Here is a 55,907-nt window from a genome sequence, read left to right as displayed (position 1 = left end):
GGTGGTCGCTGCGCTTCTCGAACACCACGAACGCGGCGAGCACGACGAGACCGGCGCCGATGGTCGACAGCACCTTCGGGTCCGTGAAGTCGGCGAGCTGGCCGCCCTTGATGATGCCGTAGACGAGCAGGACCAGGCCGACGACCGACAGGACGACGCCCACGGGGTCGATGCGGCCGGGGTTCGGGTCGCGGGAGTCCGGCACCAGCCACAGCATCAGCGCGAGGGCCAGCACCACGATCGGCACGTTGATGAGGAAGACCGAGCCCCACCAGAAGTGGTCGAGGAGCACACCGCCGGTGATCGGCCCGATGGCGATCGCGAGACCGACGCCGCCGGCCCAGATGCCGATGGCCTTGGGCTGCTCGTCGCGCTCGAAGACGTTCATGAGGACGGCGAGGGTGGCGGGCATCACGAACGCGGCGCCGAGCCCCATCAGCGCGCGGAACGCGATGAGCTGCTCCGGCGACCCGGAGGAGGCGGCGAGGGCGGAGCCGATGCCGAACACGGCGAGCCCGCCGAGCAGCACCCGCTTGCGGCCCAGCCGGTCACCGAGGAGCCCGGCGCTGAACAGCAGGCCCGCGAAGACGAGGGTGTAGGCGTTGATCGCCCATTCCAGCTCGCTCTGGGTGGCGCCCAGGCCGGTCGGGGCGGGGGTCGAGATCGTCTTGATCGCGACGTTCAGGATCGAGTTGTCGAGCACCACGATCAGCAGGCTCAGCATCAGCACGCCGAGGATCGCCCAGCGGCGCCGGTGCACGGCCTCGGGTATGCGGGGGCCGGCGACGGCGGGGTCGGCAGGAGAAGTCATACGGCCGAGCCTAGACCTATTTCGATACGGCACCGTCTCGTATCGGAATTCTTTACGGAGACCTTAAGAACGAACCTAGGGAGACGGACGTACCCCGCTCGACGCGTGACCCATGTCCCGTCACCCGGTCTGGCCGCGCGTGACACGAGGTGCCACCATGGAGGTGATCCGGGGACGCCGTCAGGGCGCCTCGAGATGACTGAAGGAGCCGTTGCCATGACGCAGCTTTCGGCTGCCCAGACCAGGCCCACCGACGGCAGCAAAGCGCTGTACGGGGGGAAGGGCACCCGCCGCATCACCGTCCGCGACATCGCCCTCGCCAAGGAACGCGGCGAGAAGTGGCCCATGCTCACCGCCTACGACTCGGGGACCGCGGCGGTCTTCGACGAGGCCGGCATCCCGGTCCTGCTCGTCGGGGACTCCGCGGGCAACGTCGCGCTCGGGTACGAGTCGACCGTGCCGGTCACCCTCGACGAGATGACCATGCTCTCGGCCGCCGTCGTCCGCGGTACGTCCCGCGCGCTCATCGTCGGCGACCTGCCCTTCGGCTCCTACCAGGAGGGTCCGGTGCAGGCGCTGCGCTCGGCGACCCGGCTGGTCAAGGAGGCCGGGGTCGGGGCGGTCAAGCTGGAGGGCGGTGAGCGGTCGTACGACCAGATCCGGCTCCTCGTCGAGTCCGGCATCCCGGTGATGGCCCACATCGGCCTCACCCCGCAGTCCGTCAACGCCATGGGCTACCGCGTCCAGGGCCGCGGCGAGGAGGCGGCGGCGCAGCTGCTGCGCGACGCGAAGGCCGTGCAGGACGCCGGCGCCTTCGCGGTCGTCCTGGAGCTGGTCCCGGCGGAGCTCGCGGCCGAGGTCACGCGCACGCTGCACATCCCGACGGTCGGCATCGGCGCGGGCGCGGAGACGGACGCGCAGGTGCTGGTGTGGACCGACATGCTCGGTCTGACCGGCGGGCGGGTCCCGAAGTTCGTCAAGCAGTACGCCGACCTGCGCACGGTCATGGGCGACGCGGTGAAGGCGTTCGCGGAGGACGTGGTCGGCGGGACGTTCCCGCAGGAAGAGCACTCCGTGCACTAGAAGCCACAGTGGTACAGAAGCAGCCCGCCGACTTCCCCCATCGGCGGGCTGCTGGCTTTGTAGGCAGCCTGTAGGTGGCTGTCGGTGGCCTGTAGGTCGTTTGTCGGTGGGCCCTGGCACCGTTCTCGGCATGACGCGAATCGACAACAACCGCAGCGGCGCCGACATCGCCGTGTCCGTGCGGGGACTGGTCAAGCACTACGGCGAGACCAAGGCGCTGGACGGCGTCGACCTGGATGTGCGCGAGGGCACCGTGATGGGTGTGCTCGGGCCGAACGGCGCCGGCAAGACCACCCTCGTACGCATCCTCTCCACCCTTCTCGCCCCCGACTCCGGCCTCGCGACGGTCGCCGGGTACGACGTCGTCCGGCAGCCTCGGCAGCTGCGCCGGGTGATCGGCCTCACCGGGCAGTACGCCTCCGTCGACGAGAAGCTCCCCGGCTGGGAGAACCTCTACATGATCGGCCGGCTGCTGGATCTGCCCCGCAAAGAGGCCCGCCGCCGCGCCGACGAGCTGCTGGAGCGGTTCTCGCTCACCGAGGCCGCCAAGCGCCCGGCGAGCACCTACTCCGGCGGTATGCGCCGCCGCCTCGACCTGGCCGCCTCCATGATCGGGCACCCGGCGGTGCTCTTCCTGGACGAGCCGACCACCGGCCTCGACCCGCGCACCCGCAACGAGGTGTGGGACGAGGTCAAGCGGATGGTCGGCGACGGGGTCACCGTCCTGCTCACCACCCAGTACATGGAGGAGGCCGAGCAGCTCGCCTCCGAGCTGACCGTCGTGGACCGGGGCAAGGTCATCGCGGGAGGCGGCATCGAGGAGCTGAAGGCGAAGGTCGGCGGCCGGACCCTGCGGGTGCGCCCCGCCGATCCGCTGCACCTGCGCCCGCTCGCCGGTCACCTCGACGGCCTCGGCATCACCGGCCTGGCCACCACCGTCGTCGACCCGGAGTCCGGCTCCCTGCTGGTGCCGATCCTCAGCGACGAGCAGCTCACCGCCGTGGTCGGCGCGGTCACCGCGCGCGGCATCACGGTCTCCAGCATCACCACCGAACTGCCCAGCCTGGACGAGGTGTTCCTGTCCCTCACCGGCCATCGCGCCAGTGCCCCGCAGGACACCGTGCCCACCGAGACCCGCGAGGAGGTCGCCGTATGAGCGCCGCCACCCTTACCGCCGACAGCGCCGCCAAGTCCGTCGACGACGTCCGTATCCCGCTGCGCGGGCATCTGCGGCACACCGGTGCCCTGATCCGCCGCAACCTGCTGTGGATCCGTCAGGACCCCGAGTCGATGGCCGACGCGCTGCTGATGCCGGTCATCTTCACCCTGCTGTTCGTGTTCGTCTTCGGCGGCTCGATCGGGCAGGCGCTGGGCGGCGGTCAGGACCAGTACGTGCAGTACGTCATCCCGGGCATGATCGCGATGATGAGCATGACGCTCTCCCAGGGCGTCGGCACCGGGTTCAGCCAGGACTTCAACTCCGGTGTCATGGACCGGTTCCGGTCCCTGCCGATCGGGCGCGGCTCGGTGCTGTTCGCGAAGATCTCCGTCGAGCTGATGCGGATGCTGTTCGCGACGACCGTGCTGATGCTCGTCTCCGTCGCCGTCGGCTTCGACATCACCAACTGGCCGGGGCTGTTCGCGACCGTCGCGCTGGCCACCGCGTTCGCCTCGTCGATCATGTGGGTGTTCCTCACGCTCGGCGTGGTCATGAAGAGCGCGCAGTCCGTGCAGGCGATGGGCTTCCTGGTGCTGTTCCCGCTCCAGTTCGGCTCGTCGATCTTCGCGCCGACGACCTCGATGCCGGGCTGGCTCCAGACCTTCACCGACTACAACCCGCTGTCCACGCTGGCGGACGCCGCGCGCGGACTGATGGTGGGCGGTCCCGTCGCCCACGACCTGTGGGTGACGATCGGCTGGTCGGTGGCGATCACCGCGGTGATGGCGCCGGTGGCGATCCACAAGTTCCGTACGAAGAGCTGACATCGATCGGCATCAGGGTTCAGACGAGGGCGGCGGCCTCCCCGGGGGAGAGACCGGCGCCCTCGTCGTACGCCGTGGCGTAGGCCGCTTCGCCGAGCAGGGCACGCAGCTCCCGCTCGGCCTGGCCGCGGGTCTCGCGTTCGTACGTCGTCGCCGCGTGGCTGTCCGGCAGCAGCGCGTCGCCGGCCGCGAGGCAGCGGGCCCCGTCCGCGGCGCGGCCGTCGACACCGGCCAGGCCCAGCGCGGCGATGTGCAGGTACTGGGCGCGCATGTGCGGGGCGATGGCCTGGGACAGCGGGTCCTCGGCCTTGCGCAGCGCCTGGCGGGACTTGTCGAGGCAGGCTTCGAAGCAGCCGTCCGCCGCCTCCACGCGGGCCTCCACGCCGAGGATGTAGGCGTCGAAGATGATGAAGTGGGCGATGCCGAAGTCCTCGCGCAGCAGCCGCACTTGCTCGCGCGCCTCGGTGACCCGGCCGGTCTGGGCGAGGCGGACGGCGAGGAAGAGCCGGGCGGCGGGCATGGCGTCGTTGTGGCCGCCGCCGTCGGTGGCGATCACCTCGCGCAGCAGCCGCTCGCCCCGCTCGGGGTCCGACTCCAGCAGCGTGCTGCCCAGCCGGGCCTTGAGCACGGCCTGCTGGGCGCGGGCGCCGAGGCGGGCGGCGATGTCGATGCCGGCCTCGTAGTCGGCCGCCGCCCTGTCCCAACGGCCCTTGCGTTCATGGGACTCGGCCCGTGCGGAGAGCGCCTCGGCGGTGCCCCACAGGTCACCGAGGCGCTCGTAGATCGCCAGCGACTCGTCGGCGTCCCGGATGGCGTCGCCCTCCCAGTCGACGCGGTTGGCGAACACGTTGGCCCGCCACTGCAGGCTGGCGGCGAGCTCCCAGTCGTATCCGGGTGTCTCGCGGGAGGTGCGGACGGTCTCGTCGATGACCAGCCGCAGCCGCTCCATGTCCCCGGTGAGCATGACGGCGAAGAACCACAGGGAGCCGGGGATGCGGCAGGTCTGCGGCATGCCCGGCTCGTAGGTCAGGGCGATGGACCGCAGTTTGGTCTGTGCCGCCGGGGTCTGCCAGGCGTCCAACTCGGTGTCCATGCAGGCGAGATGGACCAGATGCAGACCGCGCCGGGCCTCTTCGAGGACCTCTCCGGTCCAGGGCGGCGGGGTGTCCGTGCAGCGCTGCCACACCGGTTGCGCGGGGCGGGCGGTTTCCGGGAACGGGTCCGGGCCCAGGTCCATGACCTCCCGGGACCAGTTGCGGGCCTCGATCTTCAGATCGCGCATCTGCCAGTACCAGGCCAGCGACAGGATCAGACAGAGGCCCTCCTGCTCGTCGCGTTCGGCGACGGCGAGCCGCAGGGCGGTGCGCAGGTTCTCGTACTCCCGCTCCAGCATTCCGATGGCGGCGAGTTGGCCCGGACCGCGCAGCAACGGGTCGACGGTGCGGGCGAGTTCGCGGTAGTACGTGAGGTGCGCGCGCCCGGCCTCGGCCCGCCGGCCGCTCTCGTCGAGCCGCTCGCCCGCGTACTCGGCGACGGTCTCCAGGAGCCGGTAGCGCATCTCCCCGCAGTCCGAAGGGGCGGCCACGACAAGGGACTTGTCCACGAGCGAGCCGAGCGCGTCCAGCGCGGCCGGACCGCACACGGCCTCGGCGGCGGCGAGGTCGCAGCCGCCGGCGAACACCGACAGCCGCCGCAGGACTTCCCGTTCGCCCTCGTCCAGCAGATCCCAGGACCAGTCGACGACGGCCCGCAACGTCTGCTGGCGGGGCAGCAGGGTGCGACTGCCGGAGGTGAGCAGCCGGAACCGGTCGTCGAGCCGGTCCGCGATCTGACGTGGCGTCAGCATCCGTAGCCGGGCAGCCGCGAGCTCGATGCCGAGCGGGAGTCCGTCGAGGCGCCGGCAGATCTCGGCGCAGGCCGCGGCGGTCTCCTCGTCGGCCTCGACCCGGAAGCCCGGCCGGGCGGCGGCCCCGCGGTCGGCGAGCAGCCGCAGCGCGACGGGCTCGGGCAGCGGGTCGACCGGCCGCAGCAACTCCCCCGGTACACCGAGGGATTCACGACTGGTGGCCAGCACCGTCAGCTGCGGGCACCGCTCCAGGAGCGCCTCCGTCAGCCGGGCGGCGGCCTCGACGACGTGCTCGCAGTTGTCGAGGATCAGCAGCATCCGCCGCCTGCCGCAGTGCTCGACGAGCCGCTCGACCGGGTCGTCGTGCCGCTCGTTCCCGGCCCGCATCGCCTCGGCGCCGGCCCCGTACAGCACGGTCTCGCGGGCGCCGACGGCGGTGAGCACGGCCTCCGGCACGTCGTCGGGGTCGTCGACGGGAGCGAGCTCGACCAGCCACACCCCGTCCCGCGCGGCGTCCCCCACGGTCTCGGCCGCCTCCTGCGACAACCGCGTCTTCCCGGCCCCACCGGGCCCGAGCAACGTGACAAGCCGAGCCACCGCGAGATCCCCCCGAATGGCCTCGATATCACCTTCCCGCCCGACGAAGGAGGTGAGCCGGGCGCGGAGGTTGCCGGGAGTGGGCAGGCCTCCGGCGGTGCGCGCGGGCCCGCCGGCCGAGCTGCCGGACGCCGGCGAGACGCCCGGGTCCTGAGGCGCACCGGGCCACTGGCCTGCTGACGCACCCTGCACCGCCGCCGGACCCTGCGCTGCCGCGGGCCACTCGCCCGCCGCCGGAACCTGGTCAGCCGTCGAGTCCCGGTCTGCGACCGGCCCCCAGCCCGCCGTCGGTCCGGCACCCGCCGCCATGCCGCGCCCCGCCGACGGCCCCCGCCCCGCGGCCGAGCCGCGCCCCAGGGCCGGCCCGGTCCTCGCCGACCCGTTGGCCAGCAACTCCCCGTGCAACGCCCGCAGTTCCGGGCCCGGGTCCGCTCCCAGGCGGTCCGCCAAAAGGTGGCGTACCTCCTCGTAGGCGGCCAGCGCCTCTGCTGTGCGGCCCGCGTCGCGTAGGGCGCGTAGGCGGAGGGACTGGAGGGGCTCGTCGAGGGGGTGGGTGTCGCAGAGGGCCGTCAGTTCGGGGAGGGAATGTTCGGCTTGGCCGAGGGCCAGGGCGGCGGTGTGGCGGGCGCGCAGGGCGTCCAGGCGCCGGGCCTCCCAGCGGGCCGACTCGGCGGTGCGGTCGGGCAGGTCGGCGAGGGCGGAGCCGCGCCACAGGGCGAGGGCGTCGTCGAGGACGCCGGTCGCCTTGGTCGCGTCGCCGTCGGCCAGCGCGCGGGTGCCCTCGCCGGTGAGCCGGTCGAAGCGGTGCAGGTCGATGTCGTCGGGCGCGGCGACGAGTCGGTAGCCGCCGTCCACGGAGGCGACGGCGTCCGCGCCGAGGGCCCTGCGCAACCGCCCCACCAGCGCCTGGAGCGCGGCGGGCGCGTCGGCGGGCGGGTCGCCGCCCCACACCTCGGCGACCAGCAGCCCGACGGTCACGGTCCGGCCGGGCCGCAGCGCGAGCACGGTCAGCAGGGCACGCAGCCGCGCCCCGCCGACCGGAAGGGGGATGCCGTCGGAACGGAGTGCCTGGGTGGTGCCGAGGATGCGATAGCGCACGGGGTCCATTGTCTCTGGTCGTTCGGGGGCCGGTCACGGGGATACGAGGGCGGGCGGGGGCCGTGTCGGGGGCGGCCGGCGTCTCGTCACGCACATGCCACCACTCCATGTCCCCCACCTTCTACGGAACCGATGACCGACCGCGAGACGTTTTCGTCGTACGCCCGGTACGGTCGGGCAGTCCCAGAGCGTGTACGAGAGTCGGGGGAGCCCCATGACAGCCACTGCCGCCCGCCGCAGCGACCGGCGGATCAGCCCCGTCTTCGTCGGGATCCTCGCCGTGACGGCGGTGACCGGGTGGGCGACCTGGACCGGGTTCGCGGAGCAGCCCGGGGTGGCGGTGTTCCTGTTCGTGACGGCCGCGTGGATCGTCTCCCTGTGTCTGCACGAGTACGCACACGCGCGTACCGCCCTGCACAGCGGTGACATCTCGGTCGGCTCGAAGGGCTATCTGACCCTCAACCCGCTCAAGTACACCCACGCCCTGCTCAGCATCGTCCTGCCCGTCCTCTTCGTGATCATGGGCGGGATCGGTCTGCCGGGTGGCGCGGTCTTCATCGAGCGCGGGCGCATCCGGGGGCGTTGGAAGCACAGTCTGATCTCGGCGGCCGGCCCGCTGACCAACGTGCTGTTCGCGGCCGTGTGCACCGCCCCGTTCTGGCTGGAGGCCCTGGACGGCGTGCCGACCGACTTCCGGTTCGCGCTCGCCTTCCTCGCCCTGCTCCAGGTGACGGCGGCGATCCTGAACTTCCTGCCGGTCCCGGGCCTGGACGGCTACGGCGTCATCGAGCCCTGGCTGTCGTACAAGATCAAGCGCCAGGTGGAGCCGTTCGCGCCGTTCGGCCTGCTGTTCGTCTTCGCGCTGCTGTGGGTGCCGTCGGTCAACCACGCCTTCTTCGACCTGATCGACTCGATCCTGGCGGGCCTCGGGATCAGCGACTTCGAGACCTACTGCGGTCAGGACCTCTATCGCTTCTGGCAGACGAGCAGCGACTGCAGTGTCAGTTAGTGACCTTGCCCCGCTTCACGTAGTACCAGCACATGTTGCTGGACAGGCCCGCGATCAGCACCCACACGATCCCCAGCCAGCTGCCCTGCGCGAAGGACACCACCGCCGCGGCGATGGCGAGCAGGCAGACGATGAGGGCGTAGAGGGCGAGGCGGGGCATGAGGGCGGTTCTCCTGTCGGGGGGACACTGCTGCGCTACGGCATCCAGTGTCCCCCATCCCCTCATACGTCCGTGACGCGCAGTCCCGCGTGCGCCTTGTAGCGGCGGTTCACGGAGATCAGGTTGGCGACCAGCGACTCGACCTGGTGGGCGTTGCGCAGCCGGCCCGCGAAGACACCGCGCATACCGGGGATGCGGCCGGCGAGGGCCTGGACGATCTCGACGTCGGCGCGCTCCTCGCCCAGCACCATCACGTCGGTGTCGATCTCGTCGATCTCCGGGTCCTGGAGCAGGACGGCCGACAGGTGGTGGAAGGCGGCGGCGACCCGGGAGTCGGGCAGCAGGGCGGCGGCCTGCTCGGCGGCGCTGCCCTCCTCCGGCTTCAGCGCGTAGGCGCCCTTCTTGTCGAAGCCGAGCGGGTTGACGCAGTCGACGACCAGCTTCCCGGCGAGTTCCTCGCGCAGCGACTCCAGCGTCTTGCCGTGCCCGTCCCACGGCACGGCGACGATCACGATGTCGCTGCGCCGCGCGGTCTCGGCGTTGTCGGCGCCCTCGACCCCGTGCCCGAGCTCGTCGGCGGCGGCCTGGGCGCGGTCGGCGGCCCGCGAGCCGATGATCACCTTCTGGCCGGCCTTGGCGAGCCGGTAGGCGAGGCCCTTGCCCTGGGGGCCGGTCCCGCCGAGCACGCCGACGACGAGTCCGGAGACGTCGGGGAGGTCCCAGGGGTCCTTGGCGGGCGCCTTCGCGGGGGTCTGTGCAGCACTGTCGGTAGAGGTCATGGGCTGACTTTACGTGCGCCGGGCCCGCCCCCAGGGGTCGGGTGAGCCGCATCACTGCGCCCTCTGACGGGCGGGCTCCGCCTGACCGGTTCGGGCGAATCGGGGCCGAACTCCGGGTCGGGGCCGAGTGGTTGCGGCAGGATGCGGTCGCATGGACGCCGTACGTGTCGCGTTGCTGCGCGAAGTGCTCGCCGGGACCGAGTGGCTGGGGACGACCCGGCGGTTCGCGGGGGTGCTGCGCGGGTCGGTGGTGTCGAACGGGGGCGGGCTGCTGCTGGTCGGCACCCCGGAGTACGAGCCCTGGCATCTCGCGGCCCATCTGGTGGACGAGGCGGCCTGGTCCGGCACGCCGGAGCTGGCCCCCACCCTCGTACGACATGACGCGCGGCCTTCCGATCCGGTCCATCTGGCCGTCGGTCCGGGCCGGTTGGCGGCGGCGCGGCGCGGTGAGACGCTGCTGGTGGTGTCGCCGGAGGAGCCGGACGCCCCGCTCCTGGAACGGGTGCACGACGCCCGGCGGGCCGGTGCGACCGTCCTCGCCCTCGGCCCCGGCGAGGGCGGCCTGGCGGCGATGGCGCACGAGTCGCTGGCGGTGCCGGAGGGCACGGACCTCGATCTGGACACCGTGCAGCATCTGGTGAGCGCGGCGGCCGGGGAGAACGCCCTGCCCGCGCCGCGCGGCCCGCGCCGCTTCCGGGACCGGCTGGCCCGGCTGACGGAACAGCTCACGGCACCGCCGCCGGCGCGCTGGTAGCGGGAAATTCGGTTGCCGGGTGGGCCGCTCCACCCGAGCATGACCGCTCGTGACCGACACAGACACCGACGCCGATCCGGCGCCCTCCCGCCTCCGCTCCGTCCTCCCCGACCTCGCCCCCTGGCGGGCCTCCGCCGACTTCCGGCGGCTGTGGGTGTCGGGGCTGGTCTCGTACTTCGGCAGCTTCCTGACGTTCGTCGCGCTGCCGGTGCAGATCAAGGAGCTGACGGGGTCGGCGGCGGCCGTCGGGGCCATCGGCGCGGTGGAACTCGTCCCGCTGATCGTCTTCGGGCTGTACGGCGGCGCCCTCGCCGACGCGCTCGACAAGCGCGGCCTGATCATCTGGACGGAGGCCGGGCAGGGTGTGCTGAGCGGGGTGCTGCTGCTCAACGCGCTGCTGCCGGAGCCGGCCGTGTGGCCGCTGTATGTCGTGGCGGCCGTCTCCTCGGCGCTGACGTCGGTGCAGCGGCCGGCGCTCGACTCGCTGTGGCCGCGGATCGTGGCGCATGAGCATCTGCCGGCCGCGGCCTCCCTCAACACCTTCCGCTGGACGGTCGGCGGGGTCGCGGGCCCGGCGCTGGCGGGCGTGGTCGTCGCGTACGCGGGCCTCGGCTGGGCCTACGCCGCCGACCTGGCGACCTTCGTGGTCTCCGTGGCCCTGATGATCCCGATCGCCGCCTCCCCGGCCGCGCACGAGGCGGCGAAGCCGTCGCTGAAGGCGGTCGCCGAGGGGGCCAGGTACGCGTGGGGCCGCAAGGAGCTGCTCGGCACCTATGCCGTCGACGTGGTCGCGATGCTGCTGGCGATGCCGCTGGCCGTGCTGCCGTTCCTCGCGGACGAGCTGGACGCCGAGTGGTCGCTGGGCCTGATGTACGCGACGGTGCCGCTGGGGGCGATGCTGGTGAGCGTGACGAGCGGCTGGACGGCCCGTGTCCACCGCCACGGCCGGATGGTCGTGCTGTCGGCGGCGCTGTGGGGCGTGGCGATCGCGGCGGCGGGTGTCGTCGGCAACGTATGGCTGGTGCTGCTGTTCCTGACCGTGGCCGGGGGCTGCGACATGGTCAGCGGGATCTTCCGCGGGGTGATGTGGAACCAGACGATCCCGGACGAGCTGCGGGGCCGGCTCGCCGGGATCGAACTGCTGTCGTACTCGGTCGGCCCGACCCTCGGCCAGGTCAGGTCGGGCGGTTTCGCCGCCTGGTGGGGGGTGCGGGCGTCGGTGTGGTCGGGCGGGCTGCTGTGCGCGGGCGCGGTGGGACTGCTGGCCCTCTGCCTGCCGAAGCTGATGACGTACGACGCCCGCACCGACGAACACGCGGCACGGGTACGGGCCCAACGCGAGGCGGCGGCACGGGTGAGCCCGGCCGAGGCCTGATCAGTCCTCCTCGGCGCCCTTCGTGGCGTCGTGCCACTTGGGGTCGTTCTCCCACTGGAGGTTGCGCTCGCGGGCGGTCTCCATCGCGTGTTCGGCCTCCTGCCGGGAAGCGTACGGGCCGAACCGGTCCTTGGCGGGGCATTCGGGCCCCTCCTCGACCTTCTTGTGCTCCAGGCAGTAGTACCACTCGCCCGGCTTGCCGACCGTGCGCTTCTTGAACAAGGCCATGACCTGCTCCTCTCGCCAGGGACATGTTCCCCCACCGGGGCTCGTTAGACTCGCTGGCATGTCTGGCCAGTCGCTGCTCGTCCCAGGGGAGCTGTCCCCCACCCGTTCCGTGCCCGGAAACATCCGTCGCCCCGAGTACGTCGGCAAGCCCGCGCCGACGCCGTACACCGGTCCGGAGGTGCAGACGCCCGAGACGATCGAGGCGATGCGCATCGCCGGCCGTATCGCGGCCCGGGCGATGGCCGAGGCGGCCAAGAAGATCGCGCCCGGCGTCACGACCGACGAACTGGACAAGGTGGCGCACGAGTACATGTGCGACCACGGCGCCTACCCCTCCACGCTCGGCTATCGCGGCTTCCCCAAGTCGCTGTGCACGAGCGTCAACGAGGTGATCTGCCATGGCATTCCGGACTCGACGGTCCTCAACGACGGCGACATCGTCAACCTCGACGTGACGGCGTACATCGGCGGGGTGCACGGCGACAACAACGCCACGTACCTGGTCGGGGAGGTCGACGAGGAGAGCCGCCTGCTGGTGGAGCGCACCCGCGAATCCCTCGACCGCGCGATCAAGGCGGTCAAGCCGGGCCGCCAGATCAACATCATCGGCCGGGTCATCGAGTCGTACGCCAAGCGCTTCGGCTACGGCGTCGTCCGTGACTTCACCGGGCACGGCATCAACTCGTCCTTCCACAGCGGCCTGATCATCCCGCACTACGACAGCCCGCACGCGACGACGGTCATCCAGCCCGGCATGACGTTCACGATCGAGCCGATGCTGACGCTGGGCACCCACGACTACGACATGTGGGACGACGGCTGGACGGTCGTCACGAAGGACCGCAAGCGGACGGCGCAGTTCGAGCACACGCTGGTGGTGACGGAGACCGGCGCCGAGATCCTGACGCTGCCGTAGCCCGCCGGGACCCGTCCCCCCTGCTGGGGGCGGGTTTTTTCTTGTACGGTTTTACCGACAGGCTGTCGGCAAGCCTATTGACTTAGGTAAGCCTTACCTTAGAGGATATGGCGCATGGACTCCTTCTCGACAGTCATCCGCACCGCGTCCCACGAACAGCACGTCGAGGCGGAGACCTCGTCGTTCATGAGCGACCTGCTCGGCGGCCGGCTGGGCGTCGACGCGTACGCGCGCTACACCGAGCAGCTGTGGTTCGTGTACGAGGCGCTCGAGGCCGGCGCGGACCGGCTGGCGTCGGACCCGGTGGCCGGGCCCTTCATCCAGCCCGAGCTGTACCGGCTGGGCGCGCTGGAGCGGGACCTGGAGCATCTGCGGGGACCCGGATGGCGTACGGGACTGTCGGCGCTGCCCGCCACCCGGGCGTACGCGGACCGGGTGCGCGAGTGCGCCGAGCGCTGGCCCGCCGGATACATCGCCCACCACTACACGCGCTACCTCGGCGACCTGTCCGGCGGCCAGATCATCCGCGACAAGGCGGAGCGGACCTGGGGCTTCGCGCGCAAGGGCGACGGGGTGCGCTTCTACGTGTTCGAGGGGATCGCCAACCCGGCGGCGTTCAAGCGGGGTTACCGGGAACTGCTGGACGCGGTCCGGGCGGACGACCTGGAGAAGCAGCGGATCGTGGCGGAGTGCAAGCGGGCGTTCGCCCTGAACACCGCCGTCTTCCACGCCCTGGGCGAGGAGTTCCCGCTCAGCGCGTGAAGTGCGGCTGCCGCTCCGGCTCGCGTTCCAGCACCACCCGGCCGCCGATCTCCACCCAGCCGTAGGGCTGCGGGGCGGTGAGGATCTGGGAGCCCGCGCCCTGGGTGATGTTCAGGGCGCGGCCGAGCAGGTCGGTGAGCAGGATCGCCGCGGCGCCCGTCGCCTCGTCCTCGTCGATGCCGTCGTCCCGGCCGGGGAAGGCGCGGGCCCTGACCCGCCCTGCGGGCTCGTCCTCCCAGGCCCACGCGTAGATCCACTCCCCCTTGGGCGGTACGGGGAGATCGTCGACCTCGGCGGCGGAGGCGTACTGACGCAGTGTCCTCGGCGGGGCCCACTCCGCCCGCGCCTCGATCCAGCTGAACTCCCCGTCCAGCCGGGCCCCCACGGGCCCCGCGGGCGTCACGAGCTCGGGCACGTCCAGCAGCCAGGCCGTCCCGACGCAGGGGTGACCGGCGAAGGGCAGCCGCAGGGTGGGGGTGTAGATGTCGATGACGCCGCGCTCGGGGTCGTCGACGAACACGGTCTCGCTGAAGCCGAGTTTGCCCGCGAACGCCTGGCGTTCGTCCCTGTCGGGCAGCACGGAGCCCTCACGGACGACGCCGAGTTCGTTGCCGTATCCGCCGTTGGGCGCGCAGAAGACGCGGAGGACGTCGTAGTCAGTCACGGGGGCATTGAAACATTGCGCGGGCGGCGAGGGCGTCCCAGGTGGCGGCTCCGCCGGGGAGGGGCTGTACGGTCGTGGGCTCCGCGGCGTACGGGAGCGAGGCGATCATCTCCGCGTATCCGCGTTCCATCGCGGCCCGTTGCGGTGCCGGGCGGGTCGCGAGGTGACGCATGCGGTGCTCGTGGTCGTGCGTGAACCGCTCGGCCGCCTCGCGCCAGACCTGGTCGTCGGGGACCTGGCTCAGCACGACGGACTCCGGGGTCCGGCCCTCCGCGAGCGCCGCCACGGCCCGGTCGTGCCCGTCGAGGATGACGAAGCCGTCGAGGAAGGTCACCCACCACAGCAGGACGGGCGCGAGGGTGCCCTCGCGGGCGTGCTTGCGATACGCCTTCACCCGTCCCGCGTCCGGCGCCGAGAGCCGCCGCAGCGGCAGGACTCCGTGCCAGCCTCCGCCGCAGTACAGGCCCAGCTGCCCGGCCGGCCACTCCTGTACGAAGTCCTCGGTCCAGATCCCGGGCGGGAACCCGGTGCGCAGCGCCAGCTCCCAGCGGCCGTCCCGCAACGGCGTTCCGTCCGCCTCCTCCAGCCAACGCGTGTACTGGTGAGTCCAGTTGAGGGATGAACGCTGATCCGCCGAGCGCAGAGGCGGCAGCGGGGAGCGGTAGCCGTCGAGCCGGTGGAGGTGGAAGTCCGGACAGCAGCCCGCGCCCACCGACCTTCCCAGCAGCAGCGGTTGTTCGCCCTGCCGCAGCAACAACCGGCGCCCGTCGGCCCGTTCGAAACGCAACGCGGCCGGGCCGGGGCGGCTGTGCACGTTCAGTACCAGCTGCCCCGGCCCCAGCAGTTCTCTGTGCCCCCTGTTCATGGGGACCAGTTCTACGCCTGCGTACGCCGTCTCCGCACCGCAAATACCACGCCCGCGCCCGCCGCGACCGTCACCGCGGCCGCCGCGCCCAGCACGCCCGTCGGGGTGCTGGAACCGGTGGTGGCCAGGGCGCCGCCCGTGACGCCGCCGGTCGTGGAACCGGTCGTGCCGGACGCCGTGCCGCCCGTCGTGCCGGACGTGTCGCCCGAGGGGCTCGCGGACGCCGAGTCGTCGTCGTCCGTCGGCAGGGTCGCGTCGTCCGTCACGGCGAGCGCGAGGTCCACCGGGTCAAGCGCGGTACCGGCCGTGTAGAAGCCGCCGAAGGCCTTCGCGCCGGCCTCGGTGAGGGTGGCCTCGACGTCGTTGACGGTGATGACGTCGTCCGTCGCCGTCAGGTCCGCCTTCGCGGCCTTCAGGTCGGCCAGGACCACGTCCTCGGTCTTCTCACCGAGGCTGGTGACGTCGGCGGTGAGTTCACCCTTGCCCGCGTCGAGCGTCGCGTGGACGTCGCTCAGGGTCAGGTCGAGGCCGTACTCGCCGTTCTCCTCATGGCCCTTGAAGTTCACCGCGCCCTCGAACGCGGCGGCGAGGGTGTCCGCGTCGGTGTCGTACTCCCCCGTCGCGTCGACGAAGGTGAAGACCCCGTTGCCGGCCGCCTGGCTCGCCCCGCCCGAGGTCGTGATCTCGCCCTTGGCCACGCCGTCCACGACGTAGGTACGGAAGGACTGCTTCACACCCCAGCCGAGCGTGCCGTCGGCTATGTCGCCCGCGGTCGCCGCCGGTTCGGTGGTGGTGGCGGGGGTGGTGGACGGGGTCGGTGTGGGTGTCGCGCTCTCGGTCGCCGTGGGGGCGGGGGTCGGGGTGGGGGTCGCCGTGGCCGTCGGGGTCGGCGTGGGCGTCGGCGTCGGTGTCGGGGACTGCGTCTTCTGTACGACCGTCAGCGGGTCGCCCGCCGCCCCCTCGTAGCTCGCGCTGCCGAAGACGTCCGCGGCCTCCTTCGTCAGCTTGGTCGTCATGTCCGTCATGGCACGGGTGACCGTGACGTCGGCGAGCGGTACGTCCTGTGTGGTCGTACCGGACTTGGTCACGTCCGCGGTGATCTCCGCCGCCGCGCTGTCGAACCGCACGTCGGACAGGGCGATCTCGAAGCCGTGCAGCTTGGACTCGATCTTCAGGCTGCCCTGGAAGCCGAGCGCGAGGGTGTGCGCGGTGGAGTCGTAGGTGCCGGTGCCTTCGGTGAAGGTGAAGGCGCCGTTGTCGGCGGCCTGCTTCGCCCCGTCCGTCGCGGTGAAGGTGCCGGCCGCGAAGCCGGTGACGTACGTGCGGTACGACTGCTTGATGCCCCAGGTCAACTCGTAGCCACTGAGCGGGACTTCGGCCGCCGAGGCGCTGGTCGCGCCGGCCATGGTGAGCGCGGTGGCACCGACGGCCGCGGCGGTGGCGACGGCCGCGGCGAGGGCGAGGGGACGGCGGCGAGGTCGTCTGACGGGCATGGTGCGGTTCTCCTTGCGATACGAGGTAAGGGGGTTCAGTCCTCTTGCGAGGCGGATGCCGTGGCGTGCGTACGGCGCGTGCGGATCACCGCGAAGGCCGCGGCCGCCAGCAGCAGCGAACCGGCGGCGAGGCCGATCGGCAGGGCCGGGCCCGTGCCGCCGTCGGACGACGTGCTCGCGACGGGCTCGGCGGAGGTGTCGGGCTCGGGCTCGGATGACTTCTCGGCGGGGGTTCCGCTCGCCGTGGGCGTACTGCCCAGGTCGGGGAGGGCGGGGAGTTCGGCGTCGTCGGTGAGGGCGACGGCCAGGGACACCGGGTCCATGTCGGTGCCCGCCTGATACATGCCGGCGAAGGCCTTGGCTCCCCGTTCCGTGAGCTTCGCGGGGGCCTCGGTGACCGCGACCAGGCCGTTCCTCGCCTTGAGGTTCTTCGCGGCGAAGGTGACCAACGGGACCTTCTTGCCGGTGAAGTCGGCGGTCGTGACGTCGGCGTAGAGCGTGCCCTTGTCGTTCTCGACGGTGACTTTCACGGCGCTCAGTTTCAGGTCGAGCCCGTGCGCCCCCGTGAAGCGCACCGCACCCTTGAATGCGGCCTGGAGGTCACCGCTCTCGAACGTGCCCTCCCCCGCCGGGAAGCGGAAGAGCGCTCCGCCGTCCTGGGCGCCCGCCGACAGGGTCCACTTGCCCTGGGCGATGTCGCCGGTGACGTACTCGCGGAAGGTGCGGCGGACGCCCCAGTCGACGGCACCGTCCTCGATGCCGTCGCCCGAAGTCCTTTTCGGAGACGGGGACTTGGACTGGGTGGCGGCCGGTGTCGGGGAGGCCTTCGCCGCCGCCCGGACGTCCGCCGAGAGGCTCACCGGGTCCAGGGCGGTGCCGGCCGTGTAGTAGCCGGCGAAGGACTTGGCGCCCTGCGAAGTGAGGGTGGCCGGGAGGTTGTTGAGGACGACGGCGTTGCCGCCGCCCTTCATGTCGATGCCGCCCAGGGAGAGGGCGGCGAAGGGCACCTGGCGGGACGTCGTGACCGTCCCGGTGCCCTTCGCCTTGCTGGTGACGTCCACGTAGAGGGTCCCGGAGGAGCCCGCGACGCGGACGGTGGGGCGGCTGAGGGTGAGGTCGAGCTGGTAGGTGCCGGCGTCGGTCCGGTGGCCGACGAAGTGGACGCCGCCGGAGAAGGCGGCGGTGAAGGCGCCGGTGTCGCCGTCGTAGGAGCCGGTCGCGGAGTGGAAGCGGAAGGCCCCGCTGCCGACCGTGGCCGCGCCGCCGGTCAGTGAGTAACTCCCCTTGGCGACGGGGCCGGTGACATAACTCTGGAAGGAGGACTTGACGCCCCAGTCGAGGCGCCCGCCCTGCACCGTACGGCCCGTCGCGTGCGCGGTGGCCGCCGGGAGCGCGACGGCCATGACGGCCACGCAGACCGCGGTGACCAGGGCACGGAGACGTGCGGGCATGGGAGGTCCTCCGGAGACGACTGCCGGTAGCGAACAAAGGTAAGGCTAACCTAAGCTCCGATGGGCGGGAATGACAGGTTCCCGCCGACCGGACCCACGGCACCGACGGAATGGACGGACCAGTGCGACGCTTGCGCACACGACTGGCGGGTGCACTGCTGACGGTGCTCGCCCTCACGACCGCGACGGGCTGCGGAGGCGGGGGCGGGGCCTCGGCGGCGGCCGGCGCCACCCCCTCGGCGAGCGGCAACGCGGTGGAGCCCCTCGCCGACACCCCCACCCCTCGACTGCCCGTCACCGTCGACTCCGGCGGCGGCGAGAAGGTGACCGTCGAGAAGGCCGGGCGGATCGTGCCGCTCTCCGGCAGCCTCAGCGAGATCGTCTTCACCCTCGGGCTGGGGGGCCGGGTCGTCGCCCGGGACATCACCGCGACCTTCACTCAGGCGGCGAAGCTCCCGGTTGTCACCCGCGGCCACGACGTCTCCGCCGAGAGCGTGCTGTCGCTGAAGCCCGACCTGGTGCTCGCCGAGACGACGACCGGCCCCGAGGAGGCGATGGACCAGATCCGCGCGGCCGGCGTCCCGGTGCTCGTGATCGACCCGGCGGACGGGCTCGCCGACGTCGGCACCCGCATCCAGGCTGTCGCCGACGCGCTCGGCGTACCGTCGGCCGGCGAGGCACTCACGCGACGCTCCGAGGAGCGGATCGCCGCCGTACGCAAGGAAGTTCCCCGGCACACCGACCCACCCCGCGTCGCCTTCCTCTACCTCCGCGGTTCCGCCTCCGTGTATCTCATCGGCGGCAAGGGCTCGGGCGCGACGTCGCTCATCGAGGCGGCCGGGGCGGTCGACGCGGGGGCCGAGTCGGGGCTGGAGAAGGACTTCACCGCCCTCACGAGCGAGGCGTTGGTGAAGGCGGCGCCGGACGCGATTCTCGTCATGACCAAGGGACTTGAGTCGGTAGGCGGGGTCGACGGACTGGTGAAGATCCCCGGGGTCGCCCAGACGCCGGCCGGGCTGGACCGCAGGGTCGTCGCGGTCGAGGACGGGGTCCTCCTCAACTACGGGCCGCGTACCGACCAGGTGCTGGAGTCGGTCGTGACGCAGCTGTACGCGAAGGAGGGTGGGGCGTCGTGACCGTACTGGAGAAGGCCGCGTCCCGGGCCGCGCCGGAGGAAGCGGCTCGAAGACGGCACTCGGTCTCCTGGCTGCTTACGGTCGGTCTGGTGGTCGGGCTGCTCGTGCTGGTGCCGGTCGCGGCGGGGGTTGGCGCGTATCCGATTCCGGTGGGGGACGTCCTGTCGTCGGTGCTGCATCAAGTCGGGCTCGGTGGCCGGGAGTTGGGCCGGGTGGCGGAGTCGGTGCTGTGGAACGTCCGCTTCCCTCGGATCGTGCTCGCGCTGCTCGTCGGGGCCTCGCTGGGGTGTGCGGGGGCGCTGATGCAGGGCGTGTTCGGCAATCCGCTCGCCGAGCCGGGGGTCATCGGCGTCTCCTCGGGGGCGGCGGTGGGGGCGGTCGCGGCGATCGCGTTCGGGGTCAACTTCCTTGGAACGTGGACGGTTTCGGCGTTCGCGTTCGTCGCGGGGCTCGGCACGGTGCTGCTGGTGTACGCGATGTCGCGGTCCGGGGGCCGGACCGAGGTCGTGACGCTGATCCTCACGGGGATCGCGGTGAACGCGTTCGCGGGGGCGTTGATAGGGCTGTTCCTGTTCTTCGCGGATACGGCGGCCGTCAACCAGATCACCTTCTGGCAGCTGGGGTCGCTGGCACAGGCGACGTGGCCGAAAGTGCTCGCGGTGTTGCCGTGTGCGGTGCTGGGGTTGGCGGTGGCTCCCTTGTACGCCCGGCGACTGGATCTGCTGTCGCTCGGGGAACGTCCGGCTCGGCATCTGGGGGTGGATGTGGAGCGGTTGCGGGTGGTGCTGGTGCTGGTGATCGCGTTGCTGACGGCGGCGGCGGTGAGTGTGGCCGGGATCATCAGCTTCGTGGGGCTTGTGGTGCCGCATCTGCTGCGCATGGCTGCCGGGCCGGGGCATCGGTTTCTGGTGCCGGGGAGTGCGTTGTTGGGGGCGGGGGTGTTGCTGGGGGCGGATCTGGCGGCCCGCACGGTTGCCGTTCCGGCGGAGTTGCCGTTGGGGGTGCTGACGGCGTTGCTGGGGAGCCCGTTCTTCTTCTGGCTACTGCGGAGGACTCGGCGCAGGCAGGGGGGATGGGCGTAGGGGGTGGTCGTGTGTCGTGTGTCGCGTGCGGGTGAGCGGGGGCTGGTCGCGCAGTTCCCCGCGCCCCTTAGGGCGTCAGGGCTGGCCCGCACCTTCCAGTTCGCCCGACCATGAAGCCTCACCGCCACCACCCCCAACACCCCGTTCTACTCCCCCAGCGCCCCCAACTCCCCGCTCCATCCCTCCGCCCCCAACCCCCGGGCCCCATTTCTCCCCCCAACCCCGACCCCTTTCCTACGCCTCCCAACCCCCGGCCCCTTTTCTCCGCCCGCCAACCCCGAGCCCATTCCTCCACCCCCCAACCCCCGGCCCCACTTCTCCGTCCCCCCAACCTCCAGCTCCATTCCTCCAGCCCCAACCCCCCGCCCCCCCTTCTCCGCCCCCCAACCCCGGCCCGTTTTCTCCACCCCCCAACCCCGAGCCCCATTCCTCCACCCCCCACCCCCAGCCCCACTCCTCCACCCCCCAACCCCCAGCCCCACTCCTCCACCCCCACCCCCAGCCCCACTCCTCCGTCCCCCAACCTCCAGCTCCATCCCTACGCCTCCCAACCCTGGGCCCCGTTTCTCCCCCCAACCCCGAGCCCCATCCCTCCCCCTCCCACCCCCGGCCCCATTCCTCCAGCCCCAACCCCCGGCTCCCCCTTCTCCGCCCCCCGGCTCCCCCTTCTCCACCCCCCGGCTCCCCCTTCTCCCCCCCCCGCCTCCTTTTCTCCGCCCCCGACCCCGGCCCCCGTTTCTCCTCCCACACCCCCCAGCCCCATTCCTCCCCCCCCCCAACCCCCAGCCCCCATTCCTCCGCCACCCCCAACCCCCACCCCCATTCCTCCGCCGCAACGGCGCTAAGCCCCCACATCGCATCCCGGCGGTGCCGAACCCTTCTCAGCCCCTCCCCTCAAGGACCCCTGCCGATGAAGCTCCTCCGCCCTCGCCCCACTCCCCCTCCCCCCTCCGCCCCCGGCGACGTACTCGCCGAAGCCGCAGCCCTCCACATACGCCTCGGCCCCCGTCCCGTCCTCCACAACATCGATCTCAGCGTTCGTGCCGGCGAAGTTCTCGCCCTCGTCGGGCCCAACGGGGCCGGGAAGTCCACGCTTCTCTCCGCTCTCGCCGCCGATATCCCGGCCGGCGACGGAGTCGTACGTGTTCACGGTCGCCCCGCAGCCGACTGGTCGGCCCCCGATCTCGCTCTCCGTCGGGCCGTCCTTCCTCAGTCCACCGCCCTCTCCTTTCCCTTCTCCGTCGAGGACGTCGTGCGGATGGGGCGGGCCCCCTGGGCCGGCGTCGATTCCGAGGGGGACGACGCCGTCGTGGCCGAAGCGATGCGGCAGACGGACGTCACCGGCTTCGCGTCCCGTCCCTTCTCCGCGCTCAGTGGTGGTGAGCGGGCCCGGGTCGCGCTCGCTCGGGTGCTTGCCCAGCGGGCGCCGCTGCTGTTGCTCGACGAGCCGACCGCCGCGCTCGATCTCCGGCATCAGGAGCTGGTGTTGCGGGTCTGCCGGGAGCGGGCCCGAACCGGGGACGCCGTCGTCGTCGTACTGCACGATCTGGGGCTCGCGGCGGCGTACGCGCATCGCGTCGCGATCCTGTGCGCCGGGCGGGTCGTGGCCGATGGGCCCCCGCAGGAGGTGTTCGAGGAAGGGGTGTTGTCGGAGGTCTACGGCCACGCCGTGGAGGTGCTGCCGCACCCGCGGACCGGGGCGCTCCTCGTCACCCCGGCCCGGAATCTGTGAGTCACCTTTGGGCCGCTCTTGGCATTCCCTTGGGGTCCGTTTTAAGTCACCGTGATCGGCTCGTGCCCTTACAGCGTCTATGAGAGGTGAATCACGGCACGACCGGGTATCACGCAGGTAAGCCTCGGTTAAGTTAGGGCAGCCTCACCAATCCGTGTGAGCGCTGTCACGTGATTTTTCGGCCACCCACGCCACCCACGGGAGCCTGCATGCGAGCCGTCCGTCTGTCCGCCGTCACCGCCACCGCCACCGTGGCGGCTCTGACCGCCCTCACCGGATGCACCGAGAAGGGCGGCGACGCGAGCGGCGACCGGGTGATCAACGTGACCGCCACCGACAGCAAGTGCGAGGTGTCGACGAAGGAGTTCCCGGCCGGGCACGTCGAGCTCGCCATCGAGAACAAGGGCTCCAAGGTCACCGAGGTCTACCTCCTCTTCCCCGACGACCGCATCGTCACCGAGCGCGAGAACATCGGCGCCGGCACCAAGCAGCGGGTCACCGCCGAGGTGAAGGCCGGTGACTACACCATCGCCTGCAAGCCCGGCATGAAGGGCGACGGCATCCGGCAGGACGTCAAGGCCACCGGCGGCACCGTCGCCAAGCGCGACCCGCGTCTCGACAAGGCCGTCGCCTCGTACCGCACCTATGTGCAGGAGCAGGCCGACGCGACCCTGCCGCTCGCCGAGACCTTCGCCAAGGCGGTCAAGGACGGGGATCTGGAGGCCGCGCAGAAGGCTTACGCCCCTTCCCGGATCGGCTGGGAGCGGACCGAGCCGGTCGCCGAGTCGTTCGGGGACATCGACCCCAAGGTCGACGTCCGTGAGGACGGCCTGGAGGAGGGGCAGGACCCGGCGAAGGACTGGACCGGCTGGCACCGGCTGGAGAAGTCCCTCTGGAAGGACAAGAAGCTCACCGCGCGGGACTCCGAGCTCGCCGACCAGCTGATCACCGACCTCACCGACTGGCAGAAGCGGGTCGGCAAGGCGGACATCACCCCGACCTCCATGGCCAACGGCGCCAAGGAGCTCCTCGACGAGGTCGCCACCGGCAAGGTCACCGGCGAGGAGGAGCGCTACTCGCACACCGACCTCGTCGACTTCAAGGCCAATGTCGAGGGCGCCGAGAAGTCGTACGAGCTGCTGAAGGCCGTCGCCAAGGAGAACGACCCCGCCCTGGTGACCGAGCTGGACAAGCAGTTCGCCGCGCTGAACACGCTGCTGGACAAGTACCGGGCGGACAAGTCGTCGTACGACTTCACCTCGTACGACGAGGTCGGCGACGCCGACCGCAAGGAGCTGTCGGACGCGGTGAACGCGCTCGCGGAGCCGCTGTCCAAGCTCGCCGCCGCCGTCGTCGTGAAGTGAGTGGGGGCACCCCGATGAGCGAGAATCCGACGACCGACACCTCACCGGCCCCGTCCCGGCGTTCGCTCATCGGCTGGGGCGGTGCCGGGCTCGCGCTCGGTGCCGTCGCGGCCGGTGGCGCCGTCGCGATGACGCGTGACGGTGACGACGTCGACACCGTCGCCGCCGAGGCGGGCGCCGCCGTCGCGTTCCACGGTGCCCATCAGGCCGGTATCTCCACGCCGGTGCAGGACCGGCTGCACTTCGCCGCGTTCGACGTGAAGACCGAGGACCGCGCCGAGTTCGTGCAGATGCTGAAGGACTGGACGGCCGCGGCCCGCCGGATGACCGGTGGACAGGCCGTCGGGGACGGGGCGTTCGGCGGGCTGGCGGAGGCGCCGCCGGACGACACCGGCGAGGCCGTGGGGCTCAAGCCGTCGCGGCTCACCCTCACCATCGGCTTCGGACCCTCCCTGTTCCAGAAGTTCGGGCTGGCCGACCAACAGCCCGACGCGCTCGTCGAGTTGCCGCACTTCGCCGGGGACGCCCTGGACAAGAACCGCAGCGGCGGCGACCTGTGCGTGCAGGCCTGCGCGGACGATCCGCAGGTCGCCGTGCACGCGATCCGCAACCTCGCCCGCATCGGCTTCGGCAAGGTCGTCATCAAGTGGTCGCAGCTCGGCTTCGGGAAGACCTCGTCGACGACGCCGGAGGAGCAGACCCCGCGCAACCTCATGGGCTTCAAGGACGGCACCCGCAACATCGCCGGGACGGAGACGGACCGTCTGAAGAAGTTCGTGTGGGTCGACGAGAAGGCCGGGCCCGACTGGATGGTCGGCGGGTCCTATCTCGTCGCCCGGCGCATCCGGATGCACATCGAGACCTGGGACCGCACCTCCTTGCAGGAGCAGGAGGACATCTTCGGCCGTGACAAGGGCGAGGGCGCCCCGGTCGGCAAGGCCAAGGAGCGCGACGAGCCGTTCCTGAAGGCGATGAAGCCCGACGCGCACGTCCGGCTCGCGCACCCGACGGCCAACCACGGGTCGACGATCCTGCGCCGCGGCTACTCCTTCACCGACGGCACGGACGGCCTCGGCCGCCTGGAGGCGGGGCTGTTCTTCCTGGCGTACCAGAAGGACGTCCGCGAGGGCTTCATCCGCATCCAGCGCAATCTGGCCACGGACGCCCTCAACGAGTACATCCAGCACGTGGGTTCGGCTGTCTTCGCCGTCCCGCCCGGCGTCCGGGACAAGGACGACTGGTGGGGCCGGACGCTGTTCTCCAAGGAGGCGTGAGCGACCGTGTTCTCCAACTACCTGATCGGTCTGCGCGAGGGCCTGGAGGCCTCTCTCGTCGTCTGCATCCTCATCGCCTACCTGGTGAAGACGGGCCGCACGGACGCGCTGAAGCCCATCTGGATCGGCATCGGCGTCGCCGTCGCGCTCGCGCTCGGCTTCGGCTGCGCGCTCGAATTCGGCTCCCAGGAGCTGACGTTCGAGGCGCAGGAGGCGCTCGGCGGCTCCCTGTCGATCATCGCGGTCTGCCTGGTGACGTGGATGGTCTTCTGGATGCGGCGCACCGCCCGGCATCTGAAGTCCGAGCTGCACGGCAAGCTCGACGCGGCCCTGCAGATGGGCACCGGCGCACTCGTCGCCACCGCGTTCCTCGCCGTCGGCCGGGAGGGCCTGGAGACGTCCCTGTTCGTGTGGACGTCGGTGCACGCGGCCAGTGACGGCACCCCGCGTCCGGTGATCGGCGCCGGGCTCGGCATCGCCACGGCGGTCGCGCTGGGCTGGCTGTTCTACCGGGGCGCGCTGAAGATCAACCTCGCCAAGTTCTTCACCTGGACCGGCGGCATGCTGGTCGTCGTCGCCGCGGGTGTGCTGGCGTACGGCTTCCACGACCTCCAGGAGGCCGGCTGGCTGCCGGGGCTGACGAACCGGGCCTTCGACATCTCCGGCGCCATCCCGCCGGACAGCTGGTACGGCACCCTGCTCAAGGGCGTCTTCAACTTCCAGCCGGACCCGACGGTCCTCCAGGTCACGGTGTGGCTGCTGTACTTGATCCCGACGCTCGCCCTGTTCCTCGCCCCGGTAGGGTTCGCCTCCGGGAAGGGGAAGGTGAAGGTACCCGATGAGCAGGGATCGCAGCCCTCGAAGGCTTCGCAATCTTGACCGAAGGGCGCTGATAGCGGCCTCGGTGACCGCTTTGTCGCTGACGGCGAGCGGGTGCGTGGTGGTGCACGGGGAGCGCGAAGTACTCCCCGCGACGACCAAGGCCGAGGCCGCGAAGGCACTTCAGGAGTTCACGACCGCGTACAACGCCGCTGACAAGGCGTACGACAGTTCACTGGACGCGGACCATGTCACCGGGCCCCTCGGTGACATCGACGCGGCGCGCCTGAAGGCCGGTTCGGTGACCAGCCCGGACGGCAACCCGTCACACACGCCGCTGAAGCTGTCCGACGTGAAGTACACGATCACCGAGAAGGCGGGCTGGCCGCGCTGGTTCGTCGCGGACGCGGCCGCCAACAAGGGCGGCACCGCGCGCTGGCTGTTCGTCTTCACCCGCAACGGCCTCAACGAGCCGTTCCAGGCGGCGTACTTGACGCTGGTCGCCCCGGACGACGTACCGGAGTTCAAGACCGACGAGGACGGCTGGGCCGAGGCGATCGCCCCGAACTCCCCCGAACTGGCCGTCGCGCCCAAGGAATTGAGCCAGGACTACGCGACGTACCTCCAGGACGGCAAGGGCAAGGTCTTCGCGGACGGCGCGCACACCAGCGGCTGGCGCACCGCGCGGGAGAAGCAGGCCAAGAAGCCCGGTCTGGTCCGGCAGTACATCGACGAACCGCTCATCAACGGCGCCTACGCCCCGCTGGCGTTGCGGACCAAGGACGGCGGCGCGGCGGTGTTCTTCACCACGCGCCACTACGAGAAGCAGACCGCAGCCCCCGGCACCTCGGTGCCCACCCAGACGGCGGCCGTGCAGGCGCTGACGACCGGTGAGGTCAAGCAGTCGCTGACGCTGGAGTCGATCTCCAACGAGATCGCCCTGGACCCGCCGAAGGGCGCGGCCGGCGGCCAGGTGAAGCTGCTGGGCCGCATCCAGGGCCTGACGGCCGCCAAGGGCGAATAGCCGCTACGGCGTTTCAGCCGCGCAGGGGCCAGGCCGCGGAGGCGTGGTCGGGCTCCGCGCCGGCGTGGCGGGCGCAGGCGTCGGTGAGGACCTCGAGGAGGCTCAGCGGGTCGGGCAGCGGGTGTTCGAGGCCGCGAACCCAGTGCACGGACTGGCCCTCACCGGGCAGTTGCGCGGGCGGGACGAGGACGTACGACCCCCGGCAGTGCCAGCGCAGTCCGGGGTGCTCGTCCATCGTCTCTGGGTGGCAGTCCAGCTCGCAGGGCCACCACTCGTCCTCGTCCTCGGGGGTGCCGCGGGTGAGGGTGAAGAAGAGGAGGCGGCCGTCGCTGCTCTCGGCGATCGGGCCGACCTCGATGCCGGAGGCGAGCAGCCGCTCCATGGCCTCCAGGCCCGCCTCCAGGGGGACGTCCAGGACGTCGTGGACCATGCCGGTGGCGGTGATGAAGTTGGCCTGCGGCTGATGCCGGGCCCAGCGCTCGATCTGGCCGCGGTCGGTGGTGGACTGCGTCTGCCACGCGAAGGAGACGGGGTGCCGGGCGGGGGTCGGACAGCCGACCCGGTCGCAGGAGCAGCGGTAGCCGGGAGCCGGGTGCGCGGCGGGCGCGAGCGGCAGTCCCGCTCCGGCGGCGGCCAGCAGCAGGGCCTCACGGCCGCTGTCGTCGGCGGCCTCCTTGGGGCGGCGTCCGCGCAGCCACTGGGTGAGTTTGCCCTGAAGGCCGGTCCGGCCGCCGAACTCCTGGCTCATCTATCCCCTCGCCTCGCTGTGTGCGGACAGCATGCCTTATCGTCCCACCATCCTGCGCTCCGGGGGGCCGGAGCCGACAACCGGGGTAGGTGGGACAGGGCGCACCGGGGCGACGGATCGCGCGCCATGACCCGCTTTGCCGAGATATAACCCCCTGCCGTGCCTACCGTTGTCGCCATGGTCACAAGGATCACGCTGACGGTCCTGGCGTCGGCGGCCTCCCTGGTCCCGCTCACCGGGCCGGCGGCCCCGCTGGAGTGGGGCACCGGTCCGCTGACGGTGGACTCGCTGCCGCGTGTGACGTACGTCGCCCATCGCGGCGGTGCCCGCGAGGTCCCCGAGAACAGCATGTCGGGCCTGATGGCGGCCTACGGCCGCGGGACCGCGCAGGTGCTGGACTTCGACACCCGGATGCTGCGCGACGGCACGCTGGTGGTGATGCACGACCCGCTCCTCAACCGCACGACCTATCTGGGCGGCGAGGTGCGCGGCCTGGACGGCCGGGAGTGGCGGGGCGTACGGCTGCGGCCGAAGGCGTCCCTGCCGGGCAGCTGGCGCTCGGAGCGGCCGCCGACGGTGGCGGAGGTGCTGGACAGGCTCGGCGGGCGGGTCCTGCTGATGCTGGAGGCGAAGGACCCGCCCAGCCTGCGTCCGCTGGCGGCGCTGCTCCGCTCGCGCGGGCTGACCCGCTCGGTCTTCGTGAACTCCAACGACCCGGCGCTGGCCAGGCGGGCGCACGCCCTGGGGCTGCTGACGCAGCTGTGGCGCTCGGCGGAGCAGCTGCGCGCGGACCGGCCCGAGCGGTGGCGGTCGTACGTCGATGTCCTCGACGTCGACTTCAGGGCGCGCGACGAGGATCTGCGGCGGGCGGTGCGGTCCGGCGTCCGGTGGGTGTGGGCGCACACGGTGGTCACGCCGAGGCAGCGGGACCGGGTGCTGGCCCTCGGCTGCAACGGCGTCATCACGGATGCGCCCGGACGGCTGGCGCGGGTGCCCGTGCGGCCGGCTCAGCGGGGTGCGAGGCCGTGGAGGGCGTAGTCGACGAGGGTGTCGGTGTACTCGTACGAGATCGGGCCGGTGTGCTGGAGCCAGCGCTGGGCCAGCGGAGAGATGAAGAATTCCAAGGCGATGCGCGGGTCGATGTCCGGGCGCACCTCGCCGGCCCGCTGCGCGGCGCGCAGCCGGTCGACGTAGAGCTGGAGGGACGGCTCCATGAGCATGGCCGCGCACCTGCGGCCGAGTTCCTCGTCGACCAGCCCTTCGGCGGCCAGGGCCCGTGAAGGCGCCGCGTACCGGGGGTCCTTCAGCTGGTCGACGGTGGCCCGCAGCACGGCCTTGATGTCGGCGGCGAGGTCACCGGTGTCCGGGATGACGTACGGTTCCGCGCCCGCCTCCCGCGAGGCCTGGGCGAAGAGGTCGAGGAACGCCTCGAGGAGTACGTCCGCCTTCGAGGACCACCACCGGTAGATCGTCTGCTTGCCGACACCTGCGCGGGCCGCGATGCCCTCGATCGTGGTCTTCGGGTAGCCGACCTCGACGACGAGTGCGAGGGCGGCGTCGTAGATCGCGCGGCGGGACCTCTCGCTGCGGCGGGTGGAGTCGGAGGCGGGCTTCTTGACCATGGAGCGACCGTACCGCTGCCGGTGTCACGGCTCCTCGGTGTACGGCGGCCACGCGTCGCCCCAGTCCGCGTCCCGTGCCGCCTTGTACAGGTCGCCGTGGCGTTTGGTGACCGTCGTGCGGGTCAGGCGCTCGTCCGGCTCGCACAGGTCGAGGAGGACCTGGCCCTTGCGGATCTGGGGGCGGCGGACGATGCGGGCGGCGGCCGGGGTGACGGGGAAGCGGGTGGCGGCGACGTAGCTGAACTTCTCGTCCTCGTAGGCGAGGGAGCCGCCCTTGACCTTGCGGTGCAGGGAGGAGCGGCTGACCCGGGCCGAGAAGTGGCACCAGTCCTCGCCGGGGACGATCGGGCAGCGGGCGCTGTGCGGGCAGGGGGCGGCGACGTGGAAGCCGGCGGCGACGAGTCGGTCCCTGGCCTCGATGACGCGGGCGTAGCCGGCCGGGGTGCCGGCCTCGACGATCACCACGGCCTGCGCGGCGCTGGCGGCGGCGTCGACGAGGGCGGTGCGGTCGGCGGGGGTGAGTTCGTTGAGGACGTAGGAGACGGTGACGAGATCGGTGCTCTCGATGGTGAGCGCTGCTCCGATGCGAGAGCGGTGCCACTTCGCCGCGCTGAGCGCCGGGTTGGCGCCGGCGATCTCGCGGCCCAGGGCGAGTGCGGGTTCGGCCCAGTCGAGGACGGTGACCGGGCGGGTGCCGTCCCAGGTGGCGGTGACGGCCCAGGTCGCGGCACCGGTGCCACCGCCGACGTCCACATGGCTGTCCGGCGCCCAGTCGGGGGCGGCCGCCGCGAACTCCTCCAGCGCCGACCGCACGGCCTCGAAGGTGGCGGGCATCCGATAGGCGGCGTAAGCGGCGACGTCCGCGCGGTCGCGGAGGATCGGGGCGTCGGTCGGGGTGGCCCCGCGGTAGTTGGCGATCAGCCGCTCCACGGCCTGGGCGGCCTGCCGGGGCGGAAGACCGTCGAGCAGTCCGGCAAGCGCGGCACGGAGGGACTCGGCCGGGGGTACGGGGACGTTCACCCGGCGATTCTATGGGCGCGGCGCGCTGGGGCGGGCCTTGCGGTTTCCTCGCCCCCGCCGCCCCTACCCGTCCCATCCCAGGGGCTGCCGCCCCTTCGACCCCGCTGTCCCTGGGGGCCGCCGCCCCCAGACCCCCGCTTCGGCCTGAAGGGGCCTCGTCCTCAAACGCCGGACGGGCTGAGAGATGCGGACCGGCGTTGAAAGGTGTCGGCTCGTCCTCAAACGCCGCGTTCACTTCTCCCGTACCGCCCGTGCCACCCTCGTCGCCGCCCCCGCCCTAGGCCCGTTCGCCGCCGGGCGGCGTCTCGGGTGGACCGTGTTGGCCAGGAGGACCAGGAACGTGTCCGTTGCGCGGTCCAGGACCAGGGACGTTCCCGTGAAGCCCGTGTGGCCGGCGGCGCCTCTGCCCGCCAGTTCGCCCATGAACCATGGCTGGTCCAGGGCGAAGCCCAGGCCCGGTGGGGTCAGGAGCAGTTCCACGAAGTCGGGGCCCAGGATGCGGGCCGGGCCGTACGAGCCGCCTGCCAGGATCGTGCGGCAGAACACCGCGAGGTCGTGGGCCGTGGAGAAGAGGCCCGCGTGACCGGCCACCCCGCCGAGGGCCCACGCGTTCTCGTCATGGACCACGCCTCGCAGCATGCCTCGGTCCGCCTTCGCCCAGGGGCGGCGCTGGTCCTCCGTCGCCGCCGCTCCGGGGCAGGGACCGAACGTCGTGGACGTCATGCCCAGGGGGCGCGTGATGCCGTCGTGGATCAGGACGTCGAGGGTGCGGCCCGTGATGCGTTCCAGGACGTGTTGGAGGAGCAGGAGATTGAGGTCTGAGTAGCAGTACGTGCCCGGCACGCCGATGGGGGGCTCCGACTGGAGGGCCGCGAGGCGGGTCGTGTCGTCCGGGTAGTCGTACAGCGGGAGTTCGGGGCGCAGGCCCGAGGTGTGGGTGAGGAGTTCGCGGACGGTGATGTTGTGTTCGGCCGCCGCCCGGAAGTCGGGCAGGTACGCGCCCACCCTCGCGTCTATGCCGAGCGTGCCCCGCTCGATCTGCTGGATCGCGGCGACCGCCGTGAACAGCTTGGTGAGGGAGGCCAGGTCGAAGGGCGTGTCCGTCGTCATCGGGACGCGGCTCCTGCGCGGCAGCTCCACCCCCGCGTCCGCCTCCGGGTCGTACGACGCGTACCGGACCGCCCAGCCCGCCGCCTCCTCCACGGCGACGACCGGCCCCCGGCCGGCCACGACGACCGCGCCCGCGGCCCAGGGGCGTTCGCCGGTGGTGAGGTCGTGGACGTCCTGGACGAGGAGCCGCAGTTCCTCCGGGTCCAGTCCGGCCCGTTCCGGTGTGTCGCTGCGCAGTCTCGGCGCGCTCAGCTCTCCGCTCCCTCCACACTCGCACGTCTGTTCCAAGGACGGCACATTCCCATGAAACAGGTAAGCGCTACCAGTGCTGCCGACAACTGGACGACGGCCATCGGGACAGCGGTTCCCTCCCCGGCGATCCCGACCAGCGGGGAGGCGATCGCGCCGATGAGGAAGGAGGACGTGCCGAGCAGGGCGGACGCGGAGCCCGCCGCGTGCTTGGTGCGCAGCAGGGCGAGGGACTGGGCGTTGGGGAGGGCCAGCCCCATCGCCGACATCAGGACGAAGAGCGCCGCCGCCACCGGGGCCAGGCCCACCTCGCCGAAGACGCCCAGCGACATCAGCAGCAGCGCCGCCGCGGCGCCGGTCACGATCGCGAGGCCCGCACCGAGCACCGTCTCCAGGCTGACCCGCCCGACCAGCAGCTTGCCGTTGATCTGGCCCACGGCCACCAGGCCGACCGAGTTGACGCCGAACAGCAGGCTGAACGTCTGCGGCGAGGCGCCGTAGATCTCCTGGATCACGAACGGCGAGGCCGAGATGTAGGCGAACAGCGCGGCGAAGGCGAAGCCGCCGGTGAGCATGTAACCGGCGAAGGGCAGGTCGGCGAGCAGAGCGCGCATCGAGCGCAGGGCCTCGCCGACGCCGCCGACGTGCCGCACCTCCACCGGGAGCGTCTCCGGGAGCCGCGCCCACACCAGCCCGGCGAGCAGCGCCCCGATGACCGTGAGGACGACGAACACGCCCCGCCAGTCCGTCACCCGCAGGATCTGGCCGCCGACGAGCGGCGCCACGATCGGGGCGACGCCGCCGATCAGCATGAGGGTGGAGAAGAAGCGGGCCATGGCGACCCCGTCGTAGAGGTCGCGTACGACGGCCCGGGCGATGACTATCCCGGCCGCGCCCGCGAGGCCCTGCGTCAGCCGGAACGCGACCAGCGTCTCGACGGTCGGGGCGAGGGCGCACAGGGCGGTGGCGAGGACGTAGACGACCAGGCCGACGAGGAGCGGGCGGCGGCGGCCCCAGCGGTCGCTCATCGGGCCGACCACCAGCTGTCCGAGGGCCATGCCGGCGAGGCAGGCGGTGAGGGTGAGCTGGACGGTCGCCGCGGGGGCGTGCAGCGACTTCGTGACCTCCGGCAGCGAGGGGAGGTACATGTCCATCGCCAGCGGGGGCGTGGCGGTCAGGCCGCCGAGGATGAAGGTGACGAGCAGGCCGGTGCGGCGCACAGCAGGGGCGGCCGTCTCCGTCTCCGGTACGGCCGCCTCGTTCTTCAGCTCCGGTGTCGATGCCCCGCACTCGGGCATGCGCCCCTCCCTCTCCCGGTGTCCCGCGTGGTCCGCCACCTATGCTCTCAGTTCGTACACAGTGGCGAGGGTCACGCGAACCAACGCGAGCAGGGGCGGGCAGCGGGATGGCGGAGAGAAACGTGCGCTGGGGCATTCTGGCGACGGGCGGGATCGCGGCGGCGTTCACGGCGGATCTGGTGGACCTGCCGGACGCGGAGGTCGTGGCGGTGGCCTCGCGCAGCGAGGAGTCGGCGAAGGCGTTCGCGGACCGGTTCGGGATCGAGCGGGCGTACGGCGAGTGGGGTGCGCTGGCCGAGGACGCGGACATCGATGTCGTGTACGTCGCCACTCCGCACTCGGCGCACCGGGCCGCCGCCGGGCTGTGTCTGGAGGCCGGGCGGAACGTGCTGTGCGAGAAGGCGTTCACACTGAACGCCCGCGAGGCCGAGGAGCTCGTCGCGCTGGCGCGGGAGCGCGGGAGCTTCCTGATGGAAGCGATGTGGATGTACTGCAACCCGCTGGTCCGGCAGCTGAAGGCGCTGGTGGACGACGGGGCGATCGGTGAAGTGCGCAGTGTGCAGGCCGACTTCGGGCTGGCCGGGCCCTTCCCGCCCTCGCACCGGCTCCGCGACCCCGCGCAGGGCGGCGGCGCGCTCCTCGACCTCGGCGTGTACCCGGTGTCCTTCGCTCAGCTGCTGCTCGGCGAGCCGTCCGACGTGGCGGCGAGAGCAGTGCTCTCCGACGAGGGCGTCGATCTCCAGACGGGTGCACTGCTCTCCTTCGAGAGCGGCGCTCTCGCTTCGGTGCACTGCTCCATCATCGGCGGTACGGCGACCTCGGCCTCGATCACCGGCTCCGAGGGCCGCATCGACGTGCCGTACGGCTTCTTCTTCCCGGACCGGTTCGTGCTGCACCGGGACGGCCGTGACCCCGAGGAGTTCAAGGCCGACCCGGCGGCAGGCCCCCGCAACAGCCTCAAGCACGAGGCCGCCGAGGTGATGCGGGCGCTGCGGGCCGGCGAGACCGAGTCGCCGCTCGTCCCGCTCGACGGGACGCTCGCCGTGATGCGGACGCTCGACGCGATCAGGGACCGCGTCGGCGTCCGCTACCCGTCCGAGACCGAGGAGAACTCCGGCCTCACGCCGGCTTGAGCCCCTGGTCGTCGGCCTCGGTCACGAAGGAGGCGTAGGTGGTGAGCGGCGCGCCCTGGGTCGTGATGTACGGCACCGTCTTGTAGTCGACGCGCGCCCGCTCCCGGTCGAGGGCCACCGTCGCGTAGCCGCGCTGCCCGTTGTAGAACTTCAGGTGCGGGTTGGCGGCCAGGTAGGTGGCCCAGTTCGACGGCTTCTCGGAGCCGTTGCCGCCGCTGCTGATCGACGTCGTGACGATCTCCGTGCCCAGGGTCTTCGAGTCGGGGTCCTCGAAGTCCCGCTTGATGTCGAAGCCGTAGTGCACGTGGACGTCGCCGGTGAGGACCATCAGGTTCCTGATCCCGGCTGCCTCCGCGCCGGCCAGCACCCGTTCGCGGGAGGCCGGGTAGCCGTCCCAGGAGTCCATGGAGACCTTGGACGGCAGGGTGGTGGAGTTGTAGCGGCGGGAGAAGGTGACCTGCTGCGGTACGACGTTCCAGACGGCGTCCGAGCGGTGCCAGCCGTCGATCAGCCACTTCTCCTGGGCGTCCCCGGTCAACGTGCGGCCCGGGTCCTCCGATTCGGGGCCGGGGAACTGCCAGCCGTCGCCGTACGCCTGGTTGGAGCGGTACTGGCGGGTGTCGAGGACGTCGAACTGGGCGAGCCTCCCCCAGTGCAGCCGCCGGTAGAGCCGCAGGTCGGGGCCGTCGGGGAGCTGGGGGCGGCGCAGCGGCATGTTCTCCCAGTAGGCCCGGTAGGCGGCGGCCCGGCGGAGCAGGAACTCCTCCGGCGGGACGTTGTTCTCGGGGGTGTCGCCCGCGTAGTTGTTCTCGGTCTCGTGGTCGTCCCAGGTGACGACGAAGGGGTGCGCGGCGTGCGCGGCGCGCAGGTCGGGGTCGGTCTTGTAGAGGGCGTACCGCAGGCGGTAGTCCTCCAGGGTCAGCGTCTCGTGGTTGAAGAGGTCGGGGAGGGTGCCGGCCGGGTAGGCGCGGGCGCCGCCGACCGCGTTGACCGCGTACTCGTAGAGGTAGTCGCCGAGGTGGAGGACGACGTCCACGTCGTCGTCGGCGAGGTGCTTGTAGGCGGTCCAGTAGCCCTGGTCGTAGCGCTGGCAGGAGGTCAGCGCGAAGGTGAGGGCGGAGGTCCGGGAGCGCTCGGCGGGGGCGGTGCGGGTGCGGCCGACCGGGCTGATCCAACTCCCGGCGCGGAAGCGGTAGTAGTACGCGTGACCGGGGGCGAGGTGGCCGACCTCGACGTGCACGGTGTGGTGGAACTCGGGGTGGGCGGTGGCCGCGCCGCGTCTGACGACGCTGCGGAACCTCTCGTCGAGGGCCAGCTCCCACTCCACGGTGACGCGCTCGGCGGGCAGTCCGCCGTCGGCCTGGTACGGGGTCGGCGCGAGGCGGGTCCACAGCAGGACCGAGTCGGGCCGCGGGTCGCCGGAGGCGACGCCGAGGGTGAAGGGGTCGGCGGTGAGCTGCGCGGGGTCGAGTTCGGCGGCGGCCGCGGTGCCGGCGGTGGGCAGGTTCACCGCGAAGGCGAGAGCGGCGGCCGCGCCGCCGACGGTGAGGAAGCGGCGCCGGTTCAAGTGGCGTGCGACGGCGCGGAGTTCGGGCGCGTGCTGGGTCGGGTGTGCTGCGGGTGTCATTCCGGTCCTCCCCTGACGGATGCATGCAGGAGGCATTGGAGTGGCCGGGGACGACCCGCGTCTATCGCGTTCATGACATCCAGATGGCGGACGCATGAGTTCCGACCAGCGGACGGTCCTCCCGTACGCTGCGATGCCATGACTGACAGTGGATCGAAGATCGCCGTGGTGACCGGCGCCGGTTCCGGCATCGGACGGGCCGTCGCCGTGGAGCTGCTGCGGGCCGGCTGGTCCGTGGCACTGGCCGGGCGCCGCCCCGCGACGCTGGAGGAGACGGCGGCACTGGCACCCGAGGGCGCCGCTCTCGTCGTACGCGCCGATGTGGCTCGGCCGGACGACGTGGCCGCGCTGTTCGCGGCGGCCGTGGACCGGTTCGGGCGGGTGGACCTGCTGTTCAACAACGCGGGGACGTTCGGGCCCGGCGGGGTGCCGGTCGAGGAGCTGCCGTACGACGCCTGGCGGCACGTGGTGGACACCAACCTCAACGGGGCGTTCCTGTGCGCGCAGGCGGCGTACCGGCAGATGAAGGAGCAGGACCCGCAGGGCGGCCGGATCATCAACAACGGGTCCATCTCCGCCCATACGCCCCGCCCGCACTCCGTCGCCTACACGGCGACCAAGCACGCCCTGACCGGGCTCACCAAGTCGCTGTCCCTGGACGGGCGGCCGTACGGCATCGCGGTCGGGCAGATCGACATCGGCAACGCGGCCACCGACATGACGGCACGGATGCAGACGGGTGCGTTGCAGGCCAACGGGGAGATCGTGCCGGAGCCCGTGATGGACGTCGCCGACGTGGCGCGCACGGTGCGGCACATGGCGGAGCTGCCGCTCGCGGCGAACGTGCAGTTCGCGACGGTGCTGGCGACGGCGATGCCGTACGTGGGCCGCGGCTGAGCCCTGCGCGGCGCCCTCGTGGCTTTACAACTTGCACAACCGGAATCGTTCACTCCGCACCATTGCGGCCGGTAGCGGACTTATGCTCAACTCGCCTCCACAAGAGCTTCACAGTTGGAGTGGAGAGCTTCCGGCCAAACCGAGGGGGGAGACGGCAGCCGTTCCACCACGCCGGTTGGGGGTGGGCTCCGCGTGGGACCGCGGGGTGCACACCGGCGGGTGGAACGGCTGCCGTGCAGTTCGGGACGGCTCGCGGATTCTCAGCTCACGCACATCGCCTCTCAGGTCCCACACATCCCTTACTCACGGCTGCTCAACATTTCGTCCCTAACTTGAGGCCGCGCCCACCACGCGGGCGCCACGAACCTCGAGGAACGGGATGTTTGGCATCTATCTCAAGCGCGAGCTGGGCCGGCGCAAGAAGGCGGCTCTGGTCATCGCACTGGGTCTGGCGCTCGGTATCGCGCTGGTCATCACCGTCAACTCGGTGTCGGCCGGTATGACTCAGGCTCAGGACAAGGTCCTGAAGTCGCTGTACGGCCTCGGCACCGACATGACCGTCACCAAGGCCCGGTCGGCGCCCACCGACAACAGCTCCGGCAGACCGAACTTCGAGTTCGACGCCAAGTCCAACGACAGTGACGAGACGCAGAGTTCGGACCGGGTCATGACCCAGGGCGGCCAGGCCCTCAAGGCCGCGCTGGTGGCGAAGGTGGCCAAGCAGGACGGCGTCGCGAACGCGGTCGGCGCGATCACTCTCAACGTCACCAAGGTCGACGGCTCCTTCACCCAGGGCAAGGCGCAGTCCACGACCGGGAACAGCCAGTCGCAGGGGCAGGGCGGCCCCGGTGGCGGCAGCGGCGGCAACAGCACGGCCGCGCCCCAGGTCCAGGGCGGCGGCGCCTCGTTCGACGTGAACTCCTACTCCGTCGCCGGCGTCGACGTCACGGACCAGACCCTCGGCCCGCTGGCCGGCATGGAGATCACCTCCGGCAAGACGTTCACGGCCGCGCAGACCAACGCGAAGGTCGCGGTGCTCAGCAAGTCGTACGCCAAGGAGAACAAGTACAAGGTCGGCAAGACCCTGAAGATCTCCGGCACCAAGTACACGATCATCGGCATCGCCACGGCCTCCAGCAGCGAGTCCACCACCGACGTCTACCTGCCGCTGAAGCAGGCTCAGACGCTCGGCGACTCGAAGAACAAGGTCACCACGATCTACGTCAAGGCGACCGACTCCAAGCAGATCGACACCGTCAAGTCGACGATCCAGAAGAACATCTCCGGTACGACGGTGACGACCTCCGCCGACCTCGCCGACACCGTCTCCGGCTCCCTCTCCACCGCCTCCAACCTCGCGACCAGCGTGGGCAAGTGGCTGTCGATCGCGGTGCTCGCCGCGGCCTTCCTGGTCGCCGCGCTGCTGACCTCCTCCGCCGTGTCCCGTCGCGTGCGTGAGTTCGGCACGCTCAAGGCGCTCGGCTGGCCGAGCCGCCGGGTGACACGGCAGGTCGTCGGCGAGTCCATGGTCAACGGTCTGCTCGGTGGCGCCCTCGGCATCGGCCTGGGGCTCGCGGCGGCCTACGCGGTGACCGCGATCAGCCCGAAGCTGACCGCGCAGCTCGGCAACACCGGCGGCGGTGGCGGCATGGGCGGCGGCCCCGGCGGTGGCGGTCCGGGCCAGCAGTCCACGCAGAACACCATGGAGATCGCGCTCTCCGCGCCCGTCTCGCTGACCACCATCGCCCTCGCGGTCGGCCTCGCCGTGACCGGCGGTCTGATCGCCGGCGCGATGGGCGGCTGGCGGGCCTCCCGGATGCGGCCGGCGGACGCGCTGCGCAGCGTGTCCTGATCCCTTCACGAGCTGGGGTGCCGCGACCGTTCCCCCCGGGCCGCGGCACCCCGTCCCCCTTACTTACGGAGAGCACCCCATGTACAGACTGACCGGCGTCACCAAGCGCTACTCGCGCGGCAAGGAGACGGTGGAGGCGCTGCGCGGCATCGACCTCACCATCGAGGACGGCGACCAGCTCGTCATCCAGGGCCCCACGGGTGGCGGCAAGTCGACCCTGTTGCAGATGATCGGCGGCCTGGACCGGCCGACCGAGGGCAGCGTGGAGCTGGACGGCGTCGACCTCGCGCGCATCAGCGAGGCGAAGCTGACGCGGCTGCGGGCCGAGAAGATCGGCATCATCTTCCAGTCCTTCAACCTCATCCCGACTCTGACCGCTCAGGAGAACGTCGAGACGGCCCTGGTGCCGCTCGGCGTGAAGCCGGCCGAGCGGCGGGAGCGGGCCGCGGAGGCGCTGCGGTCCGTGGGGCTGGGTGAGCGGCTCGGCCACGCCCCCGCCGAGCTGTCCGGTGGCCAGCAGCAGCGGGTCGCCATCGCCCGCGCGCTGGTGAAGAAGCCGAAGGTCCTGCTCGCCGACGAGCCGACCGGCAACCTCGACGAGGGCACCCGGGACGACATCATGGGCCTGCTGGAGGGCCTGTGGCACGAGTACGGGCTGACCTTCATCATGGTCACGCACGACTCGTCGATCGCCCGGCGGGCGCCTCGGCTGGCGACGATCAAGGCGGGGCAGATCACCCTGACCGAGCAGCGGCAGCAGCAACAGCAGTCGTACGCGCAGTACTAGAAGTGAGGTCGGGGCCGCTCACCGCTCCAGGATCCGGTCGATCTCGGTCAACTGGTCCGCGGTGAGCGGCCCTTTCTCCATCGCTCCCGCGTTCTGTTCGGCCTGGGCGACGGAACGGAAGCCCGGGATCGGGACCGTCCGCGGGCTGCGGGCCCAGATCCAGGCCAACGCGCCCTGCGCGAGCGTACGGCCGTCGCTGGTGAGGATCTCCTTGAGCGCGTCGATCCTCGTCAGCCACTCCGGGTCGGCCGTGGTGCCGTCGCCGAAGCCCTGGAGCCAGGCCGGGGGCCGGCTGCGGATGTCGCCGGTGTCCTGCGGGCCTTGGCGCTTGCCCGCGAGCAACCCCATCGCCAGCGGGCTGCGGTTGACGCTCGCGAGCCCCAACTCCTCGCACAGGGCCAGCATTTCGGGCGCGTCCTGCATGACGTTCAGCGCATGCTGCACGGCCGCGCAGTGCTCCCCCTCCGCGAACACCGCCGCGCGGGCCGGGTCGTCGGTGCTCCACGCGTAGGCGCGGATCAGGCCCTCGCGCACCAACTCCTCGCAGGCGTCCCGCAGTCGGGCGCCGTGCGCGGGGTGCGCGTCGGAGAGGTGGAACTGGTACAGGTCGACGTAGTCGGTGCCGAGGCGGGCGAGGGAGGCCGTGAGGGCTTCGCGGACGTACGTGTCGGACGCGTCCTGGCCGTTGAGGGTGCGGGTTTGCTCGTCGAAAAGGTTGCCCCACTTGGTGGCGACGACCACGTCGGCGCGGCGCTTGCCGAGCGCACGGCCGAGGACGCGTTCGCTGTGTCCGGCGCCGTAGGTGTCGGCGGTGTCGAAGAAGGTGACGCCGAGGTCGAGGGCGCGGTGGACTGCCCGTACGGACTCCTCGTCGTCGACCTTGCCCCAGCCCAGCGGCCGGCCCGAGAGGTCCTGCCACTCACCGCCGATGGCCCAGCAGCCGAAGCCGAGGGGGCTGACGTCGATACCGCTGCGGCCCAAAGTCCTGTTGGTCTCCATGGCGGAAGACGCTAGGAGTTGGAGCGCACTCCAGGACAAGGGCTTTCGCGCAGGCTGTTACGCCTGGCCGGTCTCGAAGCGGGAGATGACTGTCACGCCTGGCCGGTCTCGAACCCGGGGATGGCTGTCACGCCTGGCCGGTCTCGAAGCGGGAGATCTTGCCGTCGTCCTCGACCTCGAAGTGCCACTTGGTGCGCATCTCGCCCCACGTGTCGTTGCTGTAGCGGGCGATGAGGTCGCGGCCGCCGCGGGACTCGTTGTCGACCTCCATGTGACCGTGGGAGGTGAAGATCTCGCGGTCGATCCAGTCGGTGAGGTCGCGGTCGGAACCGTCGTCCGACATGGTCGCGCCGGGGGCGAGGAGGGCCATGAAGCCGTCCCGGTCGTGCGCGTTGACGGCACCGACGAAGGCGCGGACGGCCGGGTCGCTGAGTTTGGACGTCTGAATCGTCATGCCAGTCAGACTCACACCACCGTTCCGGGCCCGCCACCCGAACGGCGGCCCTGGGCGACCCCGGGAGGTGTCAGGGGTGCGACGGTGGAAACGCGGGAGGGGTTGTTCTTGCCGTCTTCTCCAGGAGTCATCGTGACGACGTACGACCGACGTGATCTGGGCCTGCTGCTGCTCCGACTGGGAACCGGGGGTGTGCTGGCCGCGCACGGCGCGCAGAAGCTGTTCGGCTGGTTCGGCGGCCATGGTCTGGAGGGAACCGGCCAGTTCATGGAGTCCGTCGGCTACGCGCCGGGCAAGGCCAGCGCGACCGCGGCGGGCCTCGCGGAGGCCGGTGGCGGGACGCTGCTGGCGCTGGGCCTGGCGACGCCGGCGGCGGGTGCGGCGGCGGCCGGGGCGATGGCGGGGGCCTCCGCCGTGCACGCCCCCAACGGCTTCTTCAACGCAGAGGGCGGATTCGAGTACGCGGCGACCCTGGGCCTGGCGGCCACGGGCCTCGCCGTCGCGGGTCCCGGGCGCCTCTCCCTCGACCATGCGGTCGGGCACGTGTTCGACCGCGGTTGGATGGTCCCCACGGCGCTGGCGGCGACCGCCGCGATGACGGCGGTCGTCGTGGGGGCGCGGAACCGGCGGGTGCGGAACGGGAAGAAGGAGGAGGCGGCGGAGATGTTCGAGGAGCAGGAGGCGCTGTTCGGGGAGGAGTGACTCCGCCGGCTCGCATTGCGCCGCTGGCCGGTGGCGGCATCGGCTCAGTTCGGGCCGCGCGCAGATGGCTTCGTCGCCTTGGTCCGGGCCGCGCGCCGGTGGCTCTGCCGGCTGGAGCCGCACTACGCACAGACGGCAGCCTCACCAGCTCGAGTCGCCCGACGTACAGATGGCTGCCTCACCGGCTCGGCTCGCGCCGCACGCCAGTGCCCCTGCCGCCCCGGCTCGCACCGCGCGCGGATCGCCCCACCGGCTCGGTCCGTGTGGTGCGCCGGCGACGCGGAGGCGGCGCTCGTCTGGCCGCCCGCATTCGGTGGCGACGCCCTCTCACCTGCGTATTCGAGGCCTGCGCACAGGGACCGCCACCCCTGCCCCTAGGCTGTGCCCCGTGAACCGTCCCGAGCCCCTGCGCCTACGACCGCCCCTGCGGCGGTGGCGAGGGCTGCTCGTGCTGATGGTGCTGGCCGGGGTCATGGGGATGCATGCCCTGGCCCCCGGTGTGGCCCTCCCGGGCGATCATCCGCACTCCGCCCCGATGGCCGGCGTCGTCTCCGTGTCGGCGGCCCACGACGACTGTGGTGGCGAGGGCCACTGCGGCTCCGGGCATGTGACACATGCCGACGCGGCCTGTTCGGCGGCCGCGGTGAGCGGGGGCCCGGCGCTCCCCGCACTCGTGGCCGACCCGGTCGCCGGCGTCGTACGGGACGACGTACTGCGGGCGTGTGCGGTCGCGGACCCGGACGGGGCCCGTGCTCCCCCGTCCCTGGCGGAACTCCAACTCCTGCGGATCTAGAGAGGACTGCCGTGCGCACGTCGTGCGCCTCGGCATGCCCGGAGTCCAGATCCCTTTCATCCAGCAGGAGTTCCAGCATGAGCACCACCCGTATGCCCCGCGCCGCCCGTACGCGTCGCGCTGCCGTTCTGGCCGTGGCGACCGTCAGCGCCGCCCTCGTCCTCACCGCGTGCGGGGGCGACGACAGCGGTCACGAGGCAGGCCACGGCACGTCGGCCTCCGCATCCCCCTCCGCGTCGGCGTCCGCCGCCGCCCACAACGCCCAGGACGTCTCCTTCGCGCAGGGCATGATCCCGCACCACCGTCAGGCGCTGGAGATGGCCGAACTCGCCGCCGACCGGGCCTCGTCCGCGGACGTCAAGGATCTCGCCGCGCGCATCGAGAAGGCGCAGGACCCGGAGATCGAGACCATGTCCGGCTGGCTGAAGGCGTGGGGCGAGGACGTCCCGGCCGCGAGCGAGTCGATGGAGTCGATGCCGGGCATGGACCACGGCTCGGACTCCGGGATGTCCGACATGCCCGGGATGATGGGCGACGCGGACATGGAGAAGCTGGAGAAGGCGTCCGGTGAGGACTTCGACACGATGTTCCTGACCATGATGGTCGAACACCACGAGGGCGCGGTCGAGATGGCGAAGACGGAGAAGGCGAAGGGCGCCTATGAGCCCGCCACCGCCATGGCCGACGACATCGTCACCGGACAGACCGCGGAGATCGAGGAGATGAACAAGCTCCTCGGCAAGAGCTGAGCCGAGCGTGCCAAGCTGCGTCCATGAGTGATCTGGACCCCGACATCTGGTCGGGCATCGACGACTTGTGGGCGTGGCTCGACTCGCACCGCCCGTCCGACGGACACCCGTCTGACGGGCAACAGAGCCTCCTCCTGCGGATGTTGAAGCTGTCGGAGGAGGTCGGCGAGGTGGCCGAGGCGGTGATCGGGGCGATGAACCGCAACCCGCGCAAGGGCAACTCCCATACCTGGGAGGACGTCCAGAGCGAGCTGTGCGACGTCGTGATCACCGCCTTGATCGCCCTGCGCACGCTGACGCCGGACGCCCGCGAGGTATTCGTCGGGCATCTGGAGCGGGTGCGGGAGCGGTCGCTGGGCCCGCGCTAGGGCCTGTCAACGGCGGTGCGCGGCCGCGTACTCGTGCAGGAACAGGGCCTCCACGTGCGCCATGTGCTCGATCTCGGACGGGTCGACGCTCTCGTTGGGCGCGTGGATGAGGCAGCGCGGCTCCTCGACGCCCATCAGGACGATCTCGGCGCGCGGGTAGGTGGTGGCGAGGACGTTGCACAGCGGGATCGAGCCGCCCTGGCCGAGGAAGGCGAGGGGTTTGCTGTAGACCTGCTGCATGGCCTTGCTCAGGGCCGTGTAGGCGGGGCCGTCGGTGGCGGCCTGGAACGGGGAGCCGGTGCCCTCGGTCTCGACCGTCACCCGCGCGCCCCAGGGCGCCGCGTCCGTGAGGTGCTGGGTGAGGGCCTTGAGCGCGGCCTGGGCGTCGGTGCCGGGCGGCACGCGCAGGCTGACGCGGGCGCGGGCGGTGGGCGGCACGGCGGCGGCGGAGCCGACGACCGGCGGGCAGTCGACGCCGAGCACGGTGACGGCGGGGCGGGCCCAGAGGCGGTCGGCGACCGTGCCGGTGCCGGTGAGCTGTACGCCGTCCAGGACGCCGGCGTCGGCGCGGAACTGTGCCTCGTCGTAGCCGACGCCGTCCCAAGTGCCGTCGCAGTCGAGGCCGTTGATGCGGGTGGCGCCGGTCTTGGGGTCGCGGAGGGTGGCCAGCATCTGGATGAGGGCCGCGAGGGCGTCGGGGGCCGGGCCGCCGAACATGCCTGAGTGGACTTCCCCGTTGAGGGTCTCGACGGTGACGACGAGGTTGGCGAGGCCGCGCAGGGTGATGGTCGCCGTACCGGTGCCGACCTCGGCGTTGCCGGTGTCGCACACCAGCAGGGCGTCGGCGAGGAACTGCTCCGGGTGCTGGGCGACGTACGCCTCCAGGCCGCCCGTGCCCTGCTCCTCCGAGCCCTCCGCGACGAACTTCAGGCCCACCGGGATGTCCTCGCCGAGCGCCCGGAGCGCGGTGAGGTGCATGACGATGTTGCCCTTGCAGTCGGCGGTGCCGCGCCCGTACCAACGCCCCTGGGCCTCGGTGAGGGTGAAGGGCGGGGTGGTCCAGGCGTCGTCGTCGAGCGGGGGCTGGACGTCGTAGTGGCAGTAGAGCAGGACGGTCGGGGCACCGGGCGGTGGGGGCCGGTGACCGATGACGGCGTGGCTGCCGTCGGGGGTCTCGGCGAGATGGACGTCCCGCAGCCCGGCCTCGGCGAACGCGTCGGCGACCCACTGGGCGGCCCGCCGGCACTCCTCGGGCGGGTACTGGCGGGGGTCGGCGACGGAGGGGATGGCGACGAGGTCGGCGAGGTCCTGCTTGGCGCGGGGCATCAACACGGCGATGCGTTCCGCGAGTTCGGTCGTAGTCATGCGTCCCGCCTCACCGTGTCGTCGGTCTTCAGGTCGTCGAACCGGTCCTTGAACCGGTCGAGCTTCTCCGGGCAGTAGATCTCCAGGATCTTGGCCTCCGCCCGCAGCGCCTTGGTGTCGCCGATGACGGGTCGCTGGCCCACGAACGCGGCCCCGTTGGAGACGTTGATCTTCCACAGGGCGGACCGCAGGGCGGTCGCGGGGTCCTCGCAGACGATCCCGCCGTCGGTGCCCAGCGCCCGCTCGATCACCTCGGTGTCGGGGCGCGGATAGCCGGCGTCCTCGGCGGCGTCGGCCAGCTTGTTGGCCTTCTCCGCGGCCTCGTTGGTCGACTTCACGCTCTCGTACTGGACGATGCCGATGATCGCGAGGACGACGAGGACGAGGATCGCGCCGAGGTAGATCCACTTGTGCTCGGAGGCGAACCGGGTGGGGCTCATGAGGCGCTCCTCTCCGTGCGCCACGTGGGCTTGCGGAACTTGAGGAAGGCGTACGGGATGAGCAGGCCGAGGATGACCAGGCCGCCGCCGATGAGGAGGACGTACGACCAGACGCTGCCGCCGCCGAACTGCGAGGGCGGCACGAAGCCGATCGCGAGGGCCGCGACGGAGGCGAGCAGCCCGACGGTGCACATCAGGTGCAGGGCGGGCACGCGGTAGCCGCGGGGATGGTCGGGCTGGGTCTTCCGCAGCCGCATGGCCGCGGCGAACATCAGCAGGTAGACGATGAGATACACCTGCGTGGTGATCGTGGAGAAGATCCAGTAGACGCTGGAGACGTTCGGGATCAGCGCGTACATCAGGGCGATGGCGGTGGTGACGACGCCCTGGGTGACCAGGATGTTCTGCTGGATGCCGTACTTGTTGAGCTTCTGCAGGAAGGGCGGCAGATAGCCCTCGCTGCGGGAGATCTCCAGCAGGCCCTTGGACGGCCCGGCGAGCCAGGTGAGCATGCCGCCGAGGGAGGCGGCCACCAGCATCACGGCGGCGATCGGGGTCATCCAGCCGATGTGGAAGTACGAGAAGAAGGCGTTGAAGGCCTGCATCACACCGGCGGTGAGACTGGTCTGGTCGGCGGGCACGACCCAACTGATCGCCAGCGCGGGGAGGATGAAGATGAGCAGCACCAACCCCATCGCCAGGAACATGGACTTGGGGTACTCCTTGGCCGGGTCCTTCAGCGACGACACGTGAACGGCGTTCATCTCCATGCCGGAGTAGGAGAGGAAGTTGTTGACGATGAGGACCAGGCTGGCGAGGCCGGTCCACTCGGGCAGCAGATGGCTGGCGGTCATCGGCGCGGCGGACGGGTTGCCCTGCCCGAGGAAGACGATGCCGAGCACGACGAGGATCGTGCCGGGCACGAGCGTCCCGATGATGAGCCCCCAACTGGACAGCCCGGCAAGGGCCTTGGTCCCCCGGGACGACACCCACACGCCCGTCCAGTACAGGACCATGATGACGATGGCGGTGTAGAGGCCGTTGGAGGCGAGGGAGGGGTCGATGACGTACGAGATGGTGCTGGCGACGAACGCGAGCAGGCTCGGGTAGTAGAAGATCGTCATCGCGAACTGGCACCACACGGCGAGGAATCCGAGCGGCTTGCTCAGCCCCTCACTCACCCACCGGTAGACACCACCGCTCCACCCGGACGCGAGCTCCGCCGACACCAGCGCGGTGGGCAGCAGGAAGACGACCGCCGGGACAAGGTAGAGAAACACGCAGGCGAGTCCGTACACGGCCATCGTCGGCGCGGCCCGCAGACTGGCCACCGAGGAGGTGGTCATCAGCGCCAGGGTCACCCAGGTGAGAACGGGGGCGGGGGTGGCCCGCACTGCCGCGGCCTGCGTCGGCGGCGCTGTCTGCGTCCGCTTGGGCACGTCGGCGGGCACGTCCATCGATGCCATGAAGCCCTCCCGGGGCTGGGCAGTTGGGGTGCTGCCAGCCTCGGGGGGTTTCGGGGGGCTCGCATGGTGGCTTGGGCCGTTGGGGTGACGTGAGGGGGCGGTCGGTGGAGGGGGTGGAGGCGGTGGAGGCGGTCCTCCCCCTCTCCTGCGCTCACGCTCCTCCCTCCCCTGCGCTCGCGCTCCCCCCTCTCCTGCGCTCACGTCGCCCGTACGGCTCACCCGCGTGGCCGGGCCGGTCGGCGAAGCAGCAGGGTGGAGGAGGCCGTTTGTGGGGGCCGCCTGCGAGGGCCGCCTTGGGGGCTTTCGGCGGGGTCGCCTGCGAGGGCCGCCTGGGGGCTTTCTGCGGGGCCGCCGTGGGGGCCGTCGATCGCATCGGAGTTCGTAGGAGGCCGTGGGTGGTGGAGTCGTCCCGTGCGGTCGCCCCGGGGCTCGACGAGCTCGCCGACCTCCTCACCCGGCTGACCCGGCTGCTGCTGAACACCAGCGGCGAGGGTGCGGAGGGCATCGAGGAGACGGTGACGACGACGGCCAGGGCGCTGGGCGGTGACGCGTCGCTGCTCCTCGTCCCGGACGCGGCGACGCTGACGGTCACCGCAGCGGACGGGACCGCGCGGACCGTCACCGTGCGCGGCGTCCCGGAGGTGTTCCGGCTCGACCAGGTCACGGCGCTGAAGCCGCTGCTGGCGGACGTACGGTCGGGCCGTACGGACGTGACGCGGGCGGGGATCGCGCTCGCCCGCATCGAGGGGTCGAGCCCGCCGTATCCCTGGTGGGCGAAGCTGATCGGCATCGTGCTGTTCGCGCTGGGATTCGCGCCGCTGATGCAGCCGACGTGGTACGAGATCGCGACCACGGCGGTCCTGGCCACGATCGCGGCGACCCTGGCGGTCACGGCGGACCGCGTACCGCGCCTCGCGGCCGTACTCCCCCTGCTCGTCTCGACGGTGATCTCGGTCGTCACGATCGAGGCGTTCGCCCGCACCCCCGCCCATGGCGGCCCGGTCCTGCTGATGCTCCCGGCGCTGTTCTACTTCGTCCCCGGCGACTATTTGAGCGCGGCGACGGCGGAGTTGGCGGCGGGACGGATGACGACGGGCGCGATCCGCCTGGTCAGCTCGGTGTTCCTGCTGGTCCAGCTGTATCTGGGCGTGCTGCTCGGCGTCTACGCGACAGGCACCTCGACCCGCGCCCTCTTCGACATAGCGGCGGAGGCCGACCTCCCGCGCTGGGCACTGTTCCTGTCGTGGATCGTGTTCACGGCGGGCACGGTCCTGGCGTTCGCGATCCCGTACCGCCTGTTCTGGCCCTTGCTGGCGCTGGTGTACGTGACGGTCGCGGTCCAGTCGCTGGTGACGAAGCTGATCGGGGAGACGGGCGGGACGTTCGTGGCGGCGGTGGTCCTGACGGCCGTATCCACGATCCTGGCCCGCGCCCCGCACCGCCCACCCCGCCTCGTCCTCCTCCTGCCCGGCTTCTTCACCCTCACCGTCGGCTCACTGGGCATGCGGGGCCTGACGACGCTGGCGGGCGGCTACGTCATCGAGGGCTTCCGGGACCTGCTGAAGCTGGTGACGATCGTGACGGCGATCGCGGTGGGGATGGTGGTGGGGGCGACGCTGGCAGGACCGGGGCGGGGGGAGGGCGAGTGAGACCTACTCCGCCCAGTCCCGCCGGACGCTCTCCGGAACCTCCTCCGGCCCGTCCCGCCGGACACCCTCCGGACCTTCCTCGGCGCGAGTGACTACGCCGCCCCGTCGTCGAGCCCCCGAAAGAACAGATCAAGGAACTGCTCCCGCACCCCGCGCGCACTGACCCCCCGCAGCCGGGCGATGTGCGAGCTGAACCCGGCGATGGAGCCGGTGAAGGTCTCGGCGGCCACGGAGCGGTCGATGGTGGTCCGCAGTTCGCCGCGCAGCTGCGCGTCCCGGAGGACGTCCTCGACGACGGCGAGGGGCTTGTCGATGCAGTCGCGCTGGAACAGGGCGTACAGCTCAGGGTAGTTGGGCAGCTCGAAGGAACAGCGGGCGGCGATGAGCCAGCGCGGGCTGTCGAGGGCGGCGGCGATGTCGTCGTAGAGCACGTTGAGGTCGCCGACGAGGCTGCCGGTGCGGGGCGGGACCAGGTCGAGGGCCAGGGTGTTGAGCCCGGCGAGGATCAGATCGTCCCGCTCGGCCCAACGGCTGTAGAGGGTCCGCTTGGCGACCTTGGCACGCGCGGCGACGTTGTTGATCCGGAAGCCGGCGACGCCGTGGTCGGAGAGCTCGTCGACGACGGCGCGCAGGATGCGCTCGTCAGCGCCGGAGTCGCGGGGACGACCGGGCTTGGCCGGGGCGGGCGGGCTGACTGTCGCTGCCCCTGGCGCTATGGCTGTCATACCCCTGGCCTCTTTTCGCGACCGAAACGGTTTCGTATTCACCTCACTCTAGGCTACCCTCAAGGTGAACGAAACCGTTTCGCTCGAAGCTCGAACGAGGTGCCGCGGATGACAGCGACGGACCAGGCCATCACGCCACGCACACGCCGCAGCCGCCTCTCCCCCGAGCGCGAGAAGGAGCTGTACGCAGCGGTGCTGGACCTCCTGCGCGAGGTCGGCTACGAGTCCCTGACCATGGAGGCGGTGGCCACCCGCACCCGCTGCAGCAAAGCCACGCTGTACCGCCAGTGGGAAGGCAAGCCGGAACTGGTCGCACAAGCACTACGCCACACCAAGGGCAAGGCGGTGGGCGACATCGACACCGGCTCCCTGCAGGGCGACTTCCACGAGGTGGTGAGCCGCATGGACGACGAGGAACTCCGCAAGGAGACCGCCCTGATGCGGGGCCTGATCCACGCGGTCCACACCGACCCCGACCTGCTACGAGCCCTACGGGACCTGATCGTCGACCCGGACCCGACGGGCCTGGAAGCGATCCTGCTGCGAGCGGTGTCCCGAGGCGAAGTCAGCCCGGACTGCCCGGCGTTGGCGTATGTCCCTCACGTCCTGGTGGGCGCCCTGATGGCCCGCCCCTTGGTGGCGAACCAGCCGCCGGACCGGGAGTTCCTGCTTGGGTACCTGGATGCGGTGGTGTTGCCTTCCCTTACGGCGTGACCGGGTCGGGGCGGATGCGTGTCTGCGGCTAGACGGCGGCGGGCCAGCGACGCCGGCCAACTCCCGCAACTCCGCCCACGCCACGGACTCCATCACGGCCGATGCATCTCATTCAGCCCTGGAGGAGTGCGACATGTCCGCGAGGATGCCATCAACAGGGCGCAACTCAGCGACAGCCTCCGGAATCACACCCGCATGAACCAAACCTACGACCAGGCGGAAGACACCTGAAGAGGCAGACTCCCTCGGCGCATCCGCTCGGTCTCCTCCCCAACGCCCGGCAGCACACTGTCACCCCACCGCACGCTGAGAGCAGCTGCCGTCGAGCCGGCTGTGGCCAGTGCGCGGGTATAACTCCCTGTCTGAGGGCGGATTGAGCGACGACTTGCTCACCGGGCGGCGCAGGGTGCGTCGCCACGCGTGATCCAGCCCCACGTACTACTTCCAACCGCGCCTCACTCTTCGGCCAGCTCAGCGATGTGCACCTTGGGGCGCATGAGTTCGCTGCTTTCCCGTCAGGCGCGCAGGTAAGGCCGCTCGGCCTCCAGAATCACGCTGCCCAAAGGACTGTCGTACGGCCAGTAATCAGCGCTCGCCGGCCGAGCGATGTCACCATTGGTGACGCTCCGAAATGGTCGGGCTGCACTTTGCCTTGTCCGTACGAGTCCCGGCCGAAGGCCTGTGGAACTGCTGCCACATGACCGCGTCGCAGCAAGGAGCTCTCAACTGCACGGTGCGATAAGGTGCGTTCACGCTGCGCACCTTCCCGGAGGGTACGCGAGCAGCGTTCGCGAGCCGCCTCAGCGGTCGTGGATGACGAACGGCGGTGCCACCAAGTGGACCTCGCTTCACGGTGAGGGCGGCTGCCCGGTAGGGCGATCCCTGCCATTCCGAATCCATCACCGAGGAGTGGCCCCAGTGAACACTGACGAGTACAAGCCTGCGCGTCGCACCTGGCCCCGTGAGGTCCTGGTGGGCGCCGCCGCGGGAGTCGTGTCCAACCTCGTGTTGGCGGCGCTCACGGCGGCAGCGCGCCTGCTCTTCTGACGCGGGCAAGTGGCGGGCCCGGTGAGCCCGCCACTCTTTCACCGCCCGGTTCCATGCTGGTCAGGGCAGCGCTCAGATCCCCTTCAGAACAAGGGATTCTGTCCGGACGGCGCGGTCCTCCTCCGCCTGCGTGAGCGGCGCCTGCCACTGCGGGACGGGCGCGGAAGATGCGGCTCCCGGGCCTCGGGCGGGAGGTTCTCCCACGTGGGACGCAGCCCGTGAACGTGCACCTCGCCCACGAGCGCCTTCAAGTAAGTCCTCGTCTCCTCATCCGTGGAGTAGAGGACAGTCGCACGGCTCGCACGCGTCATCAGCACGTGGTAAGCGTGGCGAACGCACCGGGCGAAGTCGTCGTCAGTGAGACTGCTCGCCCGAACTTTAGGGTCGAACGACCCTGGTTCCGCCACTCGTCTGATGCTGGTTCCCGGCTCCTTGCGGTCCTTGCCACGCCGGAACACCCAATGCCCGTCGCGGCGCACCATGTCGTCGCCCATGATGACGCCGCACCAGTCCCATTCGAGCCCTTGCGCCGTGTACACACAGCCGATCTGGTCGAGCCCTGCCTCGTTCACGGACCAGATTCTCGACGGGGGCGCGCCGTTCTCGCAGAAGGTCTCGCTGTCCGCGTTCCACGGGCGATGCCAACCGCCGATGCGGACATCGGCCTCGAGACGCTTCTCCTTGCCCTGCGGTTTGGTCCAGGGCCAGCAATAGCCCGCGACCATACGGGCCGTAGCACCGGCAAGGGCTTCCGAGCGGATGATCCGCTCCAACTCCTCGGGAGTATCGGCGACTTCGATGTGCATCAGCCCGTCCGGCGTCCATTCCTCCGGCTGGTCCTCCGACAGCCCCAGGACTGCTCGTACCCAGCGGACGTATGCGTCGCTCCCTCCGCAGCGGAACTGTTCGCGGAGCTGATAGGGGACCAATGTGGCACCGCGCCGCTTCGCGGCGTCCTCGATCAGCTCGACCGTGCCGACCTCGTTCGGCCGTACGGTCTGACTCCGGTCCAGGAAGAACACGGTCAGACGGGATGCGTCGAGCAACTCGTCCACCTGAGGCTGTGTGCCCTGTTGTTCGGGTTTCCAGAAGCGGCTCGTCGAACGGTCCCGGAGGCGATGTGCTTCGTCGCAGATCAGTACGTCCAGAGGAGGCTCTGGCGGTGTGACGAAGCTGCTGAAGTAGGTGAAGCTCTCCTTGAACTCCCGGTCACCGTAACCGACGTGCTCCTGCATCGCGCCGTTGAAGGCCCGGCTGCCGCTGGCGTACTTGACAGTTCGCCCCTGGGCTTCGAGTTCCGCCTTCACCTGCAGACCGATGGCGCTCTTCCCGGTCCCGGCGCCACCGGTCACGAGGAACACGACACGTCTGTCGTCCGGGACGAGAGCGGGTTGGTCCGGGTCCCCCAGAACCACGGAAGCAGTGTCCAGGATGTCCTCCGCGACCTGCCGTTGCCGCCCGCGCAGAGTGAACACCGTGTCCTCACCCCGTGACCGGATCATCGCATCGAGCAAGGGTGTGTTCCGCAGGTTCATCCGGCTGAGGAGTATTTCGGCCGCGGCGTCGCCGCCGTCTTCCGCGAAGTGCTTGCGGAGATCCGTCAGGAGCCGGTCGCGGCCGTCGTTGGTGTACATGCGCGCGTACACGCCCGTGGGCGCGGTGATGTCCATCAGTGGCTTGACGGATTCGTCGGTGGCGTTGTGCAGGTAGGCGAAGCCACCGCACTCGAAGGCCAGTCCGCTCAGCGGTCCTCGGTCTCCGGTGAAGAGCTGGTAGTACTCCTGTAGCTGGAGGGCTGGGTGCCTCTTGGGCTCCATCATCCCGGGTACGTGGACCAGGTCGGCGGTGGCTGCTTCGACCCGGGTCACCGTGGACCATCGTTTCAGTTCGACGAGTTGCACTGACAGCTCATGGCTGTCCGGATGTCTGCCGATGAGCACCACGTCGACGAGACGAAGGTCGTTCGGGTCCTCGGGCTGATCCACCGTCGCCGCGCACTCGACGACCATCTGTACGTTGCCGCGGTCCGCCGCCACCAAGTCGTTGGCGAGGTTGACCAGGCTCTCGGCCCAGGCGCAGCGTTCGGTCAGTGACGCCTCGGAACGCCGGAAGTGCTTCCACCTCTCGGCGAGATGAGGCACCATCCTGCGCCTTGAATTGAGCGTGAGCAGGTCTCTTGCCGAGAGTTTCAGCAGGAGCATCGACACGAGGAGGTTCCCCCAGGGCACGAGTGACTCGTGCGGGTGGGGGCGTGTCCTGCTGAGGGAAGCCCGTCGGGCCGCATCCGGTACGGGTGATCTTAGGCAGGCCGATGGTTCGCGTGGACGGCTTCTGCCCGAGGCCGCTGCGGCAGGCCACGGCAGTTGGCGGAAACGCGGCGGTGTATTGAATGCCACGCGGGAGCCCACTGTCACACCGCAGCGGTCACCTTCTCCGCTCCGACCAGCTCGCGCAGCTTCTCCTGGGTCTCCGGGTCCGTCGAATACACGACGGTGCCGACCATGCCCCTTGTCAGGAGCACTTTGTAGGTGTTGCGGATCAACCGGTCCACATCGGCGTCCGACGTGGACTTCTTGAACACGGGGTCCTTGGACGCCGTACGATCCGTGACCCAGCGGTCACCCCGCCAGACCAAGTCCGGGCCGATGATGACCCCGGACCAGTCGTACTCGAAGCCCTGGGCCGTGTAGACGCAGCCGATCTGTCCGAAACCCGCCGGGTCGGTGGCCCACAAGGCAGACGGCGGCGCCCCTGACACCGCACGTTCGCCGCGCAGGTTCCAGGGCCGGGCCCATTCGCCGATGACGACATCCAGGGGGAGCGGATGGCCGGGCTTGGGCTCCGGAGACCAGGGCCAGCAGTAGCCGGCGGACATACGGGCTCCGTAGCCCTCGGTGCGGCGGGCTTCCAGGAAGGCCTCCATCTCCTGAGGGCTCTCGGCGACCAGCAGCCGCATGCGGTCGTCAGGGTCCCAGGTCACAGGACCACCCGGCTCCAAGCCGAGCAGCCGTACCACCCATCGCAGGTAGGCGTCGCTGCCGCCGCAGCGGAACTGGCTCTCCAGCGGGATGACATGGCAGGCGACGCCCTTGCGGGCGGCCGCTGCCTTGATCTCGGCCACCGTGCCCATTTCGCCCGGGCGCACCACCTGGTGTTCGTCGAGGAGGAACACGGGAACGCGCGCGACGTCGATGAGTTCGTCTATCTGCGGCTTCCCCGTGCGCTGGGCGGCCCGGGTGTAGCGGTTGGCGGAGGTCTCACGAATGCGATGAGCCTCGTCGCAGATCAGTACGTCGAGGGTGTTCTTCTCGGCCGTCATGAAGCTGTTGAAGTACTTGAAGAGGTCCTGTACTTCGCGCTTGCGGGCCCCGGCCACCTTGCGCATGGTCTTCGTGAACGACTGGGAGCCGGTGGCGTGCAGGGCCGGGACACCTTGCCGGTACAGCTCACCGAGCACGGAGAGGGCGATGACGCTCTTTCCCGTTCCGGGACCTCCGGTGACGATCAGGACTTCTTTGTGGTCGGACCGTTTCGCCTTGCGAACGGCGTTGAGGACCATGCGGTAGGCGACCTGCTGCTCGTCCAGCAAGATGAACTGTTCACGGTCGCGCACCTCTTGGGCGGCGACGGACATCAACTGCTTCGAGGGGACCGCCCTGCCCGCGAGGAGTTCGTCCGCTACCCGGGCGCCCGGATGCTTGTCGCTCAGTCTGGCGCGGAGGTGGTCGAGGAACTCTCCTCGGCGCTCGGCGGTGAACAACTGCCCCTGGCCGTCGACTTCGAGCTCACGTAGCCCACTCACCCCGAACTCGGTGGCGTTGTGGAGGAAAGCCACTCCACTGACACGCTGACGGTGCTCAGCGACCGCGCCATTGAAATTGACGAGGTATTCGCTGTATCTCCGCACCTGTTCAATGGGATTGAGGACGGGGTGTGCGTAGGCGTCCACATAACAGAGGACCGGATCGTCCTCATCGGGCGTTGCCTGGCTCCACTGCTTCAGCTCCACCACGACGTACGACGGCTCCCCCGTGACCGGGTGCACACCGGCGAGCACGGCATCGGCACGCTTGCTGTTCAGCGGCAACGCGTACTCGATCATGACCTCGACAGCGCCGAGACCAGCCTCGTTCAGAGCGGAGGCCAGAACCGGGAGACTTCGCTCCCAGGAGCGAACCTCGGACAGGCCGGGGCGATAGCCGTGCATGTGCGCAAACTGCTCAGTGAGATGCAGGAAGAGCGAGCCGTCGAACGCCATGACGGCGACCGTTTCGGCGGACGCGCGGAACAGCAAGGACTTCCCCCAGGCAGCACGAAATGACTCGTGCGGGTGGGGGCGTGTCCTTCGAGACTCCACCGGAGTGGAGCGGAAGCCCGTCGGGCCGCGACTACGGTGCGATCAAGCTTACCCACGGGACCCAGCGGGGTGGACGGCTCCAGCGCAGACGTCAGCTGCCGCCAGCCTTCAAGGAAAGCCAGGGACCGACTCCGCTGGGCGGACAAAGCCTGGGAGGCAGACGAGTCGGGCTGTACGCCGGGTATTCCTGACCCACCTTTCTGACCTGCACCTTTGTGGGCCGGATCGGCTGTGACCTGCTAGGTCGGGTCGCAGAGACGACCGGAGGCAGTCAGGGGAAACCGCTCTGATTCGACCCCGATTCGAACCGAGCTGCTCGGAGCCGATCAGAGGCGTTCGCCCTCTGTTTTGGTCCGAGTCAGCCCAGGTCAGACGGCGTTGGTCAGGCTGTGGACCCGCTGACGGCACTCGGATTCGATCTCGGTCGAGCCGCGATGGGGACGCCTGCCTCCAGCACCGGAGCCAGGCATACGAATGCCTCCAGGATGGCCATCCTGGAGGCATCGCTGGCACCGATTGGAGGTCGGTACCGGACACCACCCGTGGTTTTAGCGGGCCTGGGTGGCGTCTCTGTCCTTGCGGGACGGCTCCACAGTGCCATACAGCACCTACCAGACACCTTCTCTCCGACGGCCATTTCACCCAGGCGAGCGACTGGGTCTTCACCAGCTGCCTACGGCTGCAGCCGATCTCATCCTGCTCGGGGATCTCACCGGCCGCTACGCGGCGGGCAGTTACAGCAAGCTCGCCACCGACGGCCAGAACGTGCTCCCGCGCGCGGATCGTCAAGGCGCGTCCGAGCATGGGCACCGGATCACGGCGGCCATCGCCTGCCATGTCGCTCGCACCGGCGGCACCGTCGACCAGCTGACGCAGCTCTTGCTGCACCCCGAGCACGAGGGCGGGCAGCACGCCCGGAACATCGCGCTGCGCTCCGGCCAGTCACGTGCCCTGGCGTACGTCGACCGGGTGTGGGCCAGCGCCTCGGCCGCGGTCAGCAACACGACGGTGCTGGAATCGCGGCACCACGCGTATGAGGTGCTTGCCGCGCTGCGCGACCGCATCGAGACGACGCCCTGGCGTGGGGAACGTGGGCGGACCGCGCTGCGGGTCCTGCGGGCGCATCTGAACTTCGCCGAGATCGCGGGCGGGCCCCTGCACCACGCCAGCGAGCGGCAGACTGCGGAGGAAGCGGGGATATCCCGCACGACCCTCCGGGTCGTCTACGAGACCGTCCTCAAGCCACGGGGCTGGCTGCGGCGTCTGCGCGTCGGCAACGGTCGCGAGGGCTCGACCTGGTATCTCGCCGAGGGCGGCCCCGACCGCCACAGCATCCCCGTAGCGCAATCTCGTTTCCGAACCACTCAGTACCCCCCCCCGACCTGGCACTTGAGGAGTGGTCCACTCCTGAGACGGGCACGACAGCCGACC

General features: G+C 70.9%; 51 protein-coding genes (2 of these 51 cut by a window edge). 28 read left to right on the top strand and 23 right to left on the bottom strand.

What is annotated here, in order from left to right; translation table 11 throughout:
* On the bottom strand, nt 1–811 hold the 5' portion of the coding sequence (locus tag IQ210_RS33120) for an MFS transporter (protein WP_194082868.1). 788 nt of this gene lie to the left of the window's left edge; the window shows 811 of its 1,599 coding nt (coding positions 1–811); its start codon is at nt 809–811; its stop codon lies beyond the left edge, outside the window.
* A gap of 216 nt (nt 812–1,027) precedes the next feature.
* Between IQ210_RS33120 and panB the strand changes: the two genes are divergently transcribed.
* From panB to IQ210_RS33105, 3 genes are all read left to right on the top strand, one after another.
* Entirely contained in the window at nt 1,028–1,894 is an 867-nt protein-coding gene (gene panB / locus IQ210_RS33115) for a 3-methyl-2-oxobutanoate hydroxymethyltransferase (RefSeq protein WP_194082867.1), read from the top strand.
* Nucleotides 1,895–2,024: 130 nt separating this feature from the next.
* Nucleotides 2,025–3,050, top strand: coding sequence for an ATP-binding cassette domain-containing protein (locus IQ210_RS33110; protein ID WP_194082866.1), 1,026 nt, complete (start codon nt 2,025–2,027; stop codon nt 3,048–3,050).
* Entirely contained in the window at nt 3,047–3,877 is an 831-nt protein-coding gene (locus tag IQ210_RS33105; RefSeq protein WP_097263251.1) for an ABC transporter permease, read from the top strand. The genes IQ210_RS33110 and IQ210_RS33105 overlap by 4 nt, the downstream gene beginning before the upstream one ends.
* 19 nt (nt 3,878–3,896) lie before the next feature.
* On the opposite strand, the gene IQ210_RS33100 is transcribed toward IQ210_RS33105, so the two are convergent.
* Nucleotides 3,897–7,427, bottom strand: a complete 3,531-nt coding sequence (locus IQ210_RS33100) for an AfsR/SARP family transcriptional regulator (protein WP_194082865.1) — start codon at nt 7,425–7,427, stop codon at nt 3,897–3,899.
* A gap of 205 nt (nt 7,428–7,632) precedes the next feature.
* On the opposite strand from IQ210_RS33100, the gene IQ210_RS33095 reads away from it, so the two are divergent.
* Nucleotides 7,633–8,427 (top strand): site-2 protease family protein, encoded by a 795-nt coding sequence (locus tag IQ210_RS33095; protein WP_194082864.1) that lies wholly within the window; start codon nt 7,633–7,635, stop codon nt 8,425–8,427.
* Here the strand turns inward: IQ210_RS33095 and IQ210_RS33090 are convergent.
* Both IQ210_RS33090 and npdG read right to left on the bottom strand, forming a co-directional pair.
* Nucleotides 8,420–8,587 carry a hypothetical protein gene (locus tag IQ210_RS33090; RefSeq protein ID WP_194082863.1) on the bottom strand — a complete coding sequence of 56 codons (168 nt, stop codon included), beginning with the start codon at nt 8,585–8,587 and terminating at the stop codon, nt 8,420–8,422. The genes IQ210_RS33095 and IQ210_RS33090 overlap by 8 nt on opposite strands.
* Nucleotides 8,588–8,649: 62 nt before the next feature.
* The gene (npdG, locus tag IQ210_RS33085; RefSeq protein ID WP_194082862.1) at nt 8,650–9,366 is read right to left on the bottom strand and encodes an NADPH-dependent F420 reductase; all 717 of its coding nucleotides are present in this window, start codon (nt 9,364–9,366) and stop codon (nt 8,650–8,652) included.
* A 151-nt stretch (nt 9,367–9,517) separates the two neighbouring features.
* Between npdG and IQ210_RS33080 the strand changes: the two genes are divergently transcribed.
* Both IQ210_RS33080 and IQ210_RS33075 read left to right on the top strand, forming a co-directional pair.
* Complete coding sequence (locus IQ210_RS33080; RefSeq protein WP_194082861.1) at nt 9,518–10,120, top strand: hypothetical protein; 603 nt, start codon at nt 9,518–9,520, stop codon at nt 10,118–10,120.
* A 49-nt stretch (nt 10,121–10,169) separates the two neighbouring features.
* Entirely contained in the window at nt 10,170–11,495 is a 1,326-nt protein-coding gene (locus IQ210_RS33075; protein WP_194082860.1) for an MFS transporter, read from the top strand.
* Here the strand turns inward: IQ210_RS33075 and IQ210_RS33070 are convergent, their stop codons facing one another.
* Nucleotides 11,496–11,723, bottom strand: coding sequence for a hypothetical protein (locus IQ210_RS33070; protein ID WP_194082859.1), 228 nt, complete (start codon nt 11,721–11,723; stop codon nt 11,496–11,498). It abuts the gene before it with no gap.
* Between the two features lie 58 nt (nt 11,724–11,781).
* Between IQ210_RS33070 and map the strand changes: the two genes are divergently transcribed.
* Nucleotides 11,782–12,639: a type I methionyl aminopeptidase gene (map, locus tag IQ210_RS33065; protein ID WP_059191404.1), complete on the top strand. Its 858-nt coding sequence runs from the start codon at nt 11,782–11,784 to the stop codon at nt 12,637–12,639.
* A gap of 114 nt (nt 12,640–12,753) precedes the next feature.
* A complete protein-coding gene (locus IQ210_RS33060; protein ID WP_194082858.1) occupies nt 12,754–13,401 on the top strand; it encodes a biliverdin-producing heme oxygenase in 648 nt (215 codons plus the stop codon).
* Here the strand turns inward: IQ210_RS33060 and IQ210_RS33055 are convergent.
* From IQ210_RS33055 to IQ210_RS33040, 4 genes are read right to left on the bottom strand one after another with little or no spacing between them, the layout of a single operon-like run.
* Nucleotides 13,391–14,065 (bottom strand): PhzF family phenazine biosynthesis protein, encoded by a 675-nt coding sequence (locus IQ210_RS33055; protein ID WP_194082857.1) that lies wholly within the window; start codon nt 14,063–14,065, stop codon nt 13,391–13,393. The two genes, IQ210_RS33060 and IQ210_RS33055, sit on opposite strands and share 11 nt — an antisense overlap.
* Nucleotides 14,058–14,930: a hypothetical protein gene (locus IQ210_RS33050; RefSeq protein WP_194082856.1), complete on the bottom strand. Its 873-nt coding sequence runs from the start codon at nt 14,928–14,930 to the stop codon at nt 14,058–14,060. Before IQ210_RS33050 ends, IQ210_RS33055 begins: the two co-directional genes overlap by 8 nt.
* Nucleotides 14,931–14,941: 11 nt before the next feature.
* Nucleotides 14,942–16,423: an HtaA domain-containing protein gene (locus IQ210_RS33045; RefSeq protein WP_194082855.1), complete on the bottom strand. Its 1,482-nt coding sequence runs from the start codon at nt 16,421–16,423 to the stop codon at nt 14,942–14,944.
* 35 nt (nt 16,424–16,458) lie between these two features.
* Nucleotides 16,459–17,874, bottom strand: a complete 1,416-nt coding sequence (locus IQ210_RS33040; protein WP_194082854.1) for an HtaA domain-containing protein — start codon at nt 17,872–17,874, stop codon at nt 16,459–16,461.
* A 110-nt stretch (nt 17,875–17,984) separates the two neighbouring features.
* On the opposite strand from IQ210_RS33040, the gene IQ210_RS33035 reads away from it, so the two are divergent.
* The 7 genes from IQ210_RS33035 (at nt 17,985) to IQ210_RS33005 (ending at nt 26,305) form a co-directional block, all read left to right on the top strand.
* The gene (locus tag IQ210_RS33035) at nt 17,985–19,010 is read left to right on the top strand and encodes a heme/hemin ABC transporter substrate-binding protein (protein ID WP_194082853.1); all 1,026 of its coding nucleotides are present in this window, start codon (nt 17,985–17,987) and stop codon (nt 19,008–19,010) included.
* Nucleotides 19,007–20,092, top strand: a complete 1,086-nt coding sequence (locus IQ210_RS33030; protein ID WP_194082852.1) for a FecCD family ABC transporter permease — start codon at nt 19,007–19,009, stop codon at nt 20,090–20,092. The genes IQ210_RS33035 and IQ210_RS33030 overlap by 4 nt, the downstream gene beginning before the upstream one ends.
* Nucleotides 20,093–21,002: 910 nt before the next feature.
* Nucleotides 21,003–21,824: a heme ABC transporter ATP-binding protein gene (locus IQ210_RS33025; RefSeq protein WP_194082851.1), complete on the top strand. Its 822-nt coding sequence runs from the start codon at nt 21,003–21,005 to the stop codon at nt 21,822–21,824.
* A gap of 209 nt (nt 21,825–22,033) precedes the next feature.
* Nucleotides 22,034–23,188: an iron uptake system protein EfeO gene (gene efeO / locus IQ210_RS33020; RefSeq protein WP_194082850.1), complete on the top strand. Its 1,155-nt coding sequence runs from the start codon at nt 22,034–22,036 to the stop codon at nt 23,186–23,188.
* 14 nt (nt 23,189–23,202) lie between these two features.
* A complete protein-coding gene (gene efeB / locus IQ210_RS33015) occupies nt 23,203–24,462 on the top strand; it encodes an iron uptake transporter deferrochelatase/peroxidase subunit (protein ID WP_194082849.1) in 1,260 nt (419 codons plus the stop codon).
* A 6-nt stretch (nt 24,463–24,468) separates the two neighbouring features.
* The gene (gene efeU, locus IQ210_RS33010; RefSeq protein ID WP_194082848.1) at nt 24,469–25,341 is read left to right on the top strand and encodes an iron uptake transporter permease EfeU; all 873 of its coding nucleotides are present in this window, start codon (nt 24,469–24,471) and stop codon (nt 25,339–25,341) included.
* Entirely contained in the window at nt 25,301–26,305 is a 1,005-nt protein-coding gene (locus IQ210_RS33005) for a hypothetical protein (RefSeq protein WP_194082847.1), read from the top strand. Before efeU ends, IQ210_RS33005 begins: the two co-directional genes overlap by 41 nt.
* Before the next feature lie 13 nt (nt 26,306–26,318).
* On the opposite strand, the gene IQ210_RS33000 is transcribed toward IQ210_RS33005, so the two are convergent.
* A complete protein-coding gene (locus IQ210_RS33000; RefSeq protein WP_194082846.1) occupies nt 26,319–27,053 on the bottom strand; it encodes a bifunctional DNA primase/polymerase in 735 nt (244 codons plus the stop codon).
* A 177-nt stretch (nt 27,054–27,230) separates the two neighbouring features.
* Between IQ210_RS33000 and IQ210_RS32995 the strand changes: the two genes are divergently transcribed.
* The gene (locus tag IQ210_RS32995) at nt 27,231–28,091 is read left to right on the top strand and encodes a glycerophosphodiester phosphodiesterase (protein ID WP_194082845.1); all 861 of its coding nucleotides are present in this window, start codon (nt 27,231–27,233) and stop codon (nt 28,089–28,091) included.
* On the opposite strand, the gene IQ210_RS32990 is transcribed toward IQ210_RS32995, so the two are convergent.
* From IQ210_RS32990 to IQ210_RS32975, 4 genes are all read right to left on the bottom strand, one after another.
* A complete protein-coding gene (locus IQ210_RS32990; protein ID WP_194082844.1) occupies nt 28,061–28,675 on the bottom strand; it encodes a TetR/AcrR family transcriptional regulator in 615 nt (204 codons plus the stop codon). The two genes, IQ210_RS32995 and IQ210_RS32990, sit on opposite strands and share 31 nt — an antisense overlap.
* 24 nt (nt 28,676–28,699) lie before the next feature.
* On the bottom strand, nt 28,700–29,695 hold the full coding sequence (locus IQ210_RS32985; protein WP_194082843.1) for a small ribosomal subunit Rsm22 family protein: 996 nt from the start codon (nt 29,693–29,695) through the stop codon (nt 28,700–28,702).
* A 231-nt stretch (nt 29,696–29,926) separates the two neighbouring features.
* On the bottom strand, nt 29,927–31,102 hold the full coding sequence (locus IQ210_RS32980) for a serine hydrolase domain-containing protein (protein WP_194082842.1): 1,176 nt from the start codon (nt 31,100–31,102) through the stop codon (nt 29,927–29,929).
* Nucleotides 31,054–32,352, bottom strand: coding sequence for a multidrug effflux MFS transporter (locus tag IQ210_RS32975; RefSeq protein ID WP_194082841.1), 1,299 nt, complete (start codon nt 32,350–32,352; stop codon nt 31,054–31,056). Before IQ210_RS32975 ends, IQ210_RS32980 begins: the two co-directional genes overlap by 49 nt.
* A gap of 107 nt (nt 32,353–32,459) precedes the next feature.
* Between IQ210_RS32975 and IQ210_RS32970 the strand changes: the two genes are divergently transcribed.
* The gene (locus IQ210_RS32970) at nt 32,460–33,485 is read left to right on the top strand and encodes a Gfo/Idh/MocA family protein (RefSeq protein WP_194082840.1); all 1,026 of its coding nucleotides are present in this window, start codon (nt 32,460–32,462) and stop codon (nt 33,483–33,485) included.
* On the opposite strand, the gene IQ210_RS32965 is transcribed toward IQ210_RS32970, so the two are convergent.
* Complete coding sequence (locus IQ210_RS32965) at nt 33,472–35,112, bottom strand: alkaline phosphatase D family protein (RefSeq protein ID WP_194082839.1); 1,641 nt, start codon at nt 35,110–35,112, stop codon at nt 33,472–33,474. The genes IQ210_RS32970 and IQ210_RS32965 overlap by 14 nt on opposite strands.
* Nucleotides 35,113–35,250: 138 nt before the next feature.
* Here IQ210_RS32965 and IQ210_RS32960 point away from each other — a divergent pair, with 138 nt between their 5' ends.
* From IQ210_RS32960 to IQ210_RS32950, 3 genes are all read left to right on the top strand, one after another.
* The gene (locus IQ210_RS32960; protein WP_194082838.1) at nt 35,251–36,009 is read left to right on the top strand and encodes an SDR family oxidoreductase; all 759 of its coding nucleotides are present in this window, start codon (nt 35,251–35,253) and stop codon (nt 36,007–36,009) included.
* A 379-nt stretch (nt 36,010–36,388) separates the two neighbouring features.
* Nucleotides 36,389–37,861 (top strand): ABC transporter permease, encoded by a 1,473-nt coding sequence (locus IQ210_RS32955; protein WP_194082837.1) that lies wholly within the window; start codon nt 36,389–36,391, stop codon nt 37,859–37,861.
* Nucleotides 37,862–37,940: 79 nt separating this feature from the next.
* A complete protein-coding gene (locus tag IQ210_RS32950) occupies nt 37,941–38,648 on the top strand; it encodes an ABC transporter ATP-binding protein (RefSeq protein WP_194082836.1) in 708 nt (235 codons plus the stop codon).
* 18 nt (nt 38,649–38,666) lie between these two features.
* Here the strand turns inward: IQ210_RS32950 and IQ210_RS32945 are convergent, their stop codons facing one another.
* Together IQ210_RS32945 and IQ210_RS32940 are read right to left on the bottom strand one after the other, a co-directional pair.
* Nucleotides 38,667–39,647 (bottom strand): aldo/keto reductase, encoded by a 981-nt coding sequence (locus tag IQ210_RS32945; RefSeq protein WP_194082835.1) that lies wholly within the window; start codon nt 39,645–39,647, stop codon nt 38,667–38,669.
* 127 nt (nt 39,648–39,774) lie between these two features.
* On the bottom strand, nt 39,775–40,101 hold the full coding sequence (locus IQ210_RS32940; RefSeq protein WP_079306418.1) for a nuclear transport factor 2-like protein: 327 nt from the start codon (nt 40,099–40,101) through the stop codon (nt 39,775–39,777).
* A 132-nt stretch (nt 40,102–40,233) separates the two neighbouring features.
* Here IQ210_RS32940 and IQ210_RS32935 point away from each other — a divergent pair, with 132 nt between their 5' ends.
* From IQ210_RS32935 to IQ210_RS32920, 4 genes are all read left to right on the top strand, one after another.
* The gene (locus IQ210_RS32935; RefSeq protein WP_194082834.1) at nt 40,234–40,803 is read left to right on the top strand and encodes a DoxX family protein; all 570 of its coding nucleotides are present in this window, start codon (nt 40,234–40,236) and stop codon (nt 40,801–40,803) included.
* Nucleotides 40,804–41,191: 388 nt separating this feature from the next.
* On the top strand, nt 41,192–41,596 hold the full coding sequence (locus tag IQ210_RS32930) for a DUF6153 family protein (RefSeq protein WP_322657221.1): 405 nt from the start codon (nt 41,192–41,194) through the stop codon (nt 41,594–41,596).
* A 77-nt stretch (nt 41,597–41,673) separates the two neighbouring features.
* A complete protein-coding gene (locus IQ210_RS32925) occupies nt 41,674–42,345 on the top strand; it encodes a DUF305 domain-containing protein (RefSeq protein WP_194082833.1) in 672 nt (223 codons plus the stop codon).
* 23 nt (nt 42,346–42,368) lie between these two features.
* The gene (locus tag IQ210_RS32920) at nt 42,369–42,713 is read left to right on the top strand and encodes a MazG-like family protein (protein ID WP_194082832.1); all 345 of its coding nucleotides are present in this window, start codon (nt 42,369–42,371) and stop codon (nt 42,711–42,713) included.
* 6 nt (nt 42,714–42,719) lie between these two features.
* On the opposite strand, the gene IQ210_RS32915 is transcribed toward IQ210_RS32920, so the two are convergent.
* Genes IQ210_RS32915 through IQ210_RS32905 form a run of 3 tightly spaced genes read right to left on the bottom strand, consistent with a single transcriptional unit; the run spans nt 42,720 to nt 45,984 of the window.
* A complete protein-coding gene (locus IQ210_RS32915) occupies nt 42,720–44,078 on the bottom strand; it encodes a dipeptidase (protein ID WP_194082831.1) in 1,359 nt (452 codons plus the stop codon).
* Nucleotides 44,075–44,518: a hypothetical protein gene (locus IQ210_RS32910; protein WP_194082830.1), complete on the bottom strand. Its 444-nt coding sequence runs from the start codon at nt 44,516–44,518 to the stop codon at nt 44,075–44,077. Before IQ210_RS32910 ends, IQ210_RS32915 begins: the two co-directional genes overlap by 4 nt.
* Entirely contained in the window at nt 44,515–45,984 is a 1,470-nt protein-coding gene (locus IQ210_RS32905; RefSeq protein WP_194082829.1) for an APC family permease, read from the bottom strand. Before IQ210_RS32905 ends, IQ210_RS32910 begins: the two co-directional genes overlap by 4 nt.
* A 398-nt stretch (nt 45,985–46,382) precedes the next feature.
* Between IQ210_RS32905 and IQ210_RS32900 the strand changes: the two genes are divergently transcribed.
* Nucleotides 46,383–47,633 (top strand): threonine/serine exporter family protein, encoded by a 1,251-nt coding sequence (locus IQ210_RS32900; protein ID WP_194082828.1) that lies wholly within the window; start codon nt 46,383–46,385, stop codon nt 47,631–47,633.
* Nucleotides 47,634–47,725: 92 nt separating this feature from the next.
* Here IQ210_RS32900 and IQ210_RS32895 read toward each other — a convergent pair whose 3' ends face one another.
* Nucleotides 47,726–48,358, bottom strand: coding sequence for a TetR/AcrR family transcriptional regulator (locus tag IQ210_RS32895; protein WP_194082827.1), 633 nt, complete (start codon nt 48,356–48,358; stop codon nt 47,726–47,728).
* A gap of 108 nt (nt 48,359–48,466) precedes the next feature.
* Between IQ210_RS32895 and IQ210_RS32890 the strand changes: the two genes are divergently transcribed.
* Nucleotides 48,467–49,072: a TetR/AcrR family transcriptional regulator gene (locus IQ210_RS32890; protein ID WP_194082826.1), complete on the top strand. Its 606-nt coding sequence runs from the start codon at nt 48,467–48,469 to the stop codon at nt 49,070–49,072.
* Nucleotides 49,073–49,990: 918 nt separating this feature from the next.
* On the top strand, nt 49,991–50,119 hold the full coding sequence (locus IQ210_RS48320; protein ID WP_322657217.1) for a DUF6408 family protein: 129 nt from the start codon (nt 49,991–49,993) through the stop codon (nt 50,117–50,119).
* 83 nt (nt 50,120–50,202) lie between these two features.
* Here the strand turns inward: IQ210_RS48320 and IQ210_RS32885 are convergent, their stop codons facing one another.
* Together IQ210_RS32885 and IQ210_RS32880 are read right to left on the bottom strand one after the other, a co-directional pair.
* The gene (locus IQ210_RS32885) at nt 50,203–52,320 is read right to left on the bottom strand and encodes a DUF2075 domain-containing protein (protein ID WP_228048851.1); all 2,118 of its coding nucleotides are present in this window, start codon (nt 52,318–52,320) and stop codon (nt 50,203–50,205) included.
* 209 nt (nt 52,321–52,529) lie between these two features.
* On the bottom strand, nt 52,530–54,413 hold the full coding sequence (locus IQ210_RS32880; protein ID WP_194082825.1) for a DUF2075 domain-containing protein: 1,884 nt from the start codon (nt 54,411–54,413) through the stop codon (nt 52,530–52,532).
* A 624-nt stretch (nt 54,414–55,037) separates the two neighbouring features.
* Here IQ210_RS32880 and IQ210_RS47475 point away from each other — a divergent pair.
* A protein-coding gene (locus IQ210_RS47475) for a hypothetical protein (RefSeq protein WP_228048797.1) crosses the window boundary here: on the top strand, nt 55,038–55,907 show its 5' portion. 27 nt of this gene lie beyond the right edge of the window; the window shows 870 of its 897 coding nt (coding positions 1–870); the start codon lies at nt 55,038–55,040; its stop codon lies beyond the right edge, outside the window.

This window comes from Streptomyces justiciae, from assembly GCF_015163075.1.
GTDB lineage: Bacteria > Actinomycetota > Actinomycetes > Streptomycetales > Streptomycetaceae > Streptomyces > Streptomyces justiciae.
Note: the sequence above shows the minus strand (reverse complement) of the source record. Positions and strands in the feature narration are given on the sequence as shown.

Bases quoted from the DNA above. Each gene is read 5' to 3' on its own strand.
- IQ210_RS32920 (WP_194082832.1), top strand. From the start codon at position 42,369: ATGAGTGATCTGGACCCCGACATCTGGTCGGGCATCGACGACTTGTGG.
- IQ210_RS32995 (WP_194082845.1), top strand. From the start codon at position 27,231: ATGGTCACAAGGATCACGCTGACGGTCCTGGCGTCGGCGGCCTCCCTG.
- efeB (WP_194082849.1), top strand. From the start codon at position 23,203: ATGAGCGAGAATCCGACGACCGACACCTCACCGGCCCCGTCCCGGCGT.
- IQ210_RS33040 (WP_194082854.1), bottom strand. From the start codon at position 17,874: ATGCCCGCACGTCTCCGTGCCCTGGTCACCGCGGTCTGCGTGGCCGTC.
- IQ210_RS33100 (WP_194082865.1), bottom strand. From the start codon at position 7,427: ATGGACCCCGTGCGCTATCGCATCCTCGGCACCACCCAGGCACTCCGT.
- IQ210_RS32940 (WP_079306418.1), bottom strand. From the start codon at position 40,101: ATGACGATTCAGACGTCCAAACTCAGCGACCCGGCCGTCCGCGCCTTC.
- IQ210_RS33090 (WP_194082863.1), bottom strand. From the start codon at position 8,587: ATGCCCCGCCTCGCCCTCTACGCCCTCATCGTCTGCCTGCTCGCCATC.
- IQ210_RS33035 (WP_194082853.1), top strand. From the start codon at position 17,985: ATGGACGGACCAGTGCGACGCTTGCGCACACGACTGGCGGGTGCACTG.
- IQ210_RS33005 (WP_194082847.1), top strand. From the start codon at position 25,301: ATGAGCAGGGATCGCAGCCCTCGAAGGCTTCGCAATCTTGACCGAAGG.
- map (WP_059191404.1), top strand. From the start codon at position 11,782: ATGTCTGGCCAGTCGCTGCTCGTCCCAGGGGAGCTGTCCCCCACCCGT.
- IQ210_RS32895 (WP_194082827.1), bottom strand. From the start codon at position 48,358: ATGACAGCCATAGCGCCAGGGGCAGCGACAGTCAGCCCGCCCGCCCCG.
- IQ210_RS33050 (WP_194082856.1), bottom strand. From the start codon at position 14,930: ATGAACAGGGGGCACAGAGAACTGCTGGGGCCGGGGCAGCTGGTACTG.
- IQ210_RS33000 (WP_194082846.1), bottom strand. From the start codon at position 27,053: ATGAGCCAGGAGTTCGGCGGCCGGACCGGCCTTCAGGGCAAACTCACC.
- IQ210_RS32970 (WP_194082840.1), top strand. From the start codon at position 32,460: ATGGCGGAGAGAAACGTGCGCTGGGGCATTCTGGCGACGGGCGGGATC.
- IQ210_RS33070 (WP_194082859.1), bottom strand. From the start codon at position 11,723: ATGGCCTTGTTCAAGAAGCGCACGGTCGGCAAGCCGGGCGAGTGGTAC.
- IQ210_RS32910 (WP_194082830.1), bottom strand. From the start codon at position 44,518: ATGAGCCCCACCCGGTTCGCCTCCGAGCACAAGTGGATCTACCTCGGC.
- IQ210_RS32990 (WP_194082844.1), bottom strand. From the start codon at position 28,675: ATGGTCAAGAAGCCCGCCTCCGACTCCACCCGCCGCAGCGAGAGGTCC.
- IQ210_RS32975 (WP_194082841.1), bottom strand. From the start codon at position 32,352: ATGCCCGAGTGCGGGGCATCGACACCGGAGCTGAAGAACGAGGCGGCC.
- IQ210_RS32955 (WP_194082837.1), top strand. From the start codon at position 36,389: ATGTTTGGCATCTATCTCAAGCGCGAGCTGGGCCGGCGCAAGAAGGCG.
- IQ210_RS32960 (WP_194082838.1), top strand. From the start codon at position 35,251: ATGACTGACAGTGGATCGAAGATCGCCGTGGTGACCGGCGCCGGTTCC.
- panB (WP_194082867.1), top strand. From the start codon at position 1,028: ATGACGCAGCTTTCGGCTGCCCAGACCAGGCCCACCGACGGCAGCAAA.
- IQ210_RS33105 (WP_097263251.1), top strand. From the start codon at position 3,047: ATGAGCGCCGCCACCCTTACCGCCGACAGCGCCGCCAAGTCCGTCGAC.
- IQ210_RS32905 (WP_194082829.1), bottom strand. From the start codon at position 45,984: ATGGCATCGATGGACGTGCCCGCCGACGTGCCCAAGCGGACGCAGACA.
- efeO (WP_194082850.1), top strand. From the start codon at position 22,034: ATGCGAGCCGTCCGTCTGTCCGCCGTCACCGCCACCGCCACCGTGGCG.
- IQ210_RS33110 (WP_194082866.1), top strand. From the start codon at position 2,025: ATGACGCGAATCGACAACAACCGCAGCGGCGCCGACATCGCCGTGTCC.
- IQ210_RS33025 (WP_194082851.1), top strand. From the start codon at position 21,003: ATGAAGCTCCTCCGCCCTCGCCCCACTCCCCCTCCCCCCTCCGCCCCC.
- IQ210_RS32915 (WP_194082831.1), bottom strand. From the start codon at position 44,078: ATGACTACGACCGAACTCGCGGAACGCATCGCCGTGTTGATGCCCCGC.
- IQ210_RS32890 (WP_194082826.1), top strand. From the start codon at position 48,467: ATGACAGCGACGGACCAGGCCATCACGCCACGCACACGCCGCAGCCGC.
- IQ210_RS32885 (WP_228048851.1), bottom strand. From the start codon at position 52,320: ATGCTCCTGCTGAAACTCTCGGCAAGAGACCTGCTCACGCTCAATTCA.
- IQ210_RS33060 (WP_194082858.1), top strand. From the start codon at position 12,754: ATGGACTCCTTCTCGACAGTCATCCGCACCGCGTCCCACGAACAGCAC.
- IQ210_RS32950 (WP_194082836.1), top strand. From the start codon at position 37,941: ATGTACAGACTGACCGGCGTCACCAAGCGCTACTCGCGCGGCAAGGAG.
- IQ210_RS32945 (WP_194082835.1), bottom strand. From the start codon at position 39,647: ATGGAGACCAACAGGACTTTGGGCCGCAGCGGTATCGACGTCAGCCCC.
- IQ210_RS33045 (WP_194082855.1), bottom strand. From the start codon at position 16,423: ATGCCCGTCAGACGACCTCGCCGCCGTCCCCTCGCCCTCGCCGCGGCC.
- IQ210_RS32925 (WP_194082833.1), top strand. From the start codon at position 41,674: ATGAGCACCACCCGTATGCCCCGCGCCGCCCGTACGCGTCGCGCTGCC.
- IQ210_RS33095 (WP_194082864.1), top strand. From the start codon at position 7,633: ATGACAGCCACTGCCGCCCGCCGCAGCGACCGGCGGATCAGCCCCGTC.
- npdG (WP_194082862.1), bottom strand. From the start codon at position 9,366: ATGACCTCTACCGACAGTGCTGCACAGACCCCCGCGAAGGCGCCCGCC.
- IQ210_RS32965 (WP_194082839.1), bottom strand. From the start codon at position 35,112: ATGACACCCGCAGCACACCCGACCCAGCACGCGCCCGAACTCCGCGCC.
- IQ210_RS33080 (WP_194082861.1), top strand. From the start codon at position 9,518: ATGGACGCCGTACGTGTCGCGTTGCTGCGCGAAGTGCTCGCCGGGACC.